This is a genomic window from Actinacidiphila oryziradicis (assembly GCF_005047355.1).
Lineage (GTDB): Bacteria > Actinomycetota > Actinomycetes > Streptomycetales > Streptomycetaceae > Actinacidiphila > Actinacidiphila oryziradicis.
Genome location: NZ_SUMC01000045.1, coordinates 1 through 57,671, shown reverse-complemented (window position 1 = coordinate 57,671; position 57,671 = coordinate 1). Strand labels below are relative to the sequence as shown.

The 57,671-nt window shown below is 69.1% G+C and carries 48 protein-coding genes and 4 pseudogenes; 33 read left to right on the top strand and 19 right to left on the bottom strand.

Going from position 1 to position 57,671, the window contains the following annotated elements:
* Window positions 1–562: 562 nt before the first annotated feature.
* From FCI23_RS34050 to FCI23_RS64030, 3 genes and pseudogenes are all read left to right on the top strand, one after another.
* Window positions 563–1,396, top strand: a complete 834-nt coding sequence (locus FCI23_RS34050) for a hypothetical protein (protein WP_136727991.1) — start codon at window positions 563–565, stop codon at window positions 1,394–1,396.
* A gap of 178 nt (window positions 1,397–1,574) precedes the next feature.
* Complete coding sequence (locus FCI23_RS34045) at window positions 1,575–2,492, top strand: restriction endonuclease (RefSeq protein WP_246144322.1); 918 nt, start codon at window positions 1,575–1,577, stop codon at window positions 2,490–2,492.
* Between the two features lie 455 nt (window positions 2,493–2,947).
* A pseudogene (locus FCI23_RS64030) lies at window positions 2,948–3,122 on the top strand (transposase); the annotation flags it as partial.
* A 3-nt stretch (window positions 3,123–3,125) separates the two neighbouring features.
* On the opposite strand, the gene FCI23_RS64025 reads toward FCI23_RS64030, so the two are convergent.
* Both FCI23_RS64025 and FCI23_RS34030 read right to left on the bottom strand, forming a co-directional pair.
* Entirely contained in the window at window positions 3,126–3,701 is a 576-nt protein-coding gene (locus FCI23_RS64025; protein ID WP_169317056.1) for a hypothetical protein, read from the bottom strand.
* A gap of 574 nt (window positions 3,702–4,275) precedes the next feature.
* On the bottom strand, window positions 4,276–4,695 hold the full coding sequence (locus tag FCI23_RS34030) for an outer membrane protein assembly factor BamB family protein (RefSeq protein ID WP_211265558.1): 420 nt from the start codon (window positions 4,693–4,695) through the stop codon (window positions 4,276–4,278).
* Between the two features lie 196 nt (window positions 4,696–4,891).
* Here FCI23_RS34030 and FCI23_RS56925 point away from each other — a divergent pair, with 196 nt between their 5' ends.
* Window positions 4,892–5,776: a hypothetical protein gene (locus tag FCI23_RS56925; protein ID WP_169317055.1), complete on the top strand. Its 885-nt coding sequence runs from the start codon at window positions 4,892–4,894 to the stop codon at window positions 5,774–5,776.
* Window positions 5,773–6,303: a restriction endonuclease gene (locus tag FCI23_RS34025; protein WP_169317054.1), complete on the top strand. Its 531-nt coding sequence runs from the start codon at window positions 5,773–5,775 to the stop codon at window positions 6,301–6,303. Before FCI23_RS56925 ends, FCI23_RS34025 begins: the two co-directional genes overlap by 4 nt.
* A gap of 46 nt (window positions 6,304–6,349) precedes the next feature.
* Here FCI23_RS34025 and FCI23_RS34020 read toward each other — a convergent pair.
* The 4 genes and pseudogenes from FCI23_RS34020 to FCI23_RS34000 all read right to left on the bottom strand — a co-directional run.
* A pseudogene (locus FCI23_RS34020) lies at window positions 6,350–7,130 on the bottom strand (IS5 family transposase); the annotation flags it as partial.
* Between the two features lie 427 nt (window positions 7,131–7,557).
* A complete protein-coding gene (locus tag FCI23_RS34010) occupies window positions 7,558–9,030 on the bottom strand; it encodes a 3'-5' exonuclease (protein WP_265737787.1) in 1,473 nt (490 codons plus the stop codon).
* Between the two features lie 348 nt (window positions 9,031–9,378).
* A complete protein-coding gene (locus FCI23_RS34005) occupies window positions 9,379–9,720 on the bottom strand; it encodes a hypothetical protein (protein ID WP_136727982.1) in 342 nt (113 codons plus the stop codon).
* Window positions 9,721–10,531: 811 nt separating this feature from the next.
* On the bottom strand, window positions 10,532–10,714 hold the full coding sequence (locus FCI23_RS34000) for a hypothetical protein (RefSeq protein ID WP_407646065.1): 183 nt from the start codon (window positions 10,712–10,714) through the stop codon (window positions 10,532–10,534).
* 7 nt (window positions 10,715–10,721) lie between these two features.
* Here FCI23_RS34000 and FCI23_RS33995 point away from each other — a divergent pair, with 7 nt between their 5' ends.
* From FCI23_RS33995 to FCI23_RS33975, 5 genes and pseudogenes are all read left to right on the top strand, one after another.
* A complete protein-coding gene (locus FCI23_RS33995; protein ID WP_246144320.1) occupies window positions 10,722–11,051 on the top strand; it encodes a hypothetical protein in 330 nt (109 codons plus the stop codon).
* 421 nt (window positions 11,052–11,472) lie between these two features.
* Window positions 11,473–12,105: pseudogene (locus FCI23_RS33990) on the top strand (ATP-binding protein); the annotation flags it as partial.
* Window positions 12,105–13,394 (top strand): DNA-processing protein DprA, encoded by a 1,290-nt coding sequence (dprA, locus tag FCI23_RS33985; RefSeq protein ID WP_136727974.1) that lies wholly within the window; start codon window positions 12,105–12,107, stop codon window positions 13,392–13,394. The pseudogene FCI23_RS33990 and the gene dprA, both read left to right, overlap by 1 nt.
* A 268-nt stretch (window positions 13,395–13,662) precedes the next feature.
* On the top strand, window positions 13,663–14,481 hold the full coding sequence (whiG, locus tag FCI23_RS33980) for an RNA polymerase sigma factor WhiG (RefSeq protein ID WP_136728006.1): 819 nt from the start codon (window positions 13,663–13,665) through the stop codon (window positions 14,479–14,481).
* 124 nt (window positions 14,482–14,605) lie between these two features.
* Window positions 14,606–15,163: a TetR/AcrR family transcriptional regulator gene (locus tag FCI23_RS33975; protein ID WP_136728005.1), complete on the top strand. Its 558-nt coding sequence runs from the start codon at window positions 14,606–14,608 to the stop codon at window positions 15,161–15,163.
* A 186-nt stretch (window positions 15,164–15,349) separates the two neighbouring features.
* On the opposite strand, the pseudogene FCI23_RS33970 reads toward FCI23_RS33975, so the two are convergent.
* A pseudogene (locus tag FCI23_RS33970) lies at window positions 15,350–15,814 on the bottom strand (peptidoglycan DD-metalloendopeptidase family protein); the annotation flags it as partial.
* Between the two features lie 348 nt (window positions 15,815–16,162).
* Here FCI23_RS33970 and rpsB point away from each other — a divergent pair.
* The 5 genes from rpsB (at window position 16,163) to FCI23_RS33945 (ending at window position 20,808) form a co-directional block, all read left to right on the top strand.
* Window positions 16,163–17,119, top strand: coding sequence for a 30S ribosomal protein S2 (gene rpsB, locus FCI23_RS33965; protein ID WP_136727972.1), 957 nt, complete (start codon window positions 16,163–16,165; stop codon window positions 17,117–17,119).
* A 106-nt stretch (window positions 17,120–17,225) separates the two neighbouring features.
* On the top strand, window positions 17,226–18,062 hold the full coding sequence (tsf, locus tag FCI23_RS33960) for a translation elongation factor Ts (protein ID WP_136727970.1): 837 nt from the start codon (window positions 17,226–17,228) through the stop codon (window positions 18,060–18,062).
* Between the two features lie 206 nt (window positions 18,063–18,268).
* Window positions 18,269–19,042, top strand: coding sequence for a UMP kinase (gene pyrH, locus FCI23_RS33955; RefSeq protein WP_136727968.1), 774 nt, complete (start codon window positions 18,269–18,271; stop codon window positions 19,040–19,042).
* Window positions 19,043–19,146: 104 nt separating this feature from the next.
* Entirely contained in the window at window positions 19,147–19,704 is a 558-nt protein-coding gene (gene frr / locus FCI23_RS33950) for a ribosome recycling factor (protein ID WP_136728003.1), read from the top strand.
* A gap of 105 nt (window positions 19,705–19,809) precedes the next feature.
* On the top strand, window positions 19,810–20,808 hold the full coding sequence (locus FCI23_RS33945; RefSeq protein WP_136727967.1) for a phosphatidate cytidylyltransferase: 999 nt from the start codon (window positions 19,810–19,812) through the stop codon (window positions 20,806–20,808).
* A gap of 98 nt (window positions 20,809–20,906) precedes the next feature.
* Here the strand turns inward: FCI23_RS33945 and FCI23_RS33940 are convergent, their stop codons facing one another.
* Entirely contained in the window at window positions 20,907–21,329 is a 423-nt protein-coding gene (locus tag FCI23_RS33940) for a TIGR03668 family PPOX class F420-dependent oxidoreductase (RefSeq protein WP_136727965.1), read from the bottom strand.
* Between the two features lie 79 nt (window positions 21,330–21,408).
* On the opposite strand from FCI23_RS33940, the gene rlmN reads away from it, so the two are divergent.
* Complete coding sequence (rlmN, locus tag FCI23_RS33935; RefSeq protein WP_136727963.1) at window positions 21,409–22,515, top strand: 23S rRNA (adenine(2503)-C(2))-methyltransferase RlmN; 1,107 nt, start codon at window positions 21,409–21,411, stop codon at window positions 22,513–22,515.
* 112 nt (window positions 22,516–22,627) lie between these two features.
* Here rlmN and FCI23_RS33930 read toward each other — a convergent pair whose 3' ends face one another.
* The 4 genes from FCI23_RS33930 to FCI23_RS33915 form a co-directional block, all read right to left on the bottom strand.
* A complete protein-coding gene (locus FCI23_RS33930; protein ID WP_136727961.1) occupies window positions 22,628–23,812 on the bottom strand; it encodes a hypothetical protein in 1,185 nt (394 codons plus the stop codon).
* Window positions 23,794–24,522, bottom strand: coding sequence for an ABC transporter ATP-binding protein (locus FCI23_RS33925; RefSeq protein ID WP_136727960.1), 729 nt, complete (start codon window positions 24,520–24,522; stop codon window positions 23,794–23,796). The genes FCI23_RS33930 and FCI23_RS33925 overlap by 19 nt, the downstream gene beginning before the upstream one ends.
* Before the next feature lie 167 nt (window positions 24,523–24,689).
* Complete coding sequence (locus FCI23_RS33920; protein WP_136727958.1) at window positions 24,690–26,051, bottom strand: aspartate aminotransferase family protein; 1,362 nt, start codon at window positions 26,049–26,051, stop codon at window positions 24,690–24,692.
* A gap of 2 nt (window positions 26,052–26,053) precedes the next feature.
* The gene (locus FCI23_RS33915; protein WP_246144318.1) at window positions 26,054–26,503 is read right to left on the bottom strand and encodes an Lrp/AsnC family transcriptional regulator; all 450 of its coding nucleotides are present in this window, start codon (window positions 26,501–26,503) and stop codon (window positions 26,054–26,056) included.
* Window positions 26,504–26,701: 198 nt separating this feature from the next.
* Between FCI23_RS33915 and FCI23_RS33910 the strand changes: the two genes are divergently transcribed.
* Together FCI23_RS33910 and FCI23_RS33905 are read left to right on the top strand one after the other, a co-directional pair.
* On the top strand, window positions 26,702–28,138 hold the full coding sequence (locus tag FCI23_RS33910; RefSeq protein ID WP_136727954.1) for a gamma-aminobutyraldehyde dehydrogenase: 1,437 nt from the start codon (window positions 26,702–26,704) through the stop codon (window positions 28,136–28,138).
* A 99-nt stretch (window positions 28,139–28,237) separates the two neighbouring features.
* The gene (locus FCI23_RS33905) at window positions 28,238–28,825 is read left to right on the top strand and encodes a Uma2 family endonuclease (protein WP_246144317.1); all 588 of its coding nucleotides are present in this window, start codon (window positions 28,238–28,240) and stop codon (window positions 28,823–28,825) included.
* Between the two features lie 149 nt (window positions 28,826–28,974).
* Here the strand turns inward: FCI23_RS33905 and FCI23_RS33900 are convergent, their stop codons facing one another.
* Both FCI23_RS33900 and FCI23_RS33895 read right to left on the bottom strand, forming a co-directional pair.
* On the bottom strand, window positions 28,975–29,646 hold the full coding sequence (locus FCI23_RS33900; protein WP_136727952.1) for a glycerophosphodiester phosphodiesterase: 672 nt from the start codon (window positions 29,644–29,646) through the stop codon (window positions 28,975–28,977).
* Window positions 29,634–30,668 (bottom strand): adenosine deaminase, encoded by a 1,035-nt coding sequence (locus FCI23_RS33895; RefSeq protein WP_136727950.1) that lies wholly within the window; start codon window positions 30,666–30,668, stop codon window positions 29,634–29,636. Before FCI23_RS33895 ends, FCI23_RS33900 begins: the two co-directional genes overlap by 13 nt.
* Window positions 30,669–30,781: 113 nt before the next feature.
* Between FCI23_RS33895 and FCI23_RS33890 the strand changes: the two genes are divergently transcribed.
* Window positions 30,782–31,846: a DUF4190 domain-containing protein gene (locus FCI23_RS33890; RefSeq protein ID WP_136727948.1), complete on the top strand. Its 1,065-nt coding sequence runs from the start codon at window positions 30,782–30,784 to the stop codon at window positions 31,844–31,846.
* 288 nt (window positions 31,847–32,134) lie between these two features.
* On the opposite strand, the gene FCI23_RS33880 is transcribed toward FCI23_RS33890, so the two are convergent.
* The gene (locus FCI23_RS33880) at window positions 32,135–33,844 is read right to left on the bottom strand and encodes a PucR family transcriptional regulator (protein ID WP_136727947.1); all 1,710 of its coding nucleotides are present in this window, start codon (window positions 33,842–33,844) and stop codon (window positions 32,135–32,137) included.
* A 234-nt stretch (window positions 33,845–34,078) separates the two neighbouring features.
* Here FCI23_RS33880 and FCI23_RS33875 point away from each other — a divergent pair, with 234 nt between their 5' ends.
* The 7 genes from FCI23_RS33875 (at window position 34,079) to FCI23_RS33845 (ending at window position 43,083) form a co-directional block, all read left to right on the top strand.
* A complete protein-coding gene (locus FCI23_RS33875) occupies window positions 34,079–35,596 on the top strand; it encodes a gamma-aminobutyraldehyde dehydrogenase (RefSeq protein ID WP_136727945.1) in 1,518 nt (505 codons plus the stop codon).
* Window positions 35,597–35,600: 4 nt separating this feature from the next.
* Entirely contained in the window at window positions 35,601–36,845 is a 1,245-nt protein-coding gene (locus FCI23_RS33870; RefSeq protein WP_136727943.1) for an ABC transporter substrate-binding protein, read from the top strand.
* Window positions 36,846–36,885: 40 nt separating this feature from the next.
* On the top strand, window positions 36,886–38,040 hold the full coding sequence (locus FCI23_RS33865; RefSeq protein ID WP_136727942.1) for an ABC transporter ATP-binding protein: 1,155 nt from the start codon (window positions 36,886–36,888) through the stop codon (window positions 38,038–38,040).
* Complete coding sequence (locus FCI23_RS33860) at window positions 38,037–38,972, top strand: ABC transporter permease (RefSeq protein ID WP_136727941.1); 936 nt, start codon at window positions 38,037–38,039, stop codon at window positions 38,970–38,972. Before FCI23_RS33865 ends, FCI23_RS33860 begins: the two co-directional genes overlap by 4 nt.
* Window positions 38,973–39,103: 131 nt before the next feature.
* Window positions 39,104–39,841, top strand: a complete 738-nt coding sequence (locus FCI23_RS33855; protein ID WP_246144324.1) for an ABC transporter permease — start codon at window positions 39,104–39,106, stop codon at window positions 39,839–39,841.
* Window positions 39,842–39,893: 52 nt separating this feature from the next.
* Window positions 39,894–41,297: an NAD(P)/FAD-dependent oxidoreductase gene (locus FCI23_RS33850; RefSeq protein ID WP_136727939.1), complete on the top strand. Its 1,404-nt coding sequence runs from the start codon at window positions 39,894–39,896 to the stop codon at window positions 41,295–41,297.
* Between the two features lie 280 nt (window positions 41,298–41,577).
* The gene (locus FCI23_RS33845; protein ID WP_136727937.1) at window positions 41,578–43,083 is read left to right on the top strand and encodes a CoA-acylating methylmalonate-semialdehyde dehydrogenase; all 1,506 of its coding nucleotides are present in this window, start codon (window positions 41,578–41,580) and stop codon (window positions 43,081–43,083) included.
* Window positions 43,084–43,153: 70 nt separating this feature from the next.
* Here the strand turns inward: FCI23_RS33845 and FCI23_RS60455 are convergent, their stop codons facing one another.
* Both FCI23_RS60455 and gabT read right to left on the bottom strand, forming a co-directional pair.
* Window positions 43,154–44,359, bottom strand: a complete 1,206-nt coding sequence (locus FCI23_RS60455) for a DUF1931 family protein (RefSeq protein ID WP_246144315.1) — start codon at window positions 44,357–44,359, stop codon at window positions 43,154–43,156.
* 336 nt (window positions 44,360–44,695) lie between these two features.
* Window positions 44,696–46,027 carry a 4-aminobutyrate--2-oxoglutarate transaminase gene (gene gabT, locus FCI23_RS33830; RefSeq protein ID WP_136727935.1) on the bottom strand — a complete coding sequence of 444 codons (1,332 nt, stop codon included), beginning with the start codon at window positions 46,025–46,027 and terminating at the stop codon, window positions 44,696–44,698.
* Between the two features lie 234 nt (window positions 46,028–46,261).
* On the opposite strand from gabT, the gene FCI23_RS33825 reads away from it, so the two are divergent.
* From FCI23_RS33825 to FCI23_RS33810, 4 genes are all read left to right on the top strand, one after another.
* Window positions 46,262–48,373: a type IV secretory system conjugative DNA transfer family protein gene (locus FCI23_RS33825; protein ID WP_136727933.1), complete on the top strand. Its 2,112-nt coding sequence runs from the start codon at window positions 46,262–46,264 to the stop codon at window positions 48,371–48,373.
* Window positions 48,374–48,387: 14 nt separating this feature from the next.
* Window positions 48,388–49,863 (top strand): PucR family transcriptional regulator, encoded by a 1,476-nt coding sequence (locus FCI23_RS33820; RefSeq protein WP_136727931.1) that lies wholly within the window; start codon window positions 48,388–48,390, stop codon window positions 49,861–49,863.
* Window positions 49,864–50,088: 225 nt separating this feature from the next.
* Complete coding sequence (locus FCI23_RS33815) at window positions 50,089–51,543, top strand: aldehyde dehydrogenase family protein (RefSeq protein WP_136727930.1); 1,455 nt, start codon at window positions 50,089–50,091, stop codon at window positions 51,541–51,543.
* 200 nt (window positions 51,544–51,743) lie between these two features.
* On the top strand, window positions 51,744–53,663 hold the full coding sequence (locus tag FCI23_RS33810) for an acyl-CoA dehydrogenase family protein (RefSeq protein ID WP_136727928.1): 1,920 nt from the start codon (window positions 51,744–51,746) through the stop codon (window positions 53,661–53,663).
* 48 nt (window positions 53,664–53,711) lie between these two features.
* Here FCI23_RS33810 and FCI23_RS33805 read toward each other — a convergent pair whose 3' ends face one another.
* The gene (locus FCI23_RS33805) at window positions 53,712–54,083 is read right to left on the bottom strand and encodes a toxin Doc (protein WP_136727926.1); all 372 of its coding nucleotides are present in this window, start codon (window positions 54,081–54,083) and stop codon (window positions 53,712–53,714) included.
* Window positions 54,080–54,301: a toxin-antitoxin system HicB family antitoxin gene (locus tag FCI23_RS33800; RefSeq protein WP_136727924.1), complete on the bottom strand. Its 222-nt coding sequence runs from the start codon at window positions 54,299–54,301 to the stop codon at window positions 54,080–54,082. Before FCI23_RS33800 ends, FCI23_RS33805 begins: the two co-directional genes overlap by 4 nt.
* Before the next feature lie 191 nt (window positions 54,302–54,492).
* On the opposite strand from FCI23_RS33800, the gene dxr reads away from it, so the two are divergent.
* The 3 genes from dxr to FCI23_RS33785 form a co-directional block, all read left to right on the top strand.
* Window positions 54,493–55,803, top strand: a complete 1,311-nt coding sequence (gene dxr, locus FCI23_RS33795) for a 1-deoxy-D-xylulose-5-phosphate reductoisomerase (protein ID WP_136727922.1) — start codon at window positions 54,493–54,495, stop codon at window positions 55,801–55,803.
* Window positions 55,800–57,119, top strand: a complete 1,320-nt coding sequence (locus FCI23_RS33790) for a M50 family metallopeptidase (protein WP_136727920.1) — start codon at window positions 55,800–55,802, stop codon at window positions 57,117–57,119. The genes dxr and FCI23_RS33790 overlap by 4 nt, the downstream gene beginning before the upstream one ends.
* 161 nt (window positions 57,120–57,280) lie before the next feature.
* Window positions 57,281–57,671, top strand: a 391-nt coding sequence (locus tag FCI23_RS33785; protein ID WP_169317052.1) for a flavodoxin-dependent (E)-4-hydroxy-3-methylbut-2-enyl-diphosphate synthase, incomplete at its 3' end; no start/stop codon positions are given.

Genomic DNA, 57,671 nt, shown 5'->3' with positions numbered 1-57,671 from the left:
TCTGCCCACAGGCGTTGCACTCCCGTGCTGCTCGGTTGCCGGCTTACCTACATGCCTCGGCCTCACGACGCTGTGGTCGCAGGGCCATACCCGTCCTCCGCTTGTGTCGGCCGGTCGGCAGAGACTGTCACCGACGCGCTACGCGCCGCCCTCCGCCTAGCAGCCGAGAGCCACCACCTGGATGGCGTGGAACGCTCAGATCTGGGACAGCGTCACCGAACGTGCCTAGCGCTTCGGCTTTGTAGATGCCAGGACACCTACGGGTCCGTAGGTGTACCTTGAGTCTACGTCCGGGGTGGTTGCAGCGACAGGCACGGGGGCACAGGTGAGTGGGCGTCTATCCGAGAAGTCTGAGCGAGCGTGGCGTCAGTTCAAGGAGACAGTGGATCGGCACGGCGGTACGGTCCGGGAAGACAGCTGGTTGGGCAGCGGGGTCCCACACCGCATTCGATGCCGGGAAGGTCATGAAGTAGCACCGAGACCCAACTCTGTACAGCGCGGCCAGGGGATTTGTTGGAGCTGTGCTGGCAGCAATCCACAGGCTGCGTGGGCTGAGTTCAAGATGAACGTGCAGAGCCAGGGCGGGACCGTCGTCGAACCACAGTGGCTTGGCAAGGACGCGCGGCATCAGGTCATCTGCGCGAACGGACATGCCTGTGATCCCAGGCCGGGCTACGTGCGGGAAGGCGGCGGCATCTGCCGGGTCTGCTCGCGCAACGACCCAGAGACGGCGTATGGGGAGTTCTTGGCGAACGTGGGCCGGGTCGGAGGCCGCGTCATTGAACCCGAATGGCTCGGCAAGGCGACACCGCACAGGGTGATCTGCGCGAATGGGCACGAGTACACGCCCACGCCGAACAACATGCGGGTCGGCACGGGGCTATGTCGCATCTGCGTGGGGACTGACCCAAAAACGGTGTGGCAGAACTTCAAAGCCAGAGTGGAGGAACTCGGCGGGGAGGTACTTGAGCCCGTATGGCGAGGGGTCGACGAGCCGCACTTGGTGACATGTCGCGAAGGACATCGCGTGAAGCCGAGGCCAACCAGTGTTCAACAGGGGCAGGGTATCTGCCGCTGGTGCATGGGCAAGGTCTGGGATGCGTTCTACGTCGTTCAAGACCCGGAGCGTGAAGTCGTGAAGTTCGGCATCACCTCAGGGGCTACCCGTCCTCGGCTGCGGTTCCATGCCACCCAGGGTTTCAGTACGGTCGTACGAGCTGTCACCGGTCTCCCTGACGATGCGGCACCAGAGCTGGAAACGGCTGTCTTGGCCGCCCTCGTCGAGGCGGAGGAGACTCCCGTGCGCGGACGAGAGTACTTCCGAATCGCTGCAACAGAACTGATCTTGAGGCTTGTTGACCAGCGGCTCGGAGAATTGGGCTTCAGTGCCAATTGATCCTTCCAACGGCGGGCACAAGTTGTCCAGAGGCCGCATTCCACCCGGTCAGGCGCTGCATCAGTGATCACGCGCAGGTGCGCGGGCCGTTGCATCGTCCGCGCCCTCCCCGGAGTCCTGCCAGCAAGTACGAACAATCAGTGGAAGCAAGGGGAACGTGGCAACTGAGCCGATGCCCATGAAGCCGATCAGTCCTGCGGCGTACGGCGCGCTCTCGGCGGCCCTGAAGTCCATCTTCTGGTACAAGCGGGACTTGGAGAGCTTCATTCGCCGGTGGGCGAAGGGCTACCCCGAACTGCTGCTGGAGCTGAACTTCGATGGATACAAGTGGGCTACGGCTGACGAGTTCGTAGATCGCCTCCATGCCGACGAGTCCAGGTATGCCGACCTGGCACTCAACCTCATGGTTGAGGTGTCGGAGATGACGAGCTTTCCCGCCTTGAGGCGCCACGAAGATGCCGACACGCTCCTGGCCGACGCGCGGGACGCTGTCGCCAACCTCAAGAGCTGCGTCGACCGGCACCGGGGACTCATCGCCGATCAGGCACGCTTCACGGACGACCTGTCTGCGCACTGCGCGGCGATGGAAAGCCGCCGCAGTTTCGCTGAGCGCCTCCAAGTGCTCAAGAGCGAGTTCCTGCGCCTGGAGTCCGAGGCAAACCGGCAGAAGGCCGGCCGCGAGTTCGAAGTGTTCCTCAACCAGCTGTTTCGGCTGTTTGACCTGGAGCCGCGGTTGTCCTATTCGCTCCCCTTTGAGCAGGTCGACGGGGCTATCACCTACGACACTGACGACTACATCGTCGAGGCCAAGTGGTGGAAGGAACCCATCGAGGTCCACCATCTCGGGAGCTTCGTCGAGAAGGTACGGCACAAGGGGAAGAACGCACTCGGGTTGTTCATCAGCGTCAACGGCTTCACCCAGGGAGCCAGGGAACGTTACAGCCAGAGAACGTGCTTCATCACGATGGAGGGTGTGGATCTGTTCTGCGTGCTCGACGCGCGCATCAGCCTGGACGAGCTGCTGAGAGGCAAGAAGCGGCACGCTAACGAGACTGGGAGTTGCTACTACCCCGCCACTCTGATGACGGGTGGGTAGTCCCGACGCGGGCGCTGCTGACAGTGCAGGCCCGCTGCGGGACTGACTGCGTCGAACCCAGGCGTCCGGCCAGCAAGGCGACTTGGGCTCGTCCGACCGAAGGGGAATGTCACCGTCCGGAAGCCAGCCGTCAAAGTACCCGTCGACGAGAGTGATCACCCCCGCGGGGTGGATATAGCGCCGGTTGCTCAACAGCTCGGCGTCCCCACCAGACGTGCGTACCGTGATTCTGATGGCCAACCGGAAGCGGGGCTGAGGCATCAGGCTTGGCTGCAATAACCAAGCCCCCATCGATTCAGGCGAGCCGTTCCAACGCTTCCTTCGGACCACCACAGGTCCGCACCGTTGGGGCCGGGGGCAGCGACGCGGTCGGTGCGGATGACGGTGCCGTCGAGGCCGTGGTGGCGGGCGCAGGTGGTGTCGTGCTCTCTGCCCGGGAGGACGGGCGAGACCCAGTGTTTCTGGAGGGCTACCCGTCGGACCTGACCGACGGGCAGTGGACGCTGGTAGAGCCGTTGCTGCCTGCGCCAGGGACGGGGCCGAAGGGTGGGCGACGGGAGAAGCATCCGCGGCGCCGGACGGTGGATGCGATCATTATATGTGGCGCCAGCGGCTCGCCGCTGGCGGGCGGGGCTATGCGCGAGTCCCGGTCACTCTGCGAGAACGGCAGAGCCCCGTGGCGGGGCGTGAGCAGGGGGCGCCTTCTTTCTGTGCAGCAAAGGCAACTGGTAGGCGGCGGGCGGCGGCGGCGAGGGCCCCGTAGTGGAGGTCGTCCGGGCCGTTGGGCAACTGGTCGGACGTAGTCACCTCCTGTTGTGCGGCCTCCGGCTGCGGATCCGCCGGAGCCGCGGCTTCGGCCCGGCGCGTCCGCTGTGCATGAGCGAGCGGGCTGACAACCAGTCGTCCGAGCAGGCCGAGCCCGGCGAGGCCGAGAACGATCGCAGCGAACACGCGCGGAGTGACGTGCAGGTCGACCGCCTCACCCCGGAAAGGCCAGGGAACGGCGACCACCTGGACCCGGTCGCCAGCCCGGACGTCGTCGGCGCAGTCCACGTGCGCCGTCTCGGCTCCGCCCCACTGCACGACGCAACTACCGTCGTCTCGGCTCACCGCCACCACATCCGCGGTGACCCGCTGTCCGAGCAGCAAGACATCAGCGGCGAACAGACCCAACACCAGCGCGCCGAGCAGCATGAGGGTGGACCACATCGGCCAGGCGGTGGTCGACGTCTGCCGTGTTGCGTGGCGCTTCCGCGCCCGGACGGGAGATGCGTTCCAGGAGACCATCCGTGAACCGCTCTACGAACCAGCCGGGGACGAGTAGACGGGCGTCCATCCAGTCGCCCAAGCGGTTTCTCGGGACACACGCCAGTTTCTTCGACATCTAAGAACGCAGCAGGTCACCGGACCTGCATTCCCTCTGGGGCCGTTCCGGGGCCGTCGCTTGTGTGTTCTTCCGTATCCGGACGACGCGATCGACGGCCCCGCGCGTACCCGGCGGTCCCACCGGGGCCGGCTCAGTCGGAGCATCGCCGTTCAGCGGCGCGTCTTTCGGCATGGCGGCATCTCTCCCTCCACGATTCCGCTGCCGCCCTTCGCCGTGTGACCGGCTCCCCCGGCCTCGGACTAAACGGCGGCTCCGCTGCGGACCGATCGGCCGACGGTGGACCCCGCCGCCACTTATGGCCCTGGAAGTACCCGGGCAAGGACCGGGACGGTTTCCGTGTTCACTGACAGTCGGCGGCCAGACCCATCCGCAGCGTCACCACGCACATCATCACTGTCAGTCGGCCGGACCGGCGCCGCTGGCGGCGTCCAGGGCGAACACCGTGCTGTCGTTGCTGCCGACGTAGACGGTGCCGCCGACGACCGCGGGCGAGGAGCGGACGGCGCCGCCGGTGGCGTAGGTCCACCGCTCGGTGCCGGTGACGGCGTCCAGGGCGTACAGCATGTGGTCATTGCTGCCGACATAGACAGTGCCGCCGACGACCGCAGGCGAGGAGTCGACGGCATCGCCGGTGGTGTGGGTCCACCGCTCGGTGCCGGTGACGGCGTCCAGGGCGTACACCTTGCCGTCGCCGCTGCCGACATAGACGGTGCCGCCGAATGGATTGAGCGGGAGGGCTGGATCGTAGACATTACTGCCGAGCAGTTTCCGGACGTAGCAGAGGCAGTTATCGTCACGCGAGACCGGTCTTGGCACGACCAGTTCTTGTATTCACCGAACCGCCGGCACCTCGCGCGCGTTGATATCTACGATCAGCGAACCCGCCAGATGTTGCGCGCGGCCTACGAAAGGATCATGGCGGTGTATGAACGACGGTAGAGGACCTACTCGGTAAGACGTTCCTCCTACGGACTGGCGGCTCGTTGGCTCGGTGGGCGGTAGCCTTCGATCCATGCATGCCACTGTGGTCACAGCCGGTGGGTTGGACCTGAGGATTCTGTTCGACACCTTCAAGGGTGCGGGCATCACGGACGCGTGGGTGCTCGGCAACGCCGCCGGCGACATGTTGATGGCCGACGATTCTCAACCGGACCTGGTCATCTGTGTCCTGAGCCCTGACGATGCCGAACGCGTAGACCCTAGCCCGACGGGGTTCACCAACCTGGACGTGATGATGCGCGCTGGCCAGTCCGCCGGACGTGGCCTGCCGACGCTGATCATCGTGCCTCCGCCGTTGCTCGTCCCCTCGCCGATCGCAGGCACAGTGGTCGCGCGCTGCCCTCTGGGCGAAAGGGAGGCGCTTGCAGATCATGTGTGGGCCTTCGTATCCGCAACTCGGGCAGCTAAGCAGTCGGTTGCTACGCCATCCCAAGCCCCAGAGCGATGGATCGACTCGGGCTCGTTCCTGCATCGCCTTGAGCACCTGTCCTACGCATCGGGACCAGACTTTCCCCCGGGGGTTGAGTCGCTCACCGCTGAGCTGTTGCAAGAGGCTGGTGCTGGTTTTCGTGAATCCCCGCCAAATGTCGATCTGGCGTTTATCCCGTCGGCTGATTCAGCCGCTGTCATGCTGGTAGAGGTGAAGGCGGGCAGGCTCACGGAGGATCGCCTGATTGCGGCCGAGGTTCGGCTACAGGAGCGTGTGGAGACTACCCGTGCCCAGCTTGGTGTCTTGGTCTACCACGACGTCATGGGCCGTGAATTTCCAGCTCGGTATGCGACTGGTGCAGCGGTCGTTCGCCTCTCGTTGAGGGAGTTGATCGCACAGCTCAGCGCCCAGAACCTGCCGGACGTCCTCGCCTCAGCCGTCGCGCACCGCGGGGTGGTGGCTTCGTGACTGACTACGACGTTGCCGCGATCGAGGAGTTCATCAATCGCGGTTTGGACAAAGGCCTAACAGCTAAGGCCCGAGGTGATGCGCTTGAGGATCTCTTCTGTTACCTGCTGGAACTGCTACCCGGGGTATCCGTACGGCGTAAGGTGGTCGATCGCTTCAAGAGCTCCGAGGTCGACATCATCGTTGCAAACATTGGTGAGGCACGTTGGCTGAAGACGTATCCGACCATTTTTCTTGTTGAATGCAAGAACTGGGATAACCCCGTGGACAGTCAGAGCGTCCTTGCTTTCTCGGGTAAGCTCGAGATGCGATATGTCGAACTTGGTGTCCTGGTTGCAGCCAGCGGGATCACCGGGGACGAAAAGGATCTGGCCTCGGCTCACCACATCATTGAGATGCACCAGTCTAAGGGGCGCCGAATCGTGGTCCTGACGCTCGAAAGTCTACGCAAGGTTAGGACCACAGATGATTTTGAAACCCTCCTCCGTGACCGTCTGTTGAACACAGTGGGCGCCAGTCATCTCTAGCGCCGCCCTTACAACTCCTGATGAGTGAGCTGAGTTGTCGGTGGGTGATGAGGCAGCAGGCGAGTTTGAGGAACGCTTCGTGGATGTCGGTCCTGCGTTCCCAGCGGACGCGTAGGCGGCGGAGGCCGTGCAGCCAGGCGAAGGTGCGCTCGCCCCCCACCGGTGGGTGCCCAGTCCGGTGCCGTGCCGCGTGCCGCGGCGGGCGATGGCCGGCACGATGCCGCGTTCGCGGACTTGGTCGCGGTAGATGTCGTGGTCGTAGCCGCGGTCGGCGAAAAGCGAGTCGGGTTTGCGGCGCGGTTGCCCGACCCGGCCGCGGACCGGCGGGATCGCATCGAGCAAGGGCAGGAGCTGGGTGACGTCTTGCGGTTGCCGCCGGTCAGCGGAACGGCGAGCGGGGTGCCGTGTTCGTCGGTGATGAGGTGGTGTTTCGAGCCGGACCGGCCCCGGTCGACCGGCGAAGGGCCCGTGTGGCTCCCCCTTTTTAGCGCTCTGAGGTGGGAGGAGTCGACCACGCAGCGGGACCAGTCCAGCCGCGACGCCGCGTTCAGTTCAGCCAGCAGGACCTCATGGAGCCGTTGCCACACGCCGGCCTCGTTCCAGTCCCGCAGGCGGCGCCAGCAGGTCATGCCCGAGCCGAAGCCCAGCTCCTTCGGGAGGTACTCCCACTGGATGCCGGTGTGCAGCACGTACAGGATCCCGCACAGCACCTCCCGGTCCGGCAACGGTTTGCGGCCGGGATACCGGAAGCGGCGCTCACGCTGCGGCAGCAGCGGCTCCAGACAGTCCCACAGCTCATCCGACACGATCCACGGCGACGCCCCCATACCGAGCCGAACGCTCAACTCCCCACCCAGAAACCGCTCCCAGCGCCGAGCCACCTCATTGTGTCAGCCGTTGTTACTGATCGTTTCACAACCAGGTGGGCTTCGGGCCTTGCACTGGATGATCTTGGTCGGCAAGGTGTCCTGGGTGCGTGCTCACCTTGTTCCCGACGATCTGTGGGAGCAGGTGGCTCCATTGATGCCACCTATCCCCGAGCGGCGGCGCCGTTACCCGGGTCGTTTGCGTGTTCCCGACCGGGTGGCCCTCGCTGGCGTCTTGTATGTGCTTGACCGGGTGTTGCCTAGCGTGATGTTCCCGCGGAGGTAGTCGGCTGCTCCGGGGTCACGGCCTGGCGTCGGCTGCGGGACTGGACCGAGGCCGGCGTCTGGTCACGTCTGCATGCCGCCCTGCTTGTTTCCATGTGGCCGATCATTTTCCAGACTTGGCGGCGCCGTTGTTGCTGGCCATGCGTGCTTCGCACGCTGCAATCGCTGCCTTGATGACGGTTCTGTGGTGATCCCACGGGACCGAGGAGTCTCCCAGTTCAGTGGCTCCCGGGTGCGGGATGCGGCGAACTTCTCTCCAGCGGTATGCAGCGTCCTCGTCCATCGAGTGGTATGCCTCCTGGTCCTCGAGGCGCTCGCGTAGGTAGTCCAAGAGATCGCTGTCGGCCCAGTTGAGGGTGGAGCACGGGCTGCCGATGCGGTGCATTTTTGCGTCTCGCGGGCAGAGTTCCCGTTCGGCTGCCTCGTCCTTGACGTTGTCGAAGGCTTCAGCGAGGTCGCCGCCGTTGACAGCAAGGCGGGCTACAAATGCCTCACGGAGCTGGGTTTGTCGCTGGGGAGTGAGCCTGCTGAAGTTGCGGAGCTTCGCAAGTGTCCGCTCAGTCATGCGTTCTCGCAGTTCGGGTGCGTAGTCGCTCAGCTTGCCCATCGACTGGACTCGTCCGCTGCGGCGGGTTAGTACTTCTTGGCGGCTTTGCTCCTCGACGGCGGGTACGATCACTTCAATGCCTACAGTGGTGGCCGCCTCTCGCCATTCCAATGTTTGCTGGGCGGGCGTTTCGTGCCCTTGCCAGTGGTCATGCCATCGCGGTATTGCACCCGAGTTGCCCTGCTCCCACCAACTGTCAGGCCACTTCGGTTGCCGGTCCATTCCGGGCTTGAAGGATGACGGGACCGGGAAAGCCCAACCGGCGGGCCGTTCCGGTGTGTCACCGACGTAGCCGAGGGGTTCGGGGGCGTTGTTCAGGAACTGGTGAAGGAGCGCTGCTGTGCAGCGGGCATCGACTGCGGCGCTGTGTGCTGCCTTGCCCAGGCGTCGACGCAGCATCAGTGTCGTGAGAGTGGCGAGCTTTACGCGAGTGTCCATGAGTTGGCTCAGGGCGGTGACCTGGGTACACAAAGCGGGCAGTGCAGGGACGGATACGCCCGCACGCCTTAGCGCGTTGGTGATGAACGCCCCGTCGAACACCAGGTTGTGGGTCACCACGACTGCGTGCTCGAGAAGGCGCAGTAGGTCCGGCGTTACCTCCTCAAAGGTCGGGGCGTCGGCAACGTCGGTGCTGTAGATCCCGTGTACGCGGCTCGCGTCTGGCGGAATAGGTCTTTCGGGTCTCACCAGCGTGGACGCGGAACCCAGAACTGTGCCGCCGCCGGTAATTCGGGTCACACCGATTTCTACGATGCGGTCGCTGCTTGGGTTGAAGCCGGTGGTCTCGACGTCCACCGCTGCGAAGTGTGTGTCGCGAAGGTCGGCTGACGGGTTCCTGGTGAGGTAACCGAGGCGGAGCAAGTGGTCTCCTTGTGCTTGCGATTCTTGAGGGCGGCGCGATTGGAGGATGGATAGAGGTGAGGTGGAGCAGGATGGTTCCCGCGATGCGGTCGCTGGAGTGTCGTGCACGGGCCAGGAGCCGCGGCGGAAGGCGGCGGCGGGGCCGATCGCGCCAGGGTCGTGGGTGGCCTGGGATCCGGACGCATGAGCCTCGCGTACACGTTGACCGGGGCCTCGCGACGGCGGAGGCGGAGTTGCGGCAGGGCGACGTTCACCGATCGCTACATGCGAGATGTCCGACTGCTCCACTCGTGATCACAACCGCGCGCAGGACGGTGCCTGTTGACGTGGCCTTCCGTGCGGATAGCTCACCTAGAGGGTGTCGGCAGTACCGTGTATACCCGCAGGCCACCGCCCTGCAGTGCCGGCCGCGCGTACGTCGGTCAGTCGTGTTCCGGCAGCGGGTCTTGTCACCGCTTAACGGCGGGCTGCAGCCTCGTACCGGTCTACCTGATCACGCAGAAGCTTCGTGGCCGTCTCAGCTTCCGCGTCCGCCAGGCCTCCAGTGCCAACGTTGACGAGCGTGGGTCCGTCAAGGGTGAACTGCTGCAGCAGCGTCGCGCCGTCGCTGTCGATGCGTACGCCCAGGGAACGGTCCCCAAGCTTGTCCACGCTCATCGGCGAGTACTTCAGCACGGACCCCTGGTAGGTCTCTTTGTGGCAGGACTGGAGTGCCTTCTCCATCGCAGCGAACGACTCCGCAGCATCGCTCGCGCTCGCGTACTGCCGAAGACCCACCGTCGCGACAGTGGCGGTCAAGCCGCCACCCTTCTGGAAGGTTCGGGACACCTGAACCTGTGCTTTGTGCGGCTGTCGGTAGTTGCAGAACGTCTTGTCGCCTGTGCTCGGGCTGCTGTCGGTTGACCAACCGGCCGGCATCTCAGACAACGACAGCAGAGCGGACGTGAGCTGCGCCTTCGTGAGGAGCGCCGCCTGCGGAGTCGGGGAGGAGGGCGCGGGGCTGGAAGCTGCCGAACTGTGGGGCGCCGCAGGTGTTGCTGCCGTGGACGTAGAGCTGGGGGCGCTGCAGGCAGCAACGGTCACGGACATGACAGCTACGCCGAGCGCGCCGAGGTGTTTCCGATGTGACACGGAGTCGTTCTCCTGATGCATGTGAAGAAGTGGCGGAGGTCCCAGGATGCTGTGTGAAGCTTATGTGGTCATGAAAGCTGCGTTGCTTCGGGGTGGGCCCTGCCAGGCAGGGTGACTGGGGGCGTCGCTCGTTGCACACACTGCCGCGCCTGGCAGCGGCGAGCGGTGGATGCGGGATCCTGTAGCAGGAGGACGAGCCTCTCTGCGAAACGGAGAGGCTGACTTCCGGTGCCTTCAACCGCAGGCCCAGCAGTCTCTCGGGAAAGCGCTCATCGGCGCGGCCGCTGACCTGCATCTCCTTCCGAATCTGCTTCCAGCAGGCTCGCCGAGCGAGCGCATCCTCACCTTCGTCGACGGCGATGGCCGCCCAGACCGGTGAAATGACCCGAGCGAAATACGGCCCGTCATTGCACGGCGGGCAGGACCCGAGGACGTACCAGGTCGATGGCTGGCCAAGCCGGAGGCCAAATGCCGTCGATCAGTGGTCGTAGCGCTCCCGGGACGGTCCATCCCAGAGACGGCGGGTGTCTTCGTCCGAGTGGAAGCGCGTGTCGAAGTCGTCCGCGAGCTCACTGATGACACCCCGACCTTCGACTACGGCGAGCCAGTCGGTGGGCAGACCCACATCGCCGAAATACGCGCCGAGAAGGTTGCCGCACACCGCACCGGTGGAGGCGCTGTTGCCGGAATGGTTGGCCGACTTCACCGAGGCTTACAAGGCGGACGACCGCTCGGCGCGGAAGGAGACGGAGGATGGCCGCTTCAGGCGCTTCACGTATGAGGACCTCGTCGCCCGCGACAAGGCCAACCTTGACATCACCTGGCTGAGGGATCCGGCGCTAGATGACGCGGACAGCATGCTTGCACCCGAGGTCATCGCTCAAGAGATCGTGGAAGATCTCCAGGCTGCCCTCGTCGAGTTCGAAGCGATCGCCGAGGCTCTCGGTGGCGAGGTGAAGCCTGACATCGCGGCCGAGGAGGTCATCGCAGAGGCGTGACTCGCTCGGGTGCCGACATCGGTCGGTCCTGCCGGCTTGTGCACGGTTGGTCACTGGCCTGAGCTGTGTACCGTCTCTCTTGTCGTGTTGAGCCGAAAACGCTCGTCCGTCGGAAGGACCGTGGTGGTGGTTGGTGACCTTTGGCGACATGTCGTCAGAGGTAACCGAAGGAACCGTCCGATTCCCTCGATGACCCTGAACATCTGAGACCCGGCGATCTGGCGGCACTACCGCCAGGTACACCTCGTTCAGCAAGTCCTTCCTTCCCCCAGCGCACGGGGCAAGCCCACCCGCGCCCGCAGCCGCTTCGGCCACCACGCCGGCGTAACAGATCATCGCCCGTCCGGACCGTCGCGAACATGTCCGCGACGTATCCATGCAGGTCGGATGCGACGCGGACATGTGTCCGCGCGGAAAAGCGGACGAGGCGCCGGAATTCAGCGGACGTGTCCTCGACGCCCTCCGGCAGCCGCTTGAGTCCGGCTACGTGGTCATCGCCCGCTCGGCCGGGGTCATGCGGCTGCCGGCCAAATTCCTTCTCGTACTCGCCGCCAACCCCTGCCCCTGCGGCCGTTTCGCGGTCCTCGGCACCGCCTGCGACTGCCCCGCCAGCATGGTGCGGCGATACCAGGCCCGTCTCTCCGGGCCGCTGCTCGACCGCGTCGACCTGCGAGTCCAGGTCGAGCCGGTCGGCCGGTCCGACCTGATCGGCCACCACCGCACCGGTGAATCCACGGAGAAGGTCGCCGCCCGCGTGCGCGAGGCCCGGGACAGGGCCGCCGCCCGCTATCAGGGCACCGGCTGGCGCACCAACAGCGACGTGCCCGGGCACGAGCTGCGGACCCGCTGGCCGGTCACCCCGGATGCCCTCCGGGCCGCCGAGGGGGATATGGAGCGCGGCCTGCTCACCGCCCGTGGCCTCGACCGGGTCCTGCGGGTCGCCTGGACGATCGCCGACCTGGCGGGCCGGGACCGTCCCGACGCGGCCGACATGATGCGCTCCCTCGAGCTGCGCACCGGGGTACCGCGCGGGCTGGCGACGGGAGGCCGCTGATGGGCGGGAACTGGTACGCGCCGGACCTGTCCGGGTACGCGGCACGGGGCGAGGAGGACAGCGGCCAGGAGGGCAGCGACCATGAGCGCGGCGGCTACGCCGGCAGCGGCTGTGACGAACGGCCCGGGGAGGGGCGGGGCGGGGCCGCGGCGCCGGACGCGGAACGGCTCGCCAGGGTCGCGCTCACCCGGATCGCGGACCCCGGGGACGAGATCGTCGGGCGATGGGTGGCGCAGTTCGGGCCGCGAGCAGTGGCGCGGGCGCTGGCCGGCGGCGAGGCACTGCCGGGAGCGAGCGCGCAACGGCTCGCCGGATACCGGCTACGGGCGGAGCGGGTGGACCCGCAGAAGGATCTGGCGGCGGTGGAGGCCGTGGGCGGGAGGTTTGTATGTCCGGGGGACGGGGAGTGGCCGGCCCAGCTGGACGACCTGGGCGACCAGCGGCCGTACGGGCTGTGGGTGAGGGGCGGGCCGTCGCTACGGTACTGGGCGCTGCGGTCGGTGGCCGTGGTGGGCGCGCGGGCGTGTACCGAATACGGCTCGTACATGGCGTCGCGGCTGGGTGCGGAGCTGGCTGAGGCGGGGTGGATCGTGGTGTCGGGGGCGGCTTACGGCGTGGACGGTGCGGTGCACCGGGGAGCGCTGTCGGTGGGCGGGGCGACGGTCGGGGTGGTCGCCTGCGGGGTGGATGTGCCCTATCCGCCGGGCCACGCCGAGCTGATCGCTCGGATCGCCGGGCAGGGGCTGGTGACCGGGGAGCTGCCGCCGGGTTCGCATCCCACCCGGAGCAGATTCGTGCTGCGCAACCGGGTCATCGCGGCGCTGACCCGGGGCACCGTCGTGGTGGAGGCCCAGTACCGCAGCGGTTCGCTGATCACCGCCCGCCGGGCACAGGAGCTGGGGCGGATCGTGATGGGAGTGCCGGGCCCCTGCACCTCCGGGCTGAGCCAGGGCGTCCACGAGTTGCTGCGCGGCGGCGCACAGCTGGTCACCGACGCGGCCGAGGTGATCGAACTGGTCGGGAGGGTCGGCGGCGACCTCGCCCCGGAGCGCCGCGGCCCGGTGCTGCCAAGGGATCTGCTGGCGCCGCCCGCCGCGAGGGTGCTGGAGGCGCTGCCCGCCAGGGGCGGCGCGGAACCCGGGCAGATCGCCCGGTCCTCCGGGATTCCCGCCGACGACACGCTCGGCAGGCTCTACGAATTGCAGGCGCTGGGCTTCGTGGAACGCGAGGGGCCACGCTGGAAGTTGGCGGGAAACCGCCGGGGCGGTCCTACCGCCCGAACGGGGTGACCCGGTCAACACACCATCAGGTGACATGCCGGTTCTTGACCTGGGGCGATCGGATGGCGAGGTTGAGGGATGTCCACGGAACACGCCATTCTGCGGAAGCCTTGAGCGGCACACCCCCTCGCGGCCCCCCTGTGGCGGGTCGCTCAGCGGAACGTATCTGCTGGGGTCCTGTAAGGAAGTCATAGCAATGAGCGACGCTTCGGTCACGCTACGCTCAACGACGCTCGACACACTGGCCACGCCACGGCAGAACGGCTCAAGACGACGCATGCCCCAGCACACCCCCGGGCCCGACCACGTGACGGCGGCGCCGACCGCCGCCGCCCCCACCACGCTCGACGCGCTGTGGCGGAGCTACAAGTCCACGGGGGACGCACGGCTGCGGGAGCAGCTGATCCTGCACTACTCCCCGCTGGTGAAGTATGTCGCCGGGCGGGTCAGCGTGGGCCTTCCCGCCAATGTCGAGCAGGCCGACTTCGTCTCCTCCGGAGTGTTCGGGCTGATCGACGCCATCGAGAAGTTCGACCCCGAGCGTGCCATCAAGTTCGAGACCTACGCGATCACCCGCATCCGCGGCGCCATGATCGACGAGCTGCGGGCGCTGGACTGGATTCCGCGCTCCGTCCGGCAGAAGGCCCGTGCTGTGGAGCGGGCCTACGCCACGCTGGAGGCGTCATTGCGGCGGACCCCGAGCGAGTCGGAGGTCGCCGCCGAGATGGGCATCGGTGTGGAAGAACTCCACAGCGTCTTCAGCCAGCTCTCGCTCGCCAACGTCGTCGCCCTGGAGGAACTGCTGCACGGCGGCACCGACAGCGGCGACCGGCTCAGTCTCGTGGACACCCTGGAGGACACCGGCGCGGACAATCCCGTCGAGGTCGCCGAGGACCGCGAGCTGCGCCGGCTGCTCGCCCGTGCCGTCAACACCCTCCCGGAACGGGAGAAGACCGTGGTCACCCTCTATTACTACGAGGGGCTCACTCTCGCCGAGATCGGATCGGTGCTTGGCGTCACCGAGAGCCGGGTCAGCCAGATCCATACCAAGTCCGTGCTCCAGCTGCGGGCGAAACTGGCCGACGTCGGCCGCTGACCGCACCCGGCCGCACTGCTTCTCAGACTGATTCCGGCCGGTCACGGACGGTCCCGCCTGATGCGTCCCTGACCGGCCGCGGACGGCCTACAGTGTTGACGTGCCCAAGATTCGAGCGGCCTCGGTGGCCGAGCACCGGACGATGCAGCGCGACGCCCTGCTGGACGCCGCACGTTCCCTGCTTTCCGAAGGCGGTACGGAAACGCTGACCTTCCCGGCGCTGGCCGAGCGCACCGGTCTGGCCCGGTCCTCGGTGTATGAGTACTTCCGCTCACGCGCGGCCGTCGTCGAGGAGCTGTGCGCCGTCGACTTCCCCGTCTGGGCGGCCGAGGTCGAGGCGGCCATGGAAGCCGCAGATACCCCGGAGGCCAAGATCGAGGCGTATGTGCGCAGCCAGCTGGCGCTGGTGGGCGACCGCAGACACCGTGCGGTCGTCGCCATCTCCGCCGGCGAGCTGGACACCGGCGCCCGTGAGAAGATCCGCGCCGCACACGGCGGCCTGGTCGCCATGGTCGTGGAGGCGCTGGGCGCCCTGGGACACGGCGAGCCCAGGATGACGGCGATGCTGCTGCAGGGCGTTGTCGACGCCGCCGTCCGCCGTATCGAGCTCGGCGCGGCCGAGCATCCCGGGACCATCACCGAGGCAGCGGTGGCGATGGCCCTGCGCGGGGTGCGCGGGTAGCGGCACGGTGCCCAGGCATCCGGCTGCCCGGGCCAGGCCGGCCCGAGGGCGCCGGTGGTCGAGGGACCAGACCGGCAGCAGCCTGGACGGGCCGCCGCGCAGCATCCAGCCGGGGAAGAGCGAGAGCGGGTCCAGATAGACCGGACCGCGCCGCAGTCCCCAGTGCAGGCAGCCGCCCTGGCAGTGGGACGGTCCGTCCTCCAGCACTCCGACCACTTGGCCGGCCGTCACCTCCTGGCCCACCGGCGAAGCAGCCCGCACCGGCTCGTAGGTGATCCGCAGCCCGCCCCGCAGCGAGATCACGAGCACCCCGCGCCCCGCCACGCGGCCCGCGAAGGCCACCCTGCCCGCAACCGCCGCCAGCACTGGAGTGCCGGGCCCCGCTCGCAGGTCCACCCCGCGGTGCCCGGCGCCCCACGGCGACAGCGGCGGGTCGAACCCGCGCTCGACGACCGGCCGCGGCCGGGCACCGGTACCCGGCACCGGCCACGCGCGGGCGCCGCCATCCGCCGGCCAGGCCGGAGCCGCGAGCGGCCCGAGCAGCGCCAGGACCGCGGCCACAGCGGCCACCGCCGCCAGCACCGTGAGGTCCCCCGGCCGGGCCGATCCGAAGGGCCGGGTCGCGCGTGGAGTCGTGCCGCGTGGAGTCATGCATAGACGATCCCGCGATTCGGCCCTGTGAGATGATCATGCATCGGGCCTGTGGATAACTCCGCGGACAACTCCGCGTCCGGACCGGCGGCCCCTGCTCCGCCCGCCCGCGTACCACCCCTCCACCGCCCACGCCCACGGCCGGAGAACGATGTCGCTCCGGGCCCGGGCGGTCCCGTACACTTTCCATGGCGATCCGGGTCACCGGGTCGACTTCGCACGCCCCGCCACCGTCCTTAACGAGTACGGTGGCCGCGCTTCTCGGTCCCTTGTGGCACGGCGCGTCGGGGCGTCAGGCGCGGCAGCCGTCCGGCGGTCGCGGAACCGAGAACATCAAGGAGTGCGGCCATGGCCGTCGTCACGATGCGGGAGCTGCTGGAAAGCGGCGTCCACTTCGGGCACCAGACCCGTCGCTGGAACCCGAAGATGAAGCGCTTCATCTTCACGGAGCGCAACGGTATCTACATCATCGACCTGCTCCAGTCGCTGTCGTACATCGACCGCGCCTACGAGTTCGTCAAGGAGACCGTCGCCCACGGCGGTTCCATCATGTTCGTCGGCACGAAGAAGCAGGCTCAGGAGGCCATCGCCGAGCAGGCGGGCCGCGTCGGCATGCCGTATGTCAACCAGCGCTGGCTGGGCGGCATGCTCACCAACTTCTCCACCGTCTTCAAGCGCCTGCAGCGCCTGAAGGAGCTCGAGGAGATCGACTTCGAGGACGTGGCCGCCTCCGGCCTCACCAAGAAGGAGCTCCTGGTTCTCTCCCGTGAGAAGGACAAGCTGGAGAAGACCCTCGGTGGTATCCGCGAGATGCAGAAGGTGCCGAGCGCCGTCTGGATCGTGGACACCAAGAAGGAGCACATCGCCGTCGGTGAGGCGCGCAAGCTCCGTATCCCGGTTGTCGCGATCCTCGACACCAACTGCGACCCCGACGAGGTCGACTACAAGATCCCGGGTAACGACGACGCGATCCGCTCCGTCACGCTGCTCACCCGTGTGATCGCCGACGCCGTCGCCGAGGGCCTCATCTCCCGCTCCGGTGTCGCCACCGGTGCCGACAAGGCCGACGCCGCCGCCGAGCCGCTGGCCGCCTGGGAGCGTGAGCTCCTGGAGGGCGAGAAGGCGAAGACGGAGGAGGCCGCAGAGGCTCCCGCCGCTGAGGCCGCTGCTGAGGCTCCGGTTGCCGAGGCCCCCGCCGCTGCTGAGGCTCCGGCCGCTGAGGCCCCCGCCGAGGCTGAGGCTCCCGTCGCCGAAGCTGCTGCTGAGCCGGCCGAGGCCCTGGCTGCCGACGCCGAGCAGGCCTGAGCCGCAAGGCTTCCGCTACGTGTGTGAACGGCGGGGGCTCCGGCCCCCGCCGTTCACCCGTAGAACCACCGGATTCACCGACTTTTCGAGAAGAGACCGACAGACCATGGCGAACTTCACCGCCGCCGATGTCAAGAAGCTCCGCGAGCTCACCGCCGCCGGGATGATGGACTGCAAGAACGCTCTCGTGGAGGCCGAAGGCGACCTGGACAAGGCCGTCGAGATTCTCCGTGTGAAGGGCCAGAAGGGCGTCACCAAGCGTGAGGGTCGCTCGGCCTCCAACGGTGCCGTTGTCGCCCTGATCGCAGACGGCAACACCGAGGGTGTGCTCCTCGAGCTGAACTGCGAGACCGACTTCGTCGCCAAGGGCGACAAGTTCGTCGCGGTCGCCGACACGATCGCCGCCCACGTCGCCACCACCAAGCCGGCCGACCTGGACGCCCTGCTCGGCTCCGAGATCAAGGACGGCCAGACCGTCCAGGCCTTCGTCGACGAGGCGAACGCCACTCTCGGCGAGAAGATCGTGCTCTCCCGCTTCGCGCAGTTCGGCGACGGCTTCGTCGCCTCCTACCTGCACCGCACCAGCCCGGACCTGCCCCCGCAGGTCGGAGTCCTGGTCGAGCTGGACAAGGAGAACGCCCAGGTCGCCAAGGACGTCGCGCAGCACATTGCCGCGTTCTCCCCGATCTACCTCTCCCGCGAGGAGATCCCGGCCGAGGTACTCGAGAACGAGCGCCGCGTCGCCGAGGCCACCGCGCGCGAGGAGGGCAAGCCGGAGGCAGCCCTGTCCCGTATCGTCGACGGCCGGGTGACGGGCTTCGTCAAGGAGAACGCCGTTCTCGAGCAGGCTTTCGCCAAGGACAGCAAGAAGACCGTCCAGAAGGTGCTCGATGAGGCCGGCGTGAAGCTGAAGCGTTTCGCGCGCTTCCGTGTCGGTGTCTGACCGGTCTCACCGGTCCGGCCGTTCCGACCGTCCAGCCGGGACATCAGGACCTCAGGACAGCGAATGACCGACGACCCCGCTAGGGTCGGACGCAGTCGGCCGCCCACCGGCCGACCGCAGTTGTGACGAGGAGGCCATTGCCGTACAGGGAACGCATGCGGACCCGCGGCAATGGCCTTCTTCGTACATGCACGAGGAGACTTTCGATGGGTGAGGGCGCCGACAAGGCCCAGAAGACCGGCAACGGCACGGATACCGCGCACCGCCGGTATCTGCTGAAGCTTTCCGGCGAGGCTTTCGCCGGAGGAGGGGGACTCGGCGTCGACCCCGACGTCGTGCACGCCATCGCCCGCGAAATCGCAGCGGTCGTCCGGGAAGGCTACGAGATCGCCATCGTGATCGGTGGCGGCAACTTCTTCCGTGGCGCCGAACTCCAGATGCGCGGCATGGACCGGGCCCGCTCCGACTACATGGGCATGCTCGGCACCGTCATGAACTGCCTTGCTCTCCAGGACTTCCTGGAGAAAGAAGGCATCGAGACCCGGGTGCAGACCGCCATCACCATGGGCCAGGTCGCCGAGCCGTATCTTCCGCTGCGCGCCGTACGGCACCTGGAGAAGGGCCGAGTCGTCATCTTTGGGGCCGGCATGGGCATGCCGTACTTCTCCACCGACACCACCGCCGCCCAGCGCGCCCTGGAGATCGGCGCGAAGGCGCTGCTCATGGGCAAGAACGGGGTCGACGGGGTCTACGACTCCGACCCCAAGCACAATACGGACGCGGTCATGTTCGACGCCCTGGAGTACGGGGACGTCATCACGCGTGACCTCAGGGTCGCCGACCTCACCGCGATCACGCTGTGCCAGGACAACAAGCTGCCGATCCTGGTCTTCGAACTGCTCGCGGAGGGCAACATCGCCCGGGCCGTAAAGGGTGAGAAGATCGGCACGCTGGTCAACGACCAGGGCACCCGGGCCTGACTGGCCCGGCACGGGGATGGACAACACACTGCCCGGTCGGACACCGTGCAGGTAAGACGCGCGCAGGGGCCGAGGCTCTGCCTTCTGAAAACCAGGAGCACATGGTGATTGAAGAGATCCTCCTCGAAGCCGAGGAGAAGATGGAGAAGGCCGTAGTCGTCGCCAAGGAGGACTTCGCCGCTATCCGCACCGGCCGTGCCCACCCGGCGATGTTCAACAAGATTGTGGCGGACTACTACGGTGCGCCCACGCCCATCAACCAGCTGGCCTCCTTCGCGGTGCCCGAGCCCAGGATGGCCGTCATCACGCCGTTCGACAGCTCCGCGCTCCGCAACATCGAGCAGGCCATCCGCGACTCCGATCTCGGCGTCAACCCGAGCAACGACGGCCGTATCATCCGGGTGGTCTTCCCGCAGCTGACGGAGGAGCGCCGCCGCGAGTACATCAAGGTCGCCCGGGGCAAGGGCGAGGACGCGAAGATCTCCATCCGCAGCGTCCGCCGCAAGGCCAAGGAGACGCTCGACAAGCTTGTCAAGGACGGCGAGTCCGGCGAGGACGAGGTGCGCCGCGCGGAGAAGGAGCTCGACGACACCACGCACAAGTACGTCGGCCAGGTCGACGAACTCCTCAAGCACAAGGAAACCGAGCTGCTCGAGGTCTGAGCGGCGACAGGCATTCACATCCACCGCCCGGTCCACCGTCGGCAGCTCACCGAGTAGACCAAGCAGCCCCAGCCGATCCGGAACGAAATCGTGAGGCGAATCTCAGTGAACGACTCTTCCTGGGGAGCTTCGCCACGCGCCGGCTCCTGGGGAGCGCCTGACCAGGGACCCGTCGGTTCGGCGGGTCCCTCCTACGGCGCGGACGTGACACCGCAGACTCAGCGTATGCAACCAGGGCCCGAGTTCCACGAGGAGAACCCCGTGCCGCCGGAGCCCGCGCATGCGAAGAAGAACGCAGGCCGGAATCTGCGCGCCGCCATAGGAGTCGGAGTCGGGCTCGGTGGAGTCGTCATTGCCTCGCTCTTCATCTGGAAGGCCGCCTTCGTCGGTGTGGTGGTCCTGTCCGTTGTCGTCGGCCTGTGGGAGCTCACTTCGCGATTCGCCGAGAAGAAGGCGATTCACGCACCCTTGGTGCCGCTGGCGGTGGGCGGCGCCGCCACTGTCGTCGCCGGATACCTGCGCGGCGCCGAGGGCGCCTGGGTGGCAATGGCGTTCACCGCCCTCGCGGTCCTCGTGTGGCGGATGACCGAGCCTCCGGAAAACTACCTACGGGACGTCACCGCAGGCGTTTTCGCCGTCTTCTATGTGCCGTTTCTCGCCACCTTCGTGACGATGATGCTCGCCGCGCATGACGGCCCCTGGCGCGTCTTCACCTTCCTGATCCTGGCCGTGATCAGCGACACCGGGGCATACGCGGTCGGTTGGCGTTTCGGCACCCACAAGCTCGCTCCCCGTATCAGCCCCGGCAAGACCCGTGAGGGCCTGATCGGCGCCGTGACCTTCGCCATGGCGGCCGGTGCCTTGCTGGTGCACTTCCTCATCGACGACGGGCAGTGGTGGCAGGGCCTGCTCCTCGGTCTCGCTGTCGCGGTCAGCGCCACCCTCGGTGACCTCGGCGAATCCATGATCAAGCGGGACCTGGGCATCAAGGACATGGGCACCCTCCTGCCCGGCCACGGCGGAATCATGGACCGCCTGGACTCCTTGCTGCCCACCGCCCCCGTGGTGTGGCTGCTGTTGGTCGTCTTCGTCGGATCCGGCTGACGCCCGCGGGGCAGGTCGTACGCCCAGGGGCCGTAGTCCTCTTGGCACCGAGGGTCCCGGTACCCGGCGCCTGCCCAAGGCGTAGGCTGCGGCCGGTCTCACTCACCGGCGAACGCCCAGCCGCTCCACTTCTCCACGATCACGCTGACGACAGGCCCCTCGGGAGGGCGGTCACGGTACTGCTCGTACCTGTCGCGCAGTAGTTGAACGGCCTTGGACCATTCGCTCCCGGCGTCCAGGATCTCCGCGTGGCCATCGGCGCGGGCCCACCAGAGGGCTGACCAGTCGGCGTCGTAACGGTCTGCGAGAACAGCCACCCTCGGGTTCTCGCGGATGTTCTGGAGGCGGCGCAGATTCCACGTGCTCTTGGGCTTGTGATCGATCGCGAAGTAGAGCACGTCCTCGTCGGCCGCGAAGGTGACCGGCACGATATGAGGCACACCACTGGCGTCAGCCGTGGCCAGGCGGGCGACCGGCGAGGCCGCGAAGCGTTCCCGGGCTTCGGCAGGCGAGAGCCTCATGGCTCGACCGTACCCGCATCGACCGCCGTCCTCTCTGGCGCCGGGAGGGGGTCCGCGGGTCTGCGACACTGGTACGACCATGCCTGTTCCCGGAGAACTCACTTTCGTCACGCCGCGCGGGGCCAAGAAGCCCCCGCGGCACCTTGCCGACCTCACGCCCGCGGAGCGCCGCGAGGCGGTGGGGGGGCTGGGGGAGAAGCCGTTCCGCGCGAAGCAACTCTCGCAGCACTACTTCGCGCGGTACGCCGACGACCCGGCGGCCTGGACCGATATCCCGGCCGGGTCGCGCGAGAAGCTCGCCGCTGAGCTGCTGCCCGAGCTGATGTCGGTGGTGCGGCACATCTCCTGTGATGACGACACGACCCGTAAGACACTCTGGCGGCTGTTCGACGGCACGCTCGTCGAGTCCGTGCTGATGCGGTACCCGGACCGGGTCACGATGTGCATCAGCTCACAAGCCGGGTGCGGTATGAACTGCCCGTTCTGTGCCACGGGCCAGGCGGGGCTGACACGTAATCTGTCGACCGCCGAGATCGTCCACCAGATCGTGGCGGGGATGCGGTCGTTGCGCGACGGCGAGATCCCCGGCGGCGCGGCGCGGCTCAGCAATATCGTCTTTATGGGCATGGGCGAGCCGCTCGCCAACTACAGGCGCGTGGTCGGCGCCATCCGACGGCTGACCGACCCCGAGCCGGACGGACTGGGGCTCTCGCAGCGTGGCGTCACCGTCTCCACGGTGGGGCTGGTGCCCGCGATGCTGCGCTTCGCCGACGAGGGTTTCAAATGCCGTCTCGCCGTGTCGCTGCACGCGCCCGACGATGAGCTGCGTGACACGCTGGTGCCGGTGAACACGCGCTGGAAGGTGCGGGAGGTGCTGGACGCGGCGTGGCACTACGCCGAGGTGTCGGGCCGCCGGATCTCCATCGAGTACGCGCTGATCAAGGACATCAACGACCAGGCCTGGCGGGCCGATCTGCTCGGACGGCTCCTGAAGAGCCACCGTGTGCATGTGAATCTGATCCCGCTCAACCCCACGCCCGGCTCTAAGTGGACGGCCTCCCGCCCGGAGGACGAGAGGGCGTTCGTCGCGGCGCTTGAGGCCCACGGCGTTCCGGTTACGGTGCGCGATACTCGCGGGCAGGAGATCGACGGGGCCTGCGGCCAGCTGGCAGCGTCCGAGGTGTAGCGAGCGCCGCGCCGGCGCTTACGGACCCGGGGCCGCGACGCCGCTGTGACACCAGGTGCTGGCGCGGCGGGGGGCAACCTCGCGGCGTTGTCGAATCGTCCGCGCTCCGGCACTACATGCCCAGCGGCAGCGCCGCGAGCTTCGCGACGATCCAGGCGAGCGGCACTACGACGGCGAGCAGTACAGCCGCGCGCAGAGCTGCGGCGTTGCGGAGGAAGGCGGTTGAGGCGCCGAGCTGGATGAGGGCGGCGGTGGTGTGGCGGCGGGCGAGTTTGGCTTCGAGGGTGGCGGTGAGGGCGGTGGCGGTGGCGCAGACGGCGACAAGGACGGTGGCGAAGCCGGTCAGCGGGCCGAGACCGTAGCGGCCGGCGACGGCGTAGGCGGCGGAGGCGACCGTGCAGAGGACGCCGAGGGGGCGGCCGACGCGGTGGGCCTCTTCCTGGAGCGCACGGCCGGCGAGCAGCCGTAGGGCGCCGGGGTGGTAGACGGCGATGAGGCGGCCGAGGGCGTGGGTGAGGCCGGGGCCGGACAGGACCATGCCGACTGCGGTGAGGGCCCAGCCCGCGAGGACGGCCGGGGCGACGGCGCCGAGGCCGCCGGGAAGCGGGATGAGGGAGCCGGGGTGGGTGGGGCCGTCGCCCGAGACCTCGATGGTGAGGCCGATGGCGGTGAGCGCGGCGCCCCAGGGGAGCCCGGCGGGGGCCCGGACGGCGGAGGGGGCGCCCGAGCCGTCGGCGTACGCTTCCTCGGCCTCCTCCGGCTCCGCCTCGGCGGGTACGGGCGCGGCTTGGCGCGGCCGCAGGCTGACCGCGGCGGCGGTGGCGGCGATCAGCGGCACCGCGGCGAGCAGGGTGAGGGCGGCGGCGAACGGGAGCGGGTGGCCGGCGCCGAGCACTCCGGCGGCGGCGCCGTCGAAGGGCGAGCCGGAGATGTCGCCGCGCAGATGCAGAAAGACCACGAGGGAGATGGCGCTGCCGAGGACGCAGTTCAGGGCGGTGGACGCGGCGGCGAGCAGTGGGAGCCCGCGCTGCCCGAGTCCGGCCGCCGCGAGTCCTGCGCGCAGCCGTCCGTTCGGCTCCGTACGGGCGACGACGACCGCAAGGTGCACGGTGACGGCGGACGGGATGACGCACCAGCCGAGCCGGACCAGGGCGGAGGTGGAGTCCCCGGGGTGCCCCACCGCGTAGCCGAGGATGGCGAGCAGCAGGAAGCCGGTGCCGGCCGCGGCGCCCGCCACCAGGAGCCGTCGGAACAGAACGGTGGGGCGTGAGCCGCGGGCTACACGGAGGCTGAACACGAGCTGGCACCCTCCCGGTCCTGGGACGGCATGCCGGAGACCAGCCGTCCGTCGACCAGGGTGATGACGCGGTCGGCGAGCGAGGCGACCTCGGGGTCATTGCTGGCGAGCACGACGGTGATCCCGTGCGAGCGCGCCGCGCTGGTGAGCGTACGCAGTACGTGCGTGCGGTCGGCACGGTGCAGCGGCACGGTGGGCTCATCGGCGAACACCACCTGGGGCAGGTTCACCAGGGCGCGGGCGATGGCGACGCGCTGACGCTCGGCCTGCAGCAGCGCGGCGGGGCGCTTGCGGGCGAGCGGACCGATGTCGAGCCGCTCCAGCCACTCCTGGGCGGCGTTCTTGGCGGTGCGGTGCGGTACGCCGCTCAGGAGGAGTGGCAGGGCGGCGTTCTCCCGGACGGTGAGCTCGGGAAGCAGTTGCGGGCCGCTGCCGATCCAGCCGAAGCGGTCACGGCGCAGTCGCCCGCGCACAGCCGCCGGGAGGGTGTGCACCGGGGAGCTGTTGAACCACACCTCGCCCTCGTCCGGCACCAGCCGCCCGGACAGGCAGTTCAGAAGCGTGGTCTTGCCGGCGCCTCGCTGCCCGAGGACGCCGAGGATCTCGCCTTCGCGTGCGGCGAGCGAGACGCCGGTCAGGGCGGGCGAGCCCTGGTGCGCGTGGCGTAGGCCGCGGGCCCACAGCACGTCGTTGTCTGGTGGGGCCACCATGTCCTGCACCTCCGCGAGTCGCGTTCTTCCCCGCGGTTGAACGAATGCGGAGGAGACGGGTCACTGTGGTGGCACGCTACGCGTGCGGCGGCGCTTTGCCCGGCCTTCGGCCGGGGTGTTCCCGCCCGCCCACCCGTGCGGGTGAGTGGGCGGGCGGGAGCCTCCGCTCAGAGCTTGGTCCAGGCTTCCGTGAGGACGGTGCGGAGGATCTGCTCGATGTCGTCGAACGTCGACTGGTTGGCGATCAGCGGGGGCGCCAGCTGCACCACCGGGTCGCCGCGGTCGTCGGCGCGGCAGTAGAGGCCGTTGTCGTAGAGCGCCTTCGAGAGGAAGCCGTACAGGACGCGCTCGGTCTCCTCGTCGGTGAAGGTCTCCTTGGTGACCTTGTCCTTGACCAGCTCGATGCCGTAGAAGAAGCCGCTGCCGCGGACGTCGCCGACGATCGGCAGGTCGTGCAGCTTCTGCAGGGTGGCGAAGAAGGCACCCTCGTTGTCGAGGACGTGCTGGTTGAGGCTCTCGCGCTCGAAGATGTCGAGGTTGGCGATGCCGACCGCGGCGGAGACCGGGTGGCCGCCGAAGGTGTAACCGTGCAGGAAGGTGTTGTCGCCCTTGTAGAACGGCTCGGCGAGGCGGTCGGAGATGATGCAGGCGCCGATGGGGGAGTAGCCCGAGGTCATGCCCTTGGCGCAGGTGATCATGTCCGGGATGTAGTCGAACTTGTCGCAGGCGAACATCGTGCCGAGCCGGCCGAAGGCACAGATGACCTCGTCGGAGACGAGCAGGACGTCGTACTGGTCGCAGATCTCGCGGACCCGCTGGAAGTAGCCGGGGGGCGGCGGGAAGCAGCCGCCGGCGTTCTGCACCGGCTCCAGGAAGACTGCGGCGACGGTCTCCGGGCCCTCGAAGAGGATCTGCTGTTCGATCTGGTCGGCGGCCCAGCGGCCGAAGGCGACCGGGTCGTCGCCGAACAGCGGGGCGCGGTAGATGTTGGTGTTGGGGACCTTGCGGGCGCCGGGGACCAGTGGCTCGAAGGGGGCCTTGAGAGCGGGGAGACCGGTGATGGAGAGGGCGCCCTGCGGGGTGCCGTGGTAGGCGACGGCCCGCGAGATGACCTTGTACTTGGTGTGCTTGCCCTGGAGCTTGAAGTACTGCTTGGCGAGCTTCCAGGCGGTCTCGACCGCCTCGCCGCCGCCGGTGGTGAAGAAGACCTTGTTCAGGTCGCCGGGGGCGTAGTGCGCCAGCCGTTCGGCGAGCTCGACGGCCTTGGGGTGGGCGTAGCTCCACAGCGGGAAGAAGGCCAGCTCCTGGGCCTGCTTGTAGGCGGCCTCGGCGAGCTCGTGGCGACCGTGGCCGGCGTTGACCACGAAGAGTCCCGCGAGGCCGTCGATGTACCGCTTGCCCTTGTCGTCGTATATGTACGTGCCCTCGCCGCGCACAATGGTCGGCACAGGGGCGTTCTCGTACGACGACATGCGGGTGAAGTGCATCCACAGGTGGTCGTACGCGGTTTTCGAAAGGTCCGCGCTCATGGCTATCTGGTTCCCCAGGTGTAGGTCTGCTTCCGTAGCTTCAGGTAGACGAAGCTCTCGGTGGACCGCACGCCGGGCAGCGTGCGGATCCGCTTGTTGATCATCTCCAGGAGATGGTCGTCGTCCTCGCATACGATCTCGATGAGGAGATCGAAGGAACCCGCGGTGACCACGACGTACTCGACGGCGTCCATCGCGGCCAGCGCGTCGGCGACCGGATCGATGTCGCCCTCGACATTGATGCCGACCATTGCCTGGCGCCGGAACCCCACGGTGAGCGGGTCGGTGACTGCGACGATCTGCATGACGCCCTGGTCGAGCAGCTTCTGGACGCGCTGCCGTACGGCGGCTTCGGACAGGCCCACGGCCTTGCCGATGGCGGCGTAGGTGCGGCGCCCGTCCTCCTGCAACTGCTCGATGATCGCCTTGGAGACGGAGTCGATGGTGGCCACAGGCACCACTGTGCATGAGACGTCCGCTGTCCCGCAACCCCCGATCGATGAAATTCGTGGTTCTTGGCAGTGCATATAACGGATTCCATTGTTACGGGGTTTCGCGTATGTCGAATACGGCAGCGGTGGGACTAGGCTGGAGGCAGTGCCATCAGGACCATCGGGACCATCGGGACCATCAGGACAGGAGAGGTTGCAGTGAGCGAGCTCCGTACTCTGCGCAACTACATCAACGGAGAATTCCGCGACGCCGCCGACGGCCGGACCACTGATGTGGTCAACCCGGCCACCGGTGAGGTGTACGCCACCGCGCCGCTGTCCGCAGCCGCCGATGTGGACGCGGCGATGGCCGCGGCCGCGGCGGCGTTCCCGGCCTGGCGGGACACCACGCCGAGCGAGCGTCAGAAGGCGCTGTTGAAGATCGCGGACGCGATCGAGGCGCGGGCCGACGAACTGGTCGCCGTCGAGAGCGAGAACACCGGCAAGCCGCTGGGGCTGACGGCGAGCGAGGAGGTCCCGCCGATGGTGGACCAGATCCGCTTCTTCGCCGGCGCCGCCCGGCTCCTGGAGGGCCGCTCGGCCGGTGAGTACATGGAGGGCCTGACCTCGATCGTCCGCCGTGAGCCGGTGGGTGTGTGCGCGCAGGTCGCCCCGTGGAACTACCCCATGATGATGGCGGTCTGGAAGTTCGCCCCGGCCATCGCCGCGGGCAACACCGTGGTGCTGAAGCCGTCGGACACCACCCCGGCGTCGACGGTGCTGCTGGCTGAGATCCTCGGCGGCATCCTCCCGGACGGCGTCTTCAACGTCATCTGCGGCGACCGCGACACCGGCCGCGCGATGGTGGAGCACAAGGTGCCCGCGATGGCCTCCATCACCGGCTCGGTCCGCGCGGGCATGCAGGTCGCCGAGAGCGCTTCGAAGGACGTCAAGCGGGTCCATCTGGAGCTGGGCGGCAAGGCCCCGGTCGTCGTCTTCTCCGACACCGACATCCCCAAGGCGGTGGGGGACATCTCGGTGGCGGGCTTCTTCAACGCCGGCCAGGACTGTACGGCCGCCACCCGCGTCCTCGTACAGGAGTCGATCCACGACGAGTTCGTCGCCGCGCTCACCAAGGCCGCGGCCGACACCAAGACCGGGCAGCCGGACGACGAGGATGTGCTGTTCGGCCCGCTGAACAACGCCAACCAGCTCAAGCAGGTTTCCGGCTTCATCGAGCGGCTGCCCTCGCACGCCAAGGTGGAGACGGGCGGCCACCGGGTCGGCGAGAAGGGCTTCTTCTACGCCCCCACCGTCGTCTCGGGCCTGAAGCAGGACGACGAGATCATCCAGAACGAGGTCTTCGGCCCCGTCATCACCGTCCAGTCCTTCACCGACGAGGACCAGGCGGTGGAATGGGCCAACGGCGTCGAGTACGCGCTGGCGTCCTCGGTGTGGACCAAGAACCACGGGCGCGCCATGCGGATGTCCAAGAAGCTCGACTTCGGGTGCGTGTGGATCAACACCCACATTCCGCTGGTCGCGGAGATGCCACACGGCGGCTTCAAGAAGTCCGGCTACGGCAAGGACCTGTCGGCGTACGGGTTCGAGGACTACACGCGGATCAAGCATGTGATGACGTCGCTGGACGCGTGAGGTGACCGGGCCCGGGTGGAGCGGCGCCGTAACCCGGGCCCGGTCGTATCGTTGGACCACGCGGCCGCGCAGCCGAGGGTGGCGGGGAGGAGCACGGCCGTGACCATCGAATTGACCGACAGGATCGAGATGGCCGAGAGCGACGAGCTGACCTTGGACGACCTGTTCGAGATGCTGGAGCGAATGCCGGTCCCCGAGGGCTACAAGGTTGAGATCGTCGAGGGGACCGTCTACATGTCGCCGCAGGGGAAGTGCCACTGGGACCTCATCACGGACGTCTATGAGCAGCTACGGGCCGGCTATGCGCGGAAGCGGCTGACCTCGGACGTCCGGTTTGACTTCCCCGGCCACCTGAACGGCTTCTGTCCCGATCTGGCCGCGCTGAAGGCCGGCGCGAAGGCGGACGCCAAGGGGAAGTGTGACCCCCGGGACATCGAGTTCGTGCTTGAGGTCATCTCCAAGTCGACGGCTCCCAACGACTACGGCCCCAAGAAGGCCGTGTATGCCGAGGCCGAGGTGCCCGTTTATCTCGTCGCCGACCGGTACACCCGCCGTTGCCACGTCTACACGCATCCCAAGGGCGGCGAGTATCAAAGCGAGTTGACCGTCGCCTTCGGTGAGCCGGTCGACCTGACTGGCACGGTCGTCGCACTGACCCTGACCACCGAGGACTTCGGCCTCGACTGAAGCCCTCGGCAAAGCCCCCCGCCGCGTTGGAGTCCCCCGTCCTCGCCTGTCCCGGAGCAGTACATCTGGGTCGTACGGGCTCGCAGCGTAGCGGCGCGCACCAGCCACGCCACCGGCGCCGACGAGGGGCCGGTGAGTCGTCAGCCGTATCAGCCGTCGAGCAGCCTGCGGAGCGTGCTGACGCGGTTGGTGGTGATCGAGTCGACGCCCATGCGGTGCAGCCGGCGCATCGTACGGCGCGTGTCCGCCGTCCAGACGGCGACGAGGAGCCCGCGTTCGTGCGCCCAGTGGACCAACTCCGGGCGGCCCAGCCCGAAGCGGAGGTTGAGCCACCGCGGGCGTACCTCGTCGATGACCGCACTGGGCGGCGGGGTGGAGCTCTTCCAGGTCAGGGCGATCTCGGCGTCCGGGTCGCGGTCGCGGACGGCCAGCAGCGCGGTGGTCTCGCCGCAGTAGTAGGTGCGGGTTCCGGCACCGCAGGAGCGTACGGAGTCCAGGACGGCGTCGGCGGACTCAGGGAGGGTGAGGTCGAGCAGGGCGCGAGCACCCTCCACCGCGCCCAGTGCCTCGTCCAGGGTCGGGACGCCGCCACCGGTGAGCTGCCGCACCCGCTCGCAGGAGAGGTCCGCGACGGCGACGGCATGCCCCCACAGCCGCTTGAGCGTCGGGTCGTGGAGCAGCACCGGGATCCCGTCGGAAGTCAGCCGTACGTCCATCTCCACGGCGTCCGCGCCTGCCCGCACGGCGGACGCCAGCGACGGGAGGGTGTTCTCCCGGTGCAGGTACGGATCGCCGCGGTGGGCGACGGTCAGCGCTGCCATCCGGCCGTATAGGTGTCGATCTCGGCGGCGAGCCGGGTCTTTCCGGCCGGGTCGAGGAAGGAGGCCTCGACCGCGTTCTTGGCCAGCGCGGCGAGCCCGGTCTCGTCCAGGCCGAGGAGGCGGGCGGCGACCGCGTACTCGGTGTTGAGGTCGGTCCCGAACATCGGCGGGTCGTCGCTGTTGATGGTGACCAGCACGCCGGCCGCGACCATCTCCTTCACAGGGTGCTCGTCGAGCGTGGCGACCGCGCGTGTCGCGATGTTGGAGGTGGGGCACACCTCCAGCGGAATGCGGTGCTCGGCGAGATGCTCCAGCAGGCGCGGGTCCTGGGTGGCGCTGGTGCCGTGGCCGATGCGCTCGGCGCGCAGTTCGGTCAGCGCGTCCCAGATGCTCTGGGGGCCTGTGGTCTCGCCCGAGTGCGGGACGCTGTGGAGTCCGGCGGCGATGGCGCGGTCGAAGTACGGCTTGAACTGCGGCCGCCCCACGCCGATCTCGGGTCCGCCCAGCCCGAAGCTCACGAGGCCCTCGGGGCGCAGGTCCACGGCGAGCCGTGCGGTCTCCTCCGCGGCGGGGAGCCCGGCTTCGCCGGGGATGTCGAAGCTCCAGCGCAGAATGACCCCGAGCTCGGCCTCTGCGGCCTTGCGGGCGTCCTCGATGGCCTCCATGAAGGCGTGGCCGGGGATGCCGCGGATCACTGAGCTGTACGGGGTGAGGGTCAGTTCGGCGTAGCGGATGTTCTGCCGGGCCATGTCGCGCGCGATCTCGTATGTCAGCAGCCGGATGTCCTCGGCGTTCCTGATCAGGTCGACGACCGACAGATAGACCTTGATGAAGTGCCGGAAGTCGCTGAAGGTGAAGTACTCGGCGAGCGCGGCGGGATCGGTGGGCACCTTGGAGTCGGGGTGTCGGGCGGCGAGCTCGGCGACGATCCGGGGAGAGGCGGATCCGACGTGGTGCACATGCAGTTCGGCCTTGGGCAGACCCGCGATGAAAGTGTCGAGGGCGGTCGCGGTGTCGGACATGCGGGGGTTCCTCCTGCAGGCGGGCGTCGGCTCATCGTAGACGGCTTTGAGGGCCGCATCCCCTGTCATATTCAGGCCATAACATTGCCGGAGGTAGCCACAGGAAGGCAGCGATGTCCGACGAGCCCAAGAGTTCCGAGCCCCGCGACCCATGGGCGCCACCGGCCGATGTGCCGCCCGGCCCGGCCGCCGAGACTCGTGCCGACGCGGCACCCCCGGCCGCCTGGGCTCCCGCCGACTCGGCCGGGGTCATCGAAGGTCCGTTCACATGGACTCCGGCTGCAGGGGCTCCGGGCGCAGGGGCCCCGCTGCCGTTCCCGCCGTCCGCGCCGCCTGGCCCCGCGGGCCCGCCGGGGCTCTTCCCTCCGTACTCCCCGTACCCCCAGTTCCCGCCACCTTCGGGCCCGCCCGGCTACGGCGGCTACTCCGGCTACCCGGCCCACCCCGGGTACCCCATGCCCCCGTACGGCGGCTGGCCGCCCGGCGCCGTACCGCGCAACGGCTTCGGTGTCACCGCACTGGTACTCGGCATCATCGGCGCGGTCCTCGCCATCGCCTGCTTCGGCGCTTTCCTCGGCCTCCCGTTGGGCATCGCGGCGCTTGTGTTCGGCATCATCGGCCTGCGCACCGTCAAGCGCGGTCAGGCCACCAACCGTGGCCAGGCGCTGGCGGGCGTCATCCTCGGCGCCGTCGCGGTCGCCGTCTCCGCGGCGATGATCGCCCTGGTCATCGGCGGCATCGCGAGCGGGTGGTTCAACTCGGACAATGTCATCACGCCCGACCGGGGCGAGCAGGGCTCCCCCATATCCGAGGGTGAAGACGTCACCTACAGCGACGGCCTCCGGGTCACCGTCTCCGGCGTAGGGGCGGCCGACGTACCGGCCCAGTACACGAAGGGCGGCAACGCCGTCCGGTTCACCGTCACCGTCGAGAACACCGGCACCTCCACCGCGAACCTCGACACGAGCGAGATGAACGCCTACGGGGACCCGGCCGACGAGAAGCCGCTCCGGGACGTCTCAACCGACGCCGGGCTGCCGCCCGGCCTCAGGGCCAACGCCACCGCCACCACCGAGGTGATCGTGGTCGTCCCGGCGGGCGCCGACGGCCCCATGGAGATCGAGATAGCCCCGGGCTACGACTACGACTACGCGTACTGGGACGTGACGGTCCCCTAGCGATCCGTCAGCGAAGATAATCCCAGGCCCGGGTGATGGATCTCAGGCCCTCCGGAATCGCTTCCGGGCTGGGCAGCGGACGTCCGGGCTGGATCCCCCCGGTCCGGATCTTGTCCTTCCCTCACTGCCCGGGAACGGTGACTGTTGAGGACGACGGGCAGCAGTGTCGAGCCGGACCGGGGCGGCGACAGTACGAACACCGGCGTGCGCGGCAGGCGGTCGGTCTGGGATCGGACGGCGGGCGGGCGGCCGAGGCCACCGGGCCGGAGTCCGCGTCCTTGGGCGCGCCTACGGCCGGACCGCCTCCAGCGCCAGCAGTGCCACGTGCAGTGACAGGCACGATTCGACCTGGTCCAGGTCCACGCCCAGGATCCGCTCCACGCGGTGCAGCCGGTCGTAGAAGGACGGCCGTGACAGATGGGCGGCATCGGCCGCCGCCGACTTGTTGCGGCCGTGCTCCAGATACACCGTCAGGATCCTGACCAGGTCCGAGCCGTGCTCCGCGTCATGCGCCAGCAGCGGGCCGAGCTCGCGCTCGACGTACGTCTGGAGCCGCGCGTCGTCGCGCAGCAGGTGCAGCAGCCCGCGCAGCCGCACATCCGGCAGCCGGTAGTACGTTCCCGCCTTCCGGCCGCCGTGCAGCGCCGCGTCCGCGACCTGGGCCGCCTCCAGCAGCGTACGGCGGGCGTCCCGCAGCGAGCCGACCGAGGACCCGGCGGCCATGACGAAGGCGGGGCCGCCGCCGGCCGGCTCGCCCCCGGCCGGCTCGGTCAGCCGGTGCAGCGCCGCCGCGAAGCCCTCCAGAGCCGCGTGCTCGTCGTCGGGCGGTCCCAGCGATACCAGGACGCCGACCGCGCCGTCGTCCAGTCCGCCGGTCAGCGCGGTCAGCCCCCGCTCGCGAACCGCCAGTGCCGCCGACTCGGTGAAGTCCCGCAGCCGCGACTGCGCCTCCAGCGCCGCCGAGGGCGGGCCGCCGCGCAGCCGCAGCATCACGCCGACCAGCCGCCGCCCCTCCAGCGGCACCCCCAGAGCCCTGGCGCGCAGCGCCACGTCCGAGACGGTCAGCGCGTGCGTGAGGATTCCGGAGAGCAGCGTGCGGTGCGTCTGGCGCTCCAGTGACTCCCGGTCGCGTTCGAGCAGCCGGTTCAGGGCGAGCGTGGCGGCGCCGCGCTCCAACAGCACGGTGTGCCGGTGCGGTGGCCCTGACGGACCTATCGGCCCCGCCGGACCGCCTGGGCCGGCCGCCGGCCCGCCGCCCGCGGACCGGGGCGGCGGGCCGGGCTCGCCCACCAGCACCAGTCGTCCCCAGTCGCGCCCGCGCGCGCCCACCGCGGTGACCAGCCACCCCGTCCGCCGGTCGCACCCGGTCCTGCCCGCCGGCGCGACGCCCCGGGAACGCCGCTCCCAGCCGTCGAGCAGCCCCTCGGGGGCCTGGCCGGCCGGGTCGAAAGCCAGCACCTGGTGCGAGAGGTTCTCCAGAACGACCGGGGCCCCCGCCATCCGGGCCACTTCCCGGACCACCTCGTCGGCCTCGGCGCCCTCGACCGACAGCTCGTTGAAGGTCTGGTGCACCGCCTCCGACACGCGCAGCTCGGCGAGCTGCGCGTCCACCACATGCGCGTGCACGGCCTCCGTCACCGCCACGAAACGGACCTCGGTGCGCAGCATCACCAGCGGCAGCCCGCGGCGCTCGGCGGCTCGCACCAGCGGCCTCGGCAGCGCGTCCGCGTAACGCCGCCCCAGCTCGACGACGAGCCCGGCGGCGCCGATATCGGCGAGGTCGTCGATGTAGCGGGCCAGCGAGTCGCGGTCTGAGGGGAGCATGACGCCGGTGGTGAGGACCAGCTCGCCGCCGTGCAGCATCCCGGCGATGTCGGCCAGCTCGCTGATGTGCACCCAGCGCACCGGGCGGTGCAGCCCCGCCGCGCCCGCGACGACCTGCGGGGCCCCGCGCCGCAGCGCCTCGAGTTCCAGCACCAGCGCGACAGTGGGGAACAAGGTGTGACCTCCCGGGCAGGCGCGAGCAGTGTGTAAAGCGTTCCGTGTTCCAGCATGCGGAGTGTCGGTTGCCGCCTGCTGCAGCGTACCGGCATCGTCGCACCCAACAGACAGAATCCGTCGCGTAACCAAAAGGCAACAACGGAATCCCTTGTCGGAGCAGTATGGCTCTGCCAGGATCAGCCAACAATCCAGGATTTGGCCACATCTCGGGCCTAGACGAGGAGAGCCACGATGGACGGCAGTACAGAACCGGCGTTCCGGGCCCCGGACCGGTTCGCCGAGGGGGCGCAGTACATCGCGGGCGAGCTGCGCCCCGGCACCTCCGGCCGTACGCATTCCGTCATCGACCCGGCCACCGGCCGCACGGTGTACGAATACGAGCTGGCCGGCACAGCCGAGGTCGACGCCGCGGTCGCCGCCGCCAAGGACGCGCTGCCCGGCTGGGCCGGGGCCACCCCCGGCGAGCGCTCCGACGCCCTGCACGACTTCGCCCGCGTCCTCGCCAGCCGCGCCGATGACCTGGCGCAGGCGGAATCGCTGCAGTGCGGCAAGCCCATCAAGCTCAGCACCGGGTTCGACGTGCCGGGCACCATCGACAACACCGCTTTCTTCGCCGGGGCAGCCCGCCATCTCCAGGGCCACGCCGCGGCCGAGTACTCCGGCGACCACACTTCGTACACCCGCCGTGAGCCGATCGGTGTCGTCGGCTCGATCGCACCCTGGAACTACCCCCTCCAGATGGCCGCCTGGAAGATCCTCCCGGCCATCGCCGCAGGCAACACCATCGTCCTGAAGCCCGCCGAGCTGACCCCGCTGACCTCCCTGCTCTTCGCCCAGGCCGCCACCGCGGCGGGCCTTCCGCCCGGTGTCATCAACATCGTCACCGGCACCGGCAAGGAGGCGGGCGAGCACCTCGTCGGCCACCCGGACGTCGCGATGACGTCGTTCACCGGCTCGACCGCGGTCGGCAAGCGGGTCGCCGAGATCGCCACCCGTACCGTCAAACGCCTGCACCTCGAACTCGGCGGCAAGGCGCCCTTCGTCGTCTTCGACGACGCCGACCTCGCCGCCGCCGTCCACGGCGCCGTCGCCGCGTCGCTGATCAACACCGGTCAGGACTGCACCGCCGCGACCCGTGCGTACGTCCAGCGCCCGCTCTACGGCGCCTTCGTCGCCGGAGTCGCCGACCTCTTCGCCTCCGTACGCGTCGGCGACCCCTTCGACCCGAAGACCGACCTCGGCCCGCTGATCTCGCACGCCCAGCGCGACCGGGTCGCCGGATTCGTCGAGCGCGCCCGTTCCTACGCCACCATCGTCACCGGCGGCGAAGCCCCCGACACGCCCGGGGCGTTCTATCTGCCCACCCTGGTGACGGATGCCGCCCAGGACAGCGAGATCGTCCAGTCCGAGATCTTCGGCCCGGTCCTGGTCGTGCTGCCCTTCGACACCGACGACGAGGGCCTCGCCCTGGCCAACGACACCCCGTACGGCCTCGCCGCCTCCGCGTGGACCCGCGACGTATACCGGGGCAACCGCGCCACCCGCGAGCTCAGGGCCGGCTGCGTCTGGGTCAACGACCACATCCCGATCATCAGCGAGATGCCGCACGGCGGCTACAAGGCGTCCGGCTTCGGCAAAGACATGTCCACGTACTCCTTCGAGGAGTACACGCAGGTCAAGCACGTCATGTTCGACAACACGGCGGTTGCCCGCAAGGACTGGCACCGCACGATCTTCGGAGACAGGTGACGCGGTGAGCGGACCGAGCGCATTCGACCTCGCGCAGTACACCAACCGCACCAGGGCCCGTTCCACCGCCGCTCTCATGAGCCGCCGTTCACTGCTGCGCGGCGCGGCGGCCGGCGGCCTCGCTGTGACCGCTGCCGGAGCCCTGTCCGCCTGTGGCGTGGCGGGCCACGTCGTACCGGCTGGTGCCAAGGCGGTGGGCCAGGCCGGGAAGGACCACTCCGCGACCGAGAAGCAGGTGGTCTTCGCCAACTGGCCGGCCTACATCGACGTGGACGACAAGAACCCCAACAAGCGGCCCACGCTGGACGCCTTCGAGAAGCAGACCGGAATCCGGGTCGAGTACCTGGAAGTGATCAACGACAACAACGACTGGTACACCAAGGTCGACCCGTCGCTGGTCAAGGGCATCGACACCGGCTACGACCTCATGGTCGTCAGCGACTACATGGTGGCCAAGTACCGGAGTTACGACTACATCCAGGAACTGGATCTGTCGAACATCCCCAACCACTCCCGGCTGCTGCCGGAGGTACTGCGCTCCACGACCGACCCCGGACGCCGCTTCACCGTGCCCTGGGCCTACGGCTACACCACCATCGCGTACAACAACAAGCTGGTGAAGCACCCGGTCACCTCGCTCGCCGAGATCTTCACCCGGTCCGACCTGCACGGCAAGGTCTCGCTCTTCAGCGAGATGGAGGACACCGTCGCACTGGCGCTGCTGGCCCAGGGCCTGGACCCGGAGAAGTTCACCGACGCGCAGTTCAACAAGGCGCTGGAGTACGTGCGCCGGGCCAAGGAAGCCGGGCAGATCCGCTCCTTCACCGGCAACGACTACCTCAGCGACTTCCAGCAGGGCAACACCGCGGTCACCATGGCGTACTCCGGTGACGTGGCCCAGCTGGGCAAGCCGAACCTGGTCACCGTCTACCTGCCCAAGGAGGGGATGCTCTCCTGGTCCGACAACTGCGTGATCCCCGACTTCGCCCGGCACAAGACCAACGCCGAGAAGCTGCTCAACTACTACCTGCAGCCGGACGTCGCCGCCACCCTCGACGACTGGATCGACTACATACCGTCGGTGCAGGGAGCTGTGCAGGCACTTCAGAAACTGGACCCCGAAACCGCGTCGTCCCCGCTGATCGTGCCGACCAAGCAGATGCAGGCCAGGGCGCGCGGGTTCATGGCCCTCAGCATCGCCCAGCTGAACGACTACACCGGCCGCTTCCAGCAGGTCACCGGCCAGTAGGCGCGCCAGGCCGCCTGCTCAGGATGAGAGAAGACTCCCGATGAGCTCCAACGATGTGCTCGGCCGTACCGAGGGCGGAGACCTCCGCCTGGCCCGGCTGAGCAAGCGCTACGGATCGTTCACCGCCGTGGACGATCTCAACCTCACGGTCCCCCAGGGATCCTTCTTCGCCCTGCTCGGCGCGTCCGGCTGTGGCAAGACCACCACCCTGCGCATGGTCTCGGGACTGGAGGAACCGACCACCGGCCAGATCTTCCTCGGCGACGACGATGTGACCGACCGCAAGCCGTACCGCCGGCCGGTCAACACCGTCTTCCAGAACTACGCGCTCTTCCCGCACCTCGACATCTTCGAGAACGTAGCGTTCGGCCTGCGCCGCCGCGGCGTCAAAGACGTCAAGAAGCAGGTCGGGGACATGCTCGGCCTGGTCGAGCTGGGCCATCTCGCCAAGCGCAAGCCGAACCAGCTCTCCGGCGGCCAGCAGCAGCGCATCGCGCTCGCCCGCGCCTTGATCAACCAGCCGCAAGTGCTGCTGCTGGACGAGCCGCTGGGCGCGCTGGACCTCAAGCTGCGCCGCCAGATGCAGATCGAGCTCAAACGAATTCAGCTGGAGGTCGGCCTGACCTTCGTGCACGTCACCCACGACCAGGAGGAGGCCATGACCATGGCCGACACCATCGCGGTGATGAACGCGGGCCGGATCGAGCAGATGGGCTCGCCCGCCGAGCTCTACGAGAATCCCCGGACCACCTTTGTCGCCAACTTCCTGGGCCGGTCCAACCTGATCCCGGGCACGGTCGAGGGTGTCAGCGGGGACGTGGTCACCGTCGCCGCGCACGGCCAGCGGCTCACCCTTGACGCGGGGCGCTGTCGTACCACTTCCGGACCGGTCATCCTGGGCGTGCGCCCGGAGAAGGTACAGATAGCCCGCACCGCCGACGAGGTGCCGGCCGGCTTCAACAGCCTGACCGGCGGCAAGGTGGTGGACACCTCCTTCATCGGCGTCTCCACCCAGTACCTGGTCGAACTGGCCTCAGGCGAGGAACTCTCGGTCTTCGAGCAGAACACCGGCCGTGAGATCCAGCGCCCCGGCAGCGAGGTCCTCGTCTACTGGGACCCGGGCCAGGGCTTCGGCCTGGAGGGCGGCCAGGACATCGAGGCGGGCGCCGAGCTCGACGAGGAGAGCGCCGCATGACCAGCGTCGCGGAGACCTCCGCGACCCGGGAGAGGCCGGAGGCTCCCACCCCGCCGGAGCGCAGGCGCCGCCGCAACCTGACGCCATGGATCCTGCTGCTGCCGGGCCTGCTCTGGCTCATCGTTTTCTTCCTGGCGCCGATCCTGACGTCGGTGTCCGCCTCCGTGCAGGAGGGCGACTTCGACAACGGCTTCAAGCTGACCTGGCACTGGGCCAACTACTCGCAGGCGATCACCGGATACGGAACCCAGTACCTGCACTCCGGGATCTACTCGGTGCTCTGCACCGTGCTCTGCCTGGCATTGGGATACCCGGTCGCGTACTTCATCGCCTTCAGGGGCGGCAGGTGGAAGAGCCTGCTGATGGCTCTGGTGATCGTGCCCTCGTTCACCAGCTTCCTGATCCGCACCATCGCCTGGAAGACGATCCTGGCGGACAACGGCCCGGTGGTGCACGCGCTGGGCAGCCTGCACATCCTGAAGATCACCAGCGCGCTCGGCTGGACCGTCGGCGACCATGTGCTGGCCAGCCCCGCCGCCGTGGTCTGCGGCATGGTCTACAACTTCCTGCCCTTCACCATCCTGCCGCTCTACACCTCGCTGGAGAAGATCGACCCCCGGCTGCACGAGGCCGGACGGGACCTGTACTGCAGCCCGTTCGCCGCCTGGCGGCGGATCACCCTGCCGCTCTCCATGCCCGGCGTCATCGGCGGCACCCTGCTGACGTTCATCCCCGCGGTCGGCGACTTCATCAACGCCCAGTTGCTCGGCAACCCCAACACCGGGGTCGTCGGCCAGAAGATCGAGGATCTGTTCCTCCGCAACACCCAGGGCTACCCCGTCGGCTCCGCGATCTCGGTCGTGATGATGGTCGGCACGCTGATCCTGGTGATGGGCTACATCCGCAAGGCCGGGACGGAGGACCTGTTCTGATGACCACCCTGACCACCCCCGCCGTCCCCTCGGCCACCGGCGCCGCTGCGCCCGAGGCGCGCCGGCGCTCCCCGCTGGCCTGGATCCGCGAGCACATCCTGCCGGCCGTCACTGCGGTGATCTTCGTTTTCATGCTGCTGCCGAACGCGGTCATCCTGTGGATGTCGTTCAACAAACCGGTGGGCAAGTTCGACTACGTCTGGCACCAGTTCTCGCTGGACGCGTGGAAAAACCCCTGCGCCAACAGCCAGATGTGTCACAGCATCGGGCTCTCGCTGCAGATCGGCACCATCGCCACCATCGTGGCGACCGTACTGGGCACGATGATCGCCTTCGCCATGGTGCGGCACCGTTTCAAGGCCCGCTCCGGCATCAACGCCCTGCTGTTCCTGCCGATGGCCGCCCCCGAGGTGGTCATGGGCGCGACCCTGGCGGCGATGTTCTTCAACACCATCGGCCCCGGCGGGCTGGGCTTCTGGACCATCACCATCGCGCACATCATGTTCTGCGTCAGCTATGTGGTGGTCACTGTGAAGTCCAGGCTGGCGGGCATGGACCCCACCCTGGAGCACGCGGCGCAGGATCTCTACGCCACTCCGGCCCAGACCTTCATAAAGGTCACCCTGCCCCTGGTCGCCCCCGGCATCGCCGCCGCGGCGCTGCTGGCCTTCGCACTCTCCGTGGATGACTACATCATCACCGCCTTCACGGCGGGCAACCTGGAGACCTTCCCGATGTATATCTGGGGCTCGGTGCAGCGTGCCTACCCAGCGCAGATCGATGTGATCGGTTCGCTGATGCTGATCGGCACGATGGCCGTCATCGCCCTCTCGCAGGTGCTCGGCCGCGCCAGAAGCGCGCGACGCTAGGGCTTTTACGAAAGGCCCCAGCCCGTAAACTCCCGGAAAGCAGTGATATCGCATGGATCCAGCCCGTTCGCTCGCCGAGGCGCAGCCGACCCCGTACTGGCTGGACGACCCGGGCAAGCCGCAGCCGCTCCCCGCCCTCACCGGCGAGGAACGCTGCGACCTGCTGGTGGTCGGCGGTGGCTACAGCGGGCTGTGGACGGCGCTGACCGCCAAGGAGCGGGACCCGTCGCGCGATGTCGTCCTGATCGAAGGGCGGGAAGTGGGCTGGGCCGCGTCCGGCCGCAACGGCGGCTTCTGCGCGGCCAGCCTCACCCATGGCTTCGCCAACGGGCTGGCCCGCTGGCCGCAGGAGCTCCCTAAGCTGGAGGAACTGGGCGCCCGTAATCTCGACGCGATCGAGGCGGCCGTCGCGAGCTATGCCATCGACTGCGAATTCGAACGCACCGGTGAACTCGCCGTTGCCACCGAGCCGCACCAGGTGGACGAACTCCGCCATGCCGCCGAGGAAATACGGCGGATCGGCTCCACCTCCGGCGGGGCTGAATTCCTCGACCAGGACGCCGTGCGCGCCGAAGTGAACTCCCCGACCTTCCTCGCCGGTCTCCACGACCGCACCGGCGTCGCCATGCTGCACCCCGCCAAACTCGCCTGGGGCCTCAAGCGGGCCTGCGCCGGCCTCGGTGTAAGGATCTACGAGAACACTCCCGCCACCGCACTCGCGCCGGCCGGCCCCGGCATGGCCGTCCGTACCCCGTACGGCCGGGTGCTGGCCCACCGTGTCGCGCTGGGGACCAATGCCTTTCCGTCGCTGGTCAAGCGGGTGCGCCCGTACGTGGTCCCGGTGTACGACTACGCGCTGATGACCGAGCCGCTCGGGCCGGACCAGCTTGCCGCCATCGGCTGGAAGAACCGCCAGGGCCTGGCCGACTCCGCCAACCACTTCCACTACTTCCGGCTGTCCGCCGACGACCGGATCCTGTGGGGCGGCTACGACGCCGTCTACCGCTTCGGCGGCCCGGTCCGCGCCGAGTACGACCAGCGCCCCGCGACGCACCTCAAGCTCGCCGAGCACTTCTTCCGCTGCTTCCCCCAGCTGGAAGGAGTCCGCTTCACCCACTCCTGGGGCGGTGTCATTGACACCTGCACCCGCTTCTCGGCCTTCTTCGGCACCGCCCATGGCGGCCGGGTCGGCTACGCGGCCGGATATACGGGTTTGGGCGTCGGCGCCACCCGGTTCGGCGCCGAGGTGATGCTGGACCTCGTCGACGGGGCCCGCACCGAGCGCACCGAGCTGGCGATGGTGCGGCGCAAGCCCCTGCCGTTCCCGCCGGAGCCGTTCGCATCGGCGGGCATCCGGCTCACGGACTGGTCGATGGCCCGTGCCGACCGCAATGCCGGGCGGCGCAATCTGTGGCTGCGCACGCTCGACCGGCTCGGCCTGGGCTTCGACAGCTAGCGCCTCCCGCGCCCCTGGAGCCCTGGTCGTGTGCGGGCCGGTGGCCGGGGTGTGCCCACTCTCCCCCAGCTAACTCGCTCGCCCTGCGGAACGCCTGCCCACAACGTGGTGGCAATTCCAGCCCGTCCGGCGATTGAGGACTGGGATCAGGGAGAAGGCCGCGCAACGGCGGACCCGGACGACCTGTAAAGGCATATGGCCTACGGCCGACACGTTGGTGCTTGTGACGCGCGTCGCGCCCCGGCGAGACTGGCGGCAGACGATGAGAGGAAGGTCCGCCGTGACCGACAAGCACATCACCCACTGGATCGCCGGCCAGGCATGGGCCGGTACCGCCGAGCGTCGGGGCGACGTGTACGACCCGGCGACCGGAGCCGTGACCGGCCAGGTGGACTTCGCGTCGATCGCCGAGGTCGACCAGGCTGTCGGCGCCGCCGCCGCGGCCTTCCGCGACTGGCGCCATGTGTCCGTGGCCCGGCGCGCCCAGGTCCTCTTCGCCTTCCGGGAACTGCTGAACGGCAAGCGTGACGAGCTCGCCTCGATCCTGGTCTCGGAGCACGGCAAGGTGCACTCCGACGCCCTCGGCGAGATCGCCCGCGGCATCGAGGTCGTCGAGTACGCCTGTGGCATCCCCCAGCTCATCAAGGGCGGCTTCACCGAGCAGGCCTCCACCGGCATCGACGTCTATTCGATCCGCCAGCCCCTCGGCCCGGTCGCCATCATCTCGCCCTTCAACTTCCCGGCCATGGTCCCGATGTGGTTCTTCCCCATCGCCATCGCGGCGGGCAACACGGTCGTCCTCAAGCCGTCCGAGAAGGACCCGTCCGCCGCCAACTTCCTGGCCGGGCTGTGGAAGGAGGCCGGTCTTCCCGATGGCGTCTTCAACGTCGTCCACGGTGACAAGGTCGCCGTCGACCGCCTTCTGGAGCACCCCGACATCAAGTCCGTCTCCTTCGTCGGCTCCACACCGATCGCCCGCTACGTCTACGAGACCGGTACGCGTTACGGCAAGCGCGTCCAGGCGCTCGGTGGCGCCAAGAACCACATGCTCGTCCTCCCCGACGCGGACCTGGGCCTCGCGGCCGACGCCGCCGTCAACGCCGGCTTCGGAGCCGCCGGCGAGCGCTGCATGGCCGTATCCGTACTGGTGGCGGTCGACCCGGTCGGCGATGAGCTCGTGGAGAAGATCAAGGGGCGCATCGCCACCCTGAAGGTCGGTCCCGGCTGCAACGGCGACTCCGAGATGGGCCCGCTGGTCACCGGCGTCCACCGTGACAAGGTCACGTCGTACCTGGAAGCGGGCGTCACCGAGGGCGCCGAGCTGGTTGTCGACGGCCGCAAGCACCCCGTCTCCGGAGAGGGCACCGCCGACGGCTTCTGGCTCGGCCCGACCCTCTTCGACCATGTCAAGCCCGGCCAGTCCGTCTACAACGACGAGATCTTCGGCCCGGTGCTCTCCGTCGTCCGCGTCGCCTCCTACGACGAGGGCCTGGAGCTCATCAACTCCAACCCGTATGGCAACGGGACCGCGCTGTTCACCAACGACGGCGGCGCCGCGCGGCGCTTCCAGCACGAGGTCGAGGTCGGCATGGTCGGTATCAATGTCCCGATCCCGGTGCCGGTCGCCTACTACTCCTTCGGCGGCTGGAAGGCGTCGCTCTTCGGCGACTCGCACGCCTACGGCGAGGACGGCGTGAAGTTCTTCACCCGCGGCAAGGCCATCACCCAGCGCTGGCTCGACCCGTCGCACGGTGGGATCAACCTCGGATTCCCCACCAACAGCTGACGTTGCCGGTCCCAGCCGAAGGCCCGCACCGGATCCGCTCCGGTGCGGGCCTGTCCGCGGCCTGCAGCAGTCACAGCAGTAGGTCGAAAATGGCGATGGCCCTCTCCCAGTGTTTGGTCTGGGGGTTCTTCACGCCAGGATCGATGATCTTGAAAGCGTGGGCCAGTGCCAAGGAGAGTCCGCCCACGATCTCGGGAAAACGCGCCTCGGTCTCCTCGCTGGGTGCCCGGTCCATCGGGGGATAAGTCGCGAGCTGCTGCAGAATCGGCGCCAGCTCGACCTCCTGGTCGATGTCCCGGAACCGGTGGATGCTCTCCTGGAGCCCCTTGCTGATCGGCAGGTCCCAGGGTGCGAGCACATCACGGCCGTTGGCCTTGGCGGTGGCCTCGGCGATCAGCAACAGATCGTAGAGCTTCTCGCTGATGAAGTCGTTGTAGCGTTTGAGATCGCTCTTGTCCACGTCCAGCTCGGCTGCGACGCGGAAGAACCGTTCAAATCTGGACACGGCCATCACCGGCATGGGGGTCGCCTCCTTGCTCGTACCGGCCGTCGGCGGCGCGTACGGCCTCTCCCCGACTCGGACCCCCTCTCCAGCACACCACCCCCGCCCCCGGCCCGCAACGCCGGGCCCGAGGGCGCCCGCGGCCATTCCGCACGCCGCACAACGACCGCGGGCGCGACCAGTCACCAATGTGGCCGCCGACAGCAGTACCCCGCACAAGCACCAGCTCCCCGCCACATCCAGCGGCCAGTGGTAGCCGCAGTACACCAGCGCCACCCCCACCGCCAGATTGCCCAGCACCACCGCGCCCCCGAGCGCCCGGCGGGCGGCCCGTGAGCGCACCCAGGGCAGCACCAGCAGCGCGGCGGCACCGTACGCCAGCATGGCCGTGGCGGCGTGCCCGGAGGGGAAGAGCCCCGGGTAGCCGGGGGGGAGGGCCAGTGACCCGGGGCCGCCGCGCCCGATGGCGGCCTTGAGCGGGTCGACGATCAGCGGTACCGCCACCATGGCCAGCGCGTAGCCGAGCGGCGGCAGCCACCAGTGCCGTTGACCGGCCAGCCGTCCGCGCAGGACGGCGAAGGCGAGCGCGGCGCCGAGCACGGGCAGGGCTACGCCGACGTTGCCCAGATCGGCGAAGAAGTGCCCGAGGGGGGAGCCGGCGGGCCGGATGGATCGGCCGGCGATGGCCGTGCGCAACGGTTCGTCGAGGACGAGCAGACGGCCGCGTACGGCCTCCTGCCACGTAAGCAGAAGGAAAAGCGGGAGTAGCAGCACCGCGCAGAGAAAAGTCGGCCGCCCCGGAACAGGGGGGAGAGTTCCGGGGCGGCCGAAGCGATCGCGGTACCATCCGTCCCGGGGGGTTTGGGACGAACGGCCGACCGATCGGTGAGGAGTACCGATGCTTGCGGCATCGGCCCTTTTGTGCGCGAGGGCACTGCAGTGCCGGTAATGGGGAGTCACCGGCAAAGTGTCGCCCGCGGCGAGCCGCAGACGGGGTGTTTCCTCCTACGTTGAATACCGTACGTCACGGACGGGGCCTCCGGGAGAGTAGTCACCCGGTCACCATTAGGCCCGCACACGTTCTTCACGGTCAGCACTCCTTACGCACGGTTACAGCCGCGAGAAGGCACTCTCGATGATGTCCAGGCCTTCGGTAAGCAGATTCTCGCCGATGACGAGCGGCGGAAGGAAGCGCAACACGTTGCCGTAGGTGCCCGCGGTGAGGACTACCAGCCCCTCGGCGTGGCAGGCCTTGGCGAGGGCCGCGGTGGCGGCCGGGTTGGGGTTCTTGGTGCCCGGCTCGACGAGCTCGACCGCGATCATCGCGCCGCGTCCGCGCACTTCGCCGACGACGTCGAACTTCTCCTGGATCGCGCGCAGCCGGCCCAGCATGATCTCGCCGATCCGCCGTGCCTTGCCGGGCAGGTCCTGCTCGCGCATGGTCTCGATGGCGCCGAGCGCCGCCGCGCACGCCACCGGGTTCCCGCCGTAGGTGCCGCCGAGGCCGCCGGAGTGGGCCGCGTCCATGATCTCGGCGCGGCCGGTGACGGCGGCGAGCGGCAGACCGCCCGCGATGCCCTTGGCGGTGGTGATCAGATCCGGGACGATGCCCTCGTCCTCGCAGGCGAACCACTGGCCGGTGCGGCAGAAGCCGGTCTGGATCTCGTCCGCGACGAAGACGATGCCGTTCTGGCGGGCGAACTCCGCGATCTTCGGAAGAAAGCCCTTGGCCGGCTCGATGAAGCCGCCCTCGCCCGCGATCGGCTCGATCACGATCGCCGCGACATTGTGCGCGCCGACCTGCTTGGTGATCTGGTCGATCGCCTGGGCCGCGGCCTCCTCGGCGCAGTTCTCGGCGCCGGTCAGCCAGCGGAAGGGGTAGGCGAGCGGAACGCGGTAGATCTCGGGGGCGAAGGGCCCGAAACCCTCCTTATACGGCATGTTCTTCGCGGTGAGCGCCATCGTCAGGTTCGTACGGCCGTGGTAGCCGTGGTCGAAGACCACCACCGCCGTGCGCTTGGTGTACGCGCGGGCGATCTTCACCGCGTTCTCGACGGCTTCGGCGCCGGAATTGAAAAGCGCGGAACGCTTCTCGTGGTCGCCCGGGGTCAGCTCGTTGAGCTGCTCGGCGACCTCCACATAGCCCTCGTACGGGGTCACCATGAAACAGGTGTGGGTGAAGTCGGCGAGCTGCGCGGACGCGCGGCGCACGACGGCCTCGGCGCTGTTGCCGACGCTCGTCACGGCGATACCGGAACCGAAGTCGATCAGCCGGTTCCCGTCCACGTCCTCGACCACGCCGCCGCCCGCGCGGGCGATGAACACCGGAAGGGTGACGCCGACGCCGGCCGCGACCGCCGCGGTCTTGCGGACCAGCAGCGCCTGGGACTTCGGGCCGGGGATCGAGGTGACGAGCCGGCGCTCCTGGGGCAGTTCGGCCATGGCGGCGTTCTCCTTCTGTGCGGTTCTGTACGGCCATTGCGGCGCAGCGGCTGGGCGGCGTCTTTTCCCGCAGGCTAAGCCCGTACCCCGGCGGGCCGCACAGTACGAAGGGGCACAGTGGGAAACCCGTATTCGACGCGGCGGACAGTGCGCGTGCCAAGATCCTTCAATGATGCGGGCCTTGTCGATACATTGAGTGCGGAGCCGGCAAGGGGTGGCAGGTGGCAGGGGTAAATGGACACTGACGGTACATACGGGCCACGAGAGGCCGCGCCGGCGACCCCCGCCACCCCGGTCCCCAGGCCCTCCGGCCCGCCGCCGATGCCGCTGCGACCGCCCGGCGCCGCGCTGGAGACCTGGTTGCGGACGCCCCGCCTCGCCCCCGCGCCGGGCATCTACGCGTACGGGCACCAGCCCCGCCCCCCACAGGATCCGGACCGGGTCCCGGACCGCAAGCTGCTGGGCGGCGTCGTTCTCACCGTGCTGGCCGCTGTGTTCACCTGGTCGCTGATCTACAACGGCTACCTGCCGGTCATCGCGATCATCGGCTGGATCGTCCCGGCGTCCTGGCCCAGCGGCGGAGGCAACGCCTTCTGGGCCGCGGTGTTCAACTGGGGGATGTACGCGGCCATCGCGGCAGCGCTCATCTGGATCTTCGGCCGTCTCGGCCGGTGGCGCGAGGCCATCCGCCGCTACGGCGCCCCCCTGAAGAAGCTCGTCGAGGACCCCCCGCCGGGCTCCGGCCCCATCGCCGCTCCGGACGGCCCGCCGCTGGACGACCCCGTCGAGTGGCCCGAGCTGCGCGCCGCCGGACAGCCCGCCGTCGCCGACCGGCTCGCCGCCGAGATCCGCACCGGCCGGATGAACGACGTCGACTACGCCCGCATCCGCCGTGCCTGGCAATCCGTCCAGCACCAGCCGGCCCGCCTCGACGCCTTCACCGACGCAGTGCTCCGCCAGGGGGCCGCCGCCTGCGGCCACCCCTCCGGCGCCCGCGATCTGCCACTGCGCAGCGCCGTCCACGACCTGCTCACCTCGCAGGTACGGATCGGCCTGGCGCTGCCCGACGAGCGCAACGCCTACCAGTACCAGGGCGCGGGCCTCGCCCTCGACCCCACCCTCCTGGGCACCGGCCTGCTCGCTGTCGGCCCGCCCGGCTCCGGCAAGACCCGCCGCCTGGTGCGGCCGGTCGTGGAGTCCCTGTGCCTGCAGGCGCTCTCCGGCACCGCCGCGGTCGTCGTCGTCGGCGCCGCGGGCACCGACCTGGGCCCGGACGCGGCCTTCGACGTCGTCATCTCGCTCGGCGACCCGAAATCCGCCTACGACCTCGACCTCTACGGCGGCTCCGCCGACCCCGACGAGGCCGCCAGGACGCTGGCCGAGGCACTCCTGGACGGCAGCCCGTCGCACGAGTACGACACCCGCCGCGCCGCCACCGTCCTCGGCCAGCTCCTCGGCCCCTACCGCGCCGCCCACGGCCGCTTCCCCTCCGTCACAGAGCTGCGCGAACTGCTGGACGGCGCTCCCACCGCCTACGCCGCCCTCCGTGACGCCCTCGACGCGGCCGGTGCCCACGGCCAGGCCCGCGAGCTCGATGCCCGCCAGCGCCAGGCCGACCGCCCCGGCGACATCGGCGCCCTCCTCGCCGACCGCGTCGCACTCCTCGACCGGCCCGCCTTCGCAGGTTTCTTCGACGTCACCGGCCGCTCCCGTCCCTTCTCCCTGCACACCCTCGAACACCCCCTCCGGGTCCGCATCGACCTCCCCGAGCGCGGTCACGCCGAAGCCTCCAGGATCCTGGCCCGCCTCGTCCTCGCCCAGTTCACCGCCGCAGTGACGACACGCGCGGACCGGTCGTTGTTCGCCTGCCTGGTGCTTGACGACGCCTCCCACACCATCACCACCGAGGCAGTGCGCGGGCTGCAACGGCTCCGCTCCGCCAATGCCGGGGCCGTACTCACGCTGCGTACGCTCGACGACGCGCCCGAGACGCTGCGCAGCGCCCTCCTGGGTGCCGTCGGCTGCCGCATGGCCTTCTCCGGCGTCACCACCTGGGACGGCAAGCGCTTCGCCGAGGCCTGGGGCACCACCTGGGTCGAGACCCGCGACGTCACCCGCACCCCCGACCAGTCCGGCGGCCTGCTGCGGCGCCTCGGGCGCGGAGTGCGGAGGATCTTCACCGGCGAGGCGGCCACCACCGAATCCGTCACCGTGCGCAAGGTCGAGCGCGAACGCTGGTCCGCCTCGGATCTCGCGCACGCCGTCCCGGCCGGGCACGCCGTCCTCTCCCTCACCGCCACCACCGGCGAGCTCGCCCCGCCGATACTGGCCGACCTCCGGTCCTGACGTACGGTGAGGCCGTGCCGCCCACCCTCGCTTCGTTGCTCCGCACCCCTGCGCTCAAGCTCACCGTCCTCGCGGGAGCCGACCGGCTGGACGCCACGGTGCGATGGGTGCACACCAGCGAGCTCGACGACCCCGCCCCGTACCTGGAGGGCGGGGAGCTGCTGCTCACCACCGGCCTCAAGCTCGACCTCCGGCCCGAGGCGCTCAGCGCCTATGTGCACCGGCTCGCCGACGCCGGAGTCGTCGGCCTCGGCTTCGGCACCGGGGTCGTCCACGACGCCGTACCCCCCGAGCTGGTCTCCGCCGCCGCCGAACGGGGCCTTCCGCTGATCGACGTGCCCCGCCGCACCCCCTTCATCGCCCTCAGCAAGGCAGTGTCCGCCGCCGTCGCCGCCGACCAGTACAAGGCCGTCACCGCGGGCTTCGAGGCCCAGCGCGACCTCACCCGCGCCGCCCTCGCCCCTGACGCCACCGGCGCCCTCCTCACCCGCCTCGCCGCCCACCTGGGCGGCTGGGCCGCCCTCTATGACGCCTCCGGTGCCGTCCTCAACGCCGCCCCCGACTGGGCCCACCGCCGCGCCGCCCTCCTCACCGGCGAGCTCGACCGGCTGCGCGACCGCCCAGCCCCCTCCAGCGCCGCCGTCGCCGGCGACGACCGCGTCGAGCTCCAGTCTCTCGGCACCGGCCGCCGTCCCCGCGGCTTCCTCGCCGTCGGCACCGAGGCACGCCTGGACACCTCCGCCCGCTACATCGTGCACGCCGCCGTCGCGCTGCTGACGCTCTCCCTCGAACAGTCCAGCACTCTCCAGGACGCCGGACAGCGCCTCGGCGCCGCCCTGCTGCGCATGCTCCTCGCCGGGGAGTACGAGCACGCCCGCACCGTCGCCGGCCGGCTCTACGGCGACCTCCTCGACGCCCCCGTCCGGGTGCTTGTCGTCCACGGCGCCGCCTTCGACCCCGAGCTCACCGGCGAACCCGTCCTCGCCGTCCGTGACGCCGGCCGCCTCACCGTCCTCGCCGCCGCCGACGGCGCCGCCCTCAGCGCCTGCGTACGCCTCGTGAGCGGTGACGACACCCTCGTCGCCGGCCTCTCCGCCGCCGTCGCGGCCCCCGACGCCGCCACGGCCTTCGGCCAGGCCGAACGCGCGCTGGCCGTCGCCCGGCGGCGCGGGATGAGCCTGGTCGAACACGACGCCGTCGGCTCGGGTTCAGTCGTCCCGCTGCTGGCCGACGACGCGGTGCGCGCCTTCGCCGACGGCCTGCTGCGGCCGCTGCGCGACCACGACGCCACCTCGCGCGGTGACCTGGTCGCCTCCCTCCGTGCCTGGCTGTCCCGGCACGGACAGTGGGACGCCGCCGCGGCGGACCTCGGGGTGCACCGGCATACGCTGCGCTATCGCATGCGCCGGGTGGAGGAGATCCTGGGGCGCTCGCTCGATGACCCCGATGTGCGGATGGAGCTGTGGCTGGCGCTCAAGACGATGCCCTGACGGGGGCGCCCGAATCCGCCCTCTCCAGGGTGACCCCCGTCGAGGCCATCTCGGCGCCTTGGGATCGCAGGCGGCCGCTGCGGACATCCGCCCCGGCTCGGCGGCCCGCTCCTTTCTCCCCGGAGATCGGCCGGACCGGCCCTAGGCCGAAACGTCCCAGCAGCGAGCCCGCACACTCCACCCCGGACAACCCCGAACGGCACCGCCCCCGCCTACGGTGTTCGCATGACGACCGCTAACGCCACCCCGTTCTGGCTCGCCGGCCACCAGGCCACCGGCGAGGACCACTTCGACGTCACGAACCCCTGGGACACCAGCGTCGTCGCCGGCGTGAGTATCCCGACCGCCGCCCAGGTGGAAGAGGCGGTGGTGGCGGCCGAGGCCGCCGAAAAGACCTTCGCCGCGACGCCGGCGCACATCAGGGCCGCGGCGCTGGACCATGTGTCGAAGCGCCTCGCCGAGCGCACCGAGGAGATCGCGCGCCTGATCACGGCGGAGAACGGCAAGCCGCTCAAGTGGGCCAGGGGCGAGGTCGGCCGTGCCGTCTCCGTCTTCCGCTGGGCCGCCGAGGAGGCCCGCCGCTTCAACAGCGGTGAGGCACAGCGCCTGGACACGGACGCGGGTGGCGTCGGCCGCCTGGCGCTGACCCGGCGCTTCACCAAGGGCCCGGTGCTCGGGATCGCGCCGTTCAACTTTCCGCTGAACCTGGTCGCGCACAAGGTCGCCCCGGCGATCGCGGTGGGCGCGCCGATCATCCTCAAGCCGGCCCCGGCGACCCCGTTGTCCGCGCTGCTGCTCGGCGAGCTCCTTGCCGAGACCGAAGGTCTCCCGGCCGGCGCCTGGAGCGTCCTGCCGGTCCCGAACGACCGGATGCCGTCGCTGGTGCAGGACCGGCGCCTGCCGGTGGTCTCCTTCACGGGCTCGGACAAGGTCGGCTACCAGATCCTGGACTCGGTGCCGCGCAAGCACACCACCCTGGAGCTGGGCGGCAATGCCGCGGCCGTCGTCCTCGCCGACTGGTCCTCGGAGGCCGACCTGGAGTGGGCGGCGAGCCGCATCGCGACCTTCTCCAACTACCAGGGCGGCCAGTCCTGCATCTCCGTACAGCGCGTCATCGCGGACGCCGCCGTCTACGACCGCCTCGCGGAGAAGATCGTCGCCAAGGTGGCGGCCCAGGTCACAGGCGACCCGTCGGACGATGCGACCGACGTCGGTCCGCTGGTCGACGAGAACGCGGCCAGGAGGGTCGAGTCCTGGGTCGAGGACGCCGTCACCAAGGGCGCCAAGCTCCTTGCCGGGGGCATCCGCGACGGCGCGTCCTACGCGCCGACCGTGCTCGCCGAGCTCCCCGCGGACGCGATCCTCGCCACCGAGGAGGTCTTCGGCCCCGTCCTCTCCCTCCGGAAGGTCAACGGCACCGGCGAAGCCTTCGCCGCGGTCAACGACTCACGGTTCGGCCTGCAGAGCGGAGTCTTCACCCACGACCTGCAGACCGCCTTCCGCGCGCACCGCGAGCTGGAGGTCGGTGGTGTCATCATTGGTGACGCCCCCTCCTACCGCGCCGACCAGATGCCCTACGGCGGCGTCAAGGACTCCGGCGTCGGGCGCGAGGGCGTGAAGTACGCGATGGACGACTACACCTACGAGCGCGTCCTCGTCCTGACCGGCCTGGACCTGTAGCCGCCACCCGGCAGCCGTCACCCGGGTGGCCCAATCCCGGCAAGAGCCACTCCCGCAACGGCCGGGGCGCATGTGCGGTGCGCCCCGGCCGCGCCATGCGTAAGCGCCCCGCGCCCGGCCCGCGCGCCAGCTCTGGCGGAGCCGCGCGTTATCGGGTACCAACGGACAAGTAGCACCGGACGGTAACCGGAGGTGCCCCCATGTCCGCACCAACCGCACGCAAGGTCTCCGAGCACGAGGCGCGCCAGGTCGCCGAGGCCGCCCGGGAACAGGACTGGCGCAAGCCCAGCTTCGCCAAGGAACTGTTCCTGGGCCGTCTCCGGCTGGACCTGATCCACCCGTACCCGATCTCCGCCCCGGACGATGTCCAGCGCGGAGAGGAGTTCCTCGCCAAGCTCCGTGACTTCTGCGAGACGAGGATCGACTCCGCCCGCATCGAGCGCGAGGCGCGCATCCCCGACGAGGTGATCAACGGGCTCAAAGAGCTCGGCGCCCTCGGGATGAAGATCGACACCAAGTACGGCGGCCTGGGCCTCACCCAGGTCTACTACAACAAGGCGCTCGCCCTGGTCGGCTCCGCCAACCCCGCCCTCGGCGCGTTGCTCTCCGCCCATCAGTCGATCGGCGTGCCGCAGCCGCTGAAGATGTTCGGCACCCCGGAGCAGAAGGAGAAGTTCCTTCCCCGCTGCGCCCGCACCGACATCACCGCCTTTCTCCTCACCGAGCCCGACGTCGGCTCCGACCCGGCCCGGCTGGCCACCAGCGCGGTCCCCGACGGCGACAGCTACGTCCTCGACGGAGTGAAGCTCTGGACCACCAACGGCGTCGTCGCCGACCTCCTGGTCGTCATGGCCCGTGTCCCCCGGTCCGAAGGACACAAGGGCGGCATCACCGCCTTCGTCGTCGAGGCGGCTTCCCCCGGCATCACCGTCGAGAACCGCAACGCCTTCATGGGACTGCGCGGCCTGGAGAACGGTGTCACCCGTTTCCACCAGGTCCGGGTCCCCGCCGAGAACCGTATCGGGCCCGAGGGCAGCGGCCTCAAGATCGCCCTCACCACCCTGAACACCGGCCGGCTCTCCCTCCCGGCCATGTGCGCCGGGGCCGGGAAGTGGTGTCTGAAGATCGCCCGCGAATGGTCCGCCGCCCGCGAGCAGTGGGGCAAGCCCATCGCCAGGCACGAAGCCGTCGGGAGCAAGATCAGCTTCATCGCGGCGACCACCTTCGCCCTTGAGGCGATCCTCGACCTCTCCTCCCAGATGGCCGACGAGGACCGCAACGACATCCGCATCGAAGCCGCCCTCGCCAAGCTCTACGGCTCCGAAATGGCCTGGCTCATGGCCGACGAGCTGGTCCAGATCCGCGGCGGCCGGGGCTTCGAGACCGCCGCGTCCCTCGCCGCCCGCGGGGAGCGGGCCGTACCCGCCGAGCAGATGCTGCGCGACCTGCGCATCAACCGCATCTTCGAGGGCTCCACCGAGATCATGCACCTGCTCATCGCCCGCGAAGCCGTCGACGCCCACCTGTCCGTCGCAGGGGACCTCATCGACCCCGAGAAGGACCTCAAGGCCAAGGGCGCGGCCGCCGCCAAGGCGGGCGGCTTCTACGCCCGCTGGCTCCCCCAGCTCGTCGCCGGGCGCGGCCAGCTCCCCACCTCCTACGCCGAGTTCGGCGACCTCGCCCCGCACCTGCGCTACGCGGAGCGCAGCGCCCGTAAGCTCGCCCGTGCGACGTTCATGGCGATGGCCCGCTGGCAGGGCCGGATGGAGACCAAACAGGTCTTCCTCGGCCGCGTCGTCGACATTGGCGCCGAGCTCTTCGCCATCAGCGCCGCCTGCGTCCGCGCCGAACACCTGCGCCGCACCGGCGACAACGGCCGCGCCGCCCAGCAGCTCGCCGACGCCTTCTGCCGGCAGTCCCGGATCCGCGTCGAAGAGCTCTTCACCCGGCTCTGGTCCAACACCGACGACCTCGACCGCCGCATCGTCGACGGTGTCCTCGCCGGCACCTACACCTGGCTCGAAGCCGGCATCGTCGACCCCTCCGGGGAAGGTCCCTGGATCGCCGACGCGACCCCCGGCCCCTCCGAGGCCGAGAACGTCCACCGCCCCATCCGCTGACACCCGGCGGCGCCACGGACCGCGCCTGGCGGCGTCATCGCCACATCGTCACACCCGCCAGGTGCGGATCCGGTCCGCCAGTTCGAACACACTCGCCGCGCCGCTCTGCGCATCCCGTACGAGCTGATTGATCTCGCCGTACTTGGCGTGGATCGCCTCACCCGCAGCCGCCATGTACGAGAAGGTGACGACACACGCGAACAGCTCATTACGCGACGCCATGGGCGTCAACTGGACGACGGTGTGCGCCAGACAGGCCGCGGCCCACGCCGCGTCGGGCTCGTAGCCGACCCGGGGACCGGCGGTGTGATGCCGCGCGATGGCGGCGGCCAGTGCCGTGAAGTCGACCAGATGGGACTCTTCGGGGACGTACCGCTCCTGCAGCTCCAGCAGCCAGCGCTCATCGATGTTCAGCTTCAACGGGCGCCGCCGGGGCCGAAGTCGCGCTCGAAGTCCGCGCCGAAATCGGCCATGAACTTCTCGGCGGCCTCGAAGAACCGCGTCCGCGGCCCCCCTATCCCGTCCTCTATCAGCTCCTCGACGTATTTCTGCACGCTCTGGCCGTGTTTGCTGGCCTCCGCCTTGAGCTTGGCGGCGAGCGCCTCGTCCACGCGTACATTGAGCTGCACTTTCGCCATGCGCTCATGCTAGCGAGCGGCCGCTAGCACGGACAAGGCCGCCTCGGCGTTCCCGGGCGCCGGCCGAGGCGGTCGACGAGATCCCACAGCCGGTCCCCGCGCCTGACCACCCGCCCGGCGCAGACGGCCTGATCGGGCCGATGGGCCGAGCTGGTGTCGGCGGCCCGGGGGACACCGGCCACAATGGGGGGATGACGGACTCACTCGCCGACCCGCATCTACGCCTACCCGCCCAAGCCGCGGCCACCACAGCCACCACAGCCACCGAGGGCCCCCGGGACATCGTGATCCTCGGCTCCACCGGGTCGATCGGCACCCAGGCCATCGATGTGGTGCTGCGCAACCCGGACCGCTTCCGAGTGGTCGCTCTGTCCGCCGCGGGCGGCCGTGTGGAGCTGCTCGCCGAGCAGGCCCACCAGCTGGGGGTACGGGCTGTCGCGGTGGCGGACGAGCAGGCCGTCGAGCCGCTGCGTCAGGCGCTGGCCGCGCGGTACGGGCGCGGAGGCGGAAACGGGGGCGAGCTCCCGGAGATCCTCGCAGGCCCCGACGCGGCCACCCGGATGGCCGCGATGGAGTGCCACTCCGTCCTCAACGGGATCACCGGATCCATCGGCCTGCGGCCGACCCTCGCCGCGCTGGAGGCTGACCGGATACTCATCCTGGCCAACAAGGAGTCGCTGATCGTCGGCGGCCCGCTGGTGAAGGCGGTCGCCAAGCCGGGCCAGATCGTGCCCGTCGACTCCGAGCACTCGGCGCTGTTCCAGGCGTTGATGGGCGGCACCCGGGCCGAGGTCCGCAAGCTGGTCGTCACCGCCTCCGGGGGCCCGTTCCGGGGGCGTACGAAGGAAGAGCTGGCCGATGTGACGCCGGATCAGGCGCTGGCGCACCCCACGTGGGACATGGGCCCGGTTGTGACGATCAATTCCGCCACCCTCGTCAACAAGGGGCTGGAGGTGATCGAGGCACACCTTCTCTACGACATTCCCTTCGACCGGATTGAGGTTGTGGTCCATCCGCAGTCGTATATCCACTCGATGGTGGAATTCACGGATGGCTCGACGCTCGCCCAGGCCAGCCCGCCCGACATGCGGATGCCGATCGCACTCGGCCTCGGCTGGCCGGACCGGGTGCCCGACGCCGCGCCCGGCTGCGACTGGACCAAGGCCACGACCTGGACTTTCTTCCCGCTCGACGACGATGCTTTCCCGTCCGTCGGGCTGGCACGCCAGGTCGGCAGCCTCGGGGGAACGGCACCGGCGGTGTTCAACGCGGCGAACGAGGAGTGCGTCGACGCTTTCCTGAACGGCAGGTTGCCGTTCAATGGGATCGTGGACACTGTTGCCCAGGTGGTGAAGGAACACGGCACCCCACGCGACGGAACCTCCCTCACCGTGGAGGACGTTCTGGAAGCGGAGGCGTGGGCCCGAGCCCGCGCCCGCGAGCTGGCGGCGGCACAGCAGACTACGACCGGACAGGCGACTACGGAGGCTGCAAGCGTATGACGGCACTCATGACGATCATCGGGATAGTCGTCTTCTTTTTCGGCCTTCTCATTTCGATCGCCTGGCACGAGCTAGGACACCTCTCCACCGCCAAGCTCTTCAAGATCCGCGTGCCCCAGTACATGGTCGGTTTCGGCCCGACGATCTGGTCCCGTAACAAGGGCGAGACCGAGTACGGCATCAAGGCGGTCCCGCTCGGCGGCTACATCCGCATGATCGGGATGTTCCCCCCGGGGGAGGACGGCCGGATCACAGCCCGCTCCACCTCGCCCTGGCGCGGGATGATCGAGGACGCCAGGGCGGCCTCGTACGAGGAGCTCCAGCCCGGCGACGAGAACAGGCTGTTCTACACGCGCAAGCCCTGGAAGCGCGTCATCGTCATGTTCGCCGGGCCGTTCATGAACCTGATCCTGGCGGTGGCACTCTTTCTTGGCGTGCTGATGGGCTTTGGCCTGAACACGACCACGACCACCGTCAGCTCGGTCGCCGACTGCGTCGTCTCCCAGGCCGACCAGGCGGCCAACGCCAAGAATCCCTGCAAGAAGAACGCCCAGGCCTCCCCGGCCAAGGCAGCCGGTCTCAAGGCGGGCGACCGCATCACCGCCTTCAACGGCACCCCGGTCGACGACAGCCAGTGGTCCGTCCTGCAGCAGAAGATCCGGGACACCACCGGGCCGGCCACCATCACCGTAGTACGGCACGGCAAGACCCTGGACCTGCGCGCCAACCTGATAGAGAACAAGGTCGCCAAGACCGACGGCAAGGGCGGCTACGTCAACGGCCAGTACGTCACCGCGGGCTTTCTCGGTTTCACCCCCGCCTCCGGCGTCGTGACTCTCAACCTGGCCCAGTCGGTCAACCGTATGGGCGACATGATGCAGCAGGGCGTCCAGTCGATCATCGCCATTCCCTCCAAGGTCCCCGCCCTGTGGAACTCGGTCTTCAACGGGGCCCCGCGTCAGCAGGACTCCCCGATGGGCGTCGTCGGCGCCGCCCGGGTCGGCGGCGAGGTCGTCTCCCTGCACATCCCGGCCGTCCAGCGCATCGCCTTCATGCTCACCCTCGTGGCGGGCTTCAACCTCTCCCTCTTCCTGTTCAACATGCTCCCGCTGCTGCCGCTGGACGGCGGTCACATCGCGGGCGCCCTGTGGGAGGCGATCCGCCGCAACATCGCCAAGGTCTTCCGGCGTCCCGACCCGGGCCCCTTCGACGTGGCGAAGCTCATGCCGATCGCCTACGTCGTCGCTGGCATCTTCATCTGCTTCACGGTGCTGGTGCTGGCCGCGGACCTGGTCAATCCGGTGAAGCTGACGTAGGGCCGGTCCGGCCGGTCTCCGACGCCGCGGAGATCGGCCGGACAAGCCCGAGCGCCTCGGTCGGCGGCCGACGCCGGAGTGGTGTCAGGTACGTGGGCGGGTTGCCGTAATCTCGGTAGCCGGAGCCCGCCCACGCCGACCACCCTTGGGGATGCCAAGCAATGACCGCGATTTCGCTCGGGATGCCGTCCGTTCCGATCAAGCTCGCCGACCGCCGCCACAGTCGCCAGATCCAGGTCGGGTCCGTCGCCGTCGGTGGCGACGCACCGGTCTCCGTGCAGTCGATGACCACGACCGTCACCGCCGACATCGGCGCCACGCTCCAGCAGATCGCCGAGCTGACCGCCTCCGGCTGCCAGATCGTAAGGGTCGCCTGCCCCTCGCAGGACGACGCGGACGCCCTCGCCGTCATCGCCAGGAAGTCCCAGATTCCGGTGATCGCGGATATTCATTTCCAGCCGAAGTACGTGTTCGCGGCGATTGACGCGGGTTGTGCGGCGGTGCGGGTGAATCCGGGTAATATCCGGCAGTTCGACGACAAGGTGAAGGAGA

Excerpts from the sequence above, each read along its gene's own strand:
- FCI23_RS34050 (WP_136727991.1), top strand. The coding sequence starts at position 563 with ATGAACGTGCAGAGCCAGGGCGGGACCGTCGTCGAACCACAGTGGCTT.
- FCI23_RS34045 (WP_246144322.1), top strand. The coding sequence starts at position 1,575 with ATGAAGCCGATCAGTCCTGCGGCGTACGGCGCGCTCTCGGCGGCCCTG.
- FCI23_RS64025 (WP_169317056.1), bottom strand. The coding sequence starts at position 3,701 with ATGTGGTCCACCCTCATGCTGCTCGGCGCGCTGGTGTTGGGTCTGTTC.
- FCI23_RS56925 (WP_169317055.1), top strand. The coding sequence starts at position 4,892 with ATGCATGCCACTGTGGTCACAGCCGGTGGGTTGGACCTGAGGATTCTG.
- dprA (WP_136727974.1), top strand. The coding sequence starts at position 12,105 with ATGGGCGGGAACTGGTACGCGCCGGACCTGTCCGGGTACGCGGCACGG.
- whiG (WP_136728006.1), top strand. The coding sequence starts at position 13,663 with ATGCCCCAGCACACCCCCGGGCCCGACCACGTGACGGCGGCGCCGACC.
- rpsB (WP_136727972.1), top strand. The coding sequence starts at position 16,163 with ATGGCCGTCGTCACGATGCGGGAGCTGCTGGAAAGCGGCGTCCACTTC.
- tsf (WP_136727970.1), top strand. The coding sequence starts at position 17,226 with ATGGCGAACTTCACCGCCGCCGATGTCAAGAAGCTCCGCGAGCTCACC.
- pyrH (WP_136727968.1), top strand. The coding sequence starts at position 18,269 with ATGGGTGAGGGCGCCGACAAGGCCCAGAAGACCGGCAACGGCACGGAT.
- FCI23_RS33940 (WP_136727965.1), bottom strand. The coding sequence starts at position 21,329 with ATGAGGCTCTCGCCTGCCGAAGCCCGGGAACGCTTCGCGGCCTCGCCG.
- rlmN (WP_136727963.1), top strand. The coding sequence starts at position 21,409 with ATGCCTGTTCCCGGAGAACTCACTTTCGTCACGCCGCGCGGGGCCAAG.
- FCI23_RS33925 (WP_136727960.1), bottom strand. The coding sequence starts at position 24,522 with ATGGTGGCCCCACCAGACAACGACGTGCTGTGGGCCCGCGGCCTACGC.
- FCI23_RS33920 (WP_136727958.1), bottom strand. The coding sequence starts at position 26,051 with ATGAGCGCGGACCTTTCGAAAACCGCGTACGACCACCTGTGGATGCAC.
- FCI23_RS33900 (WP_136727952.1), bottom strand. The coding sequence starts at position 29,646 with ATGGCAGCGCTGACCGTCGCCCACCGCGGCGATCCGTACCTGCACCGG.
- FCI23_RS33895 (WP_136727950.1), bottom strand. The coding sequence starts at position 30,668 with ATGTCCGACACCGCGACCGCCCTCGACACTTTCATCGCGGGTCTGCCC.
- FCI23_RS33890 (WP_136727948.1), top strand. The coding sequence starts at position 30,782 with ATGTCCGACGAGCCCAAGAGTTCCGAGCCCCGCGACCCATGGGCGCCA.
- FCI23_RS33875 (WP_136727945.1), top strand. The coding sequence starts at position 34,079 with ATGGACGGCAGTACAGAACCGGCGTTCCGGGCCCCGGACCGGTTCGCC.
- FCI23_RS33865 (WP_136727942.1), top strand. The coding sequence starts at position 36,886 with ATGAGCTCCAACGATGTGCTCGGCCGTACCGAGGGCGGAGACCTCCGC.
- FCI23_RS33860 (WP_136727941.1), top strand. The coding sequence starts at position 38,037 with ATGACCAGCGTCGCGGAGACCTCCGCGACCCGGGAGAGGCCGGAGGCT.
- FCI23_RS33855 (WP_246144324.1), top strand. The coding sequence starts at position 39,104 with ATGCTGCTGCCGAACGCGGTCATCCTGTGGATGTCGTTCAACAAACCG.
- FCI23_RS33850 (WP_136727939.1), top strand. The coding sequence starts at position 39,894 with ATGGATCCAGCCCGTTCGCTCGCCGAGGCGCAGCCGACCCCGTACTGG.
- gabT (WP_136727935.1), bottom strand. The coding sequence starts at position 46,027 with ATGGCCGAACTGCCCCAGGAGCGCCGGCTCGTCACCTCGATCCCCGGC.
- FCI23_RS33825 (WP_136727933.1), top strand. The coding sequence starts at position 46,262 with ATGGACACTGACGGTACATACGGGCCACGAGAGGCCGCGCCGGCGACC.
- FCI23_RS33815 (WP_136727930.1), top strand. The coding sequence starts at position 50,089 with ATGACGACCGCTAACGCCACCCCGTTCTGGCTCGCCGGCCACCAGGCC.
- FCI23_RS33810 (WP_136727928.1), top strand. The coding sequence starts at position 51,744 with ATGTCCGCACCAACCGCACGCAAGGTCTCCGAGCACGAGGCGCGCCAG.
- FCI23_RS33800 (WP_136727924.1), bottom strand. The coding sequence starts at position 54,301 with ATGGCGAAAGTGCAGCTCAATGTACGCGTGGACGAGGCGCTCGCCGCC.
- dxr (WP_136727922.1), top strand. The coding sequence starts at position 54,493 with ATGACGGACTCACTCGCCGACCCGCATCTACGCCTACCCGCCCAAGCC.
- FCI23_RS33790 (WP_136727920.1), top strand. The coding sequence starts at position 55,800 with ATGACGGCACTCATGACGATCATCGGGATAGTCGTCTTCTTTTTCGGC.